Annotated in this window: 57 protein-coding genes (2 of these 57 running past the window's edge); 34 read left to right on the top strand and 23 right to left on the bottom strand. The window is 71.3% G+C overall.

Annotated elements, in window-relative coordinates:
- The 5 genes from ABGB12_RS25135 to ABGB12_RS25115 form a co-directional block, all read left to right on the top strand.
- Nucleotides 1-107 carry the 3' portion of a Trm112 family protein gene (locus tag ABGB12_RS25135; protein ID WP_347681903.1) on the top strand. It extends 67 nt beyond the left edge of the window, so only the last 107 of its 174 coding nucleotides appear in the window; its start codon lies off the left edge, out of view; it ends in the stop codon at nt 105-107.
- The gene (locus ABGB12_RS25130) at nt 104-1150 is read left to right on the top strand and encodes an SIS domain-containing protein (protein ID WP_347681902.1); all 1047 of its coding nucleotides are present in this window, start codon (nt 104-106) and stop codon (nt 1148-1150) included. The genes ABGB12_RS25135 and ABGB12_RS25130 overlap by 4 nt, the downstream gene beginning before the upstream one ends.
- Nucleotides 1151-1152: 2 nt before the next feature.
- Nucleotides 1153-2121 (top strand): cation diffusion facilitator family transporter, encoded by a 969-nt coding sequence (locus ABGB12_RS25125; protein WP_347681901.1) that lies wholly within the window; start codon nt 1153-1155, stop codon nt 2119-2121.
- 284 nt (nt 2122-2405) lie between these two features.
- Complete coding sequence (locus ABGB12_RS25120) at nt 2406-3827, top strand: histidine kinase (RefSeq protein ID WP_347681900.1); 1422 nt, start codon at nt 2406-2408, stop codon at nt 3825-3827.
- 60 nt (nt 3828-3887) lie between these two features.
- Nucleotides 3888-4574 carry a response regulator transcription factor gene (locus ABGB12_RS25115; RefSeq protein WP_347681899.1) on the top strand — a complete coding sequence of 229 codons (687 nt, stop codon included), beginning with the start codon at nt 3888-3890 and terminating at the stop codon, nt 4572-4574.
- Here the strand turns inward: ABGB12_RS25115 and ABGB12_RS25110 are convergent.
- Nucleotides 4554-4883 (bottom strand): MerR family DNA-binding transcriptional regulator, encoded by a 330-nt coding sequence (locus ABGB12_RS25110; protein ID WP_347681898.1) that lies wholly within the window; start codon nt 4881-4883, stop codon nt 4554-4556. The two genes, ABGB12_RS25115 and ABGB12_RS25110, sit on opposite strands and share 21 nt — an antisense overlap.
- Before the next feature lie 133 nt (nt 4884-5016).
- On the opposite strand from ABGB12_RS25110, the gene ahcY (ABGB12_RS25105) reads away from it, so the two are divergent.
- From ahcY (ABGB12_RS25105) to ABGB12_RS25095, 3 genes are read left to right on the top strand one after another with little or no spacing between them, the layout of a single operon-like run.
- Nucleotides 5017-6447 carry an adenosylhomocysteinase gene (gene ahcY / locus ABGB12_RS25105; RefSeq protein WP_347681897.1) on the top strand — a complete coding sequence of 477 codons (1431 nt, stop codon included), beginning with the start codon at nt 5017-5019 and terminating at the stop codon, nt 6445-6447.
- A 7-nt stretch (nt 6448-6454) separates the two neighbouring features.
- Complete coding sequence (gene ahcY / locus ABGB12_RS25100; protein ID WP_347681896.1) at nt 6455-7720, top strand: adenosylhomocysteinase; 1266 nt, start codon at nt 6455-6457, stop codon at nt 7718-7720.
- 1 nt (nt 7721) lies between these two features.
- Nucleotides 7722-8267, top strand: a complete 546-nt coding sequence (locus ABGB12_RS25095; RefSeq protein WP_347681895.1) for a hypothetical protein — start codon at nt 7722-7724, stop codon at nt 8265-8267.
- A 385-nt stretch (nt 8268-8652) separates the two neighbouring features.
- On the opposite strand, the gene ABGB12_RS25090 is transcribed toward ABGB12_RS25095, so the two are convergent.
- From ABGB12_RS25090 to ABGB12_RS25075, 4 genes are all read right to left on the bottom strand, one after another.
- Nucleotides 8653-9168 (bottom strand): GNAT family N-acetyltransferase, encoded by a 516-nt coding sequence (locus ABGB12_RS25090; RefSeq protein ID WP_347681894.1) that lies wholly within the window; start codon nt 9166-9168, stop codon nt 8653-8655.
- A gap of 213 nt (nt 9169-9381) precedes the next feature.
- Nucleotides 9382-9624 carry a hypothetical protein gene (locus tag ABGB12_RS25085; RefSeq protein WP_347681893.1) on the bottom strand — a complete coding sequence of 81 codons (243 nt, stop codon included), beginning with the start codon at nt 9622-9624 and terminating at the stop codon, nt 9382-9384.
- Between the two features lie 76 nt (nt 9625-9700).
- Nucleotides 9701-10078, bottom strand: coding sequence for a hypothetical protein (locus ABGB12_RS25080; RefSeq protein ID WP_347681892.1), 378 nt, complete (start codon nt 10076-10078; stop codon nt 9701-9703).
- 91 nt (nt 10079-10169) lie between these two features.
- Nucleotides 10170-11057, bottom strand: a complete 888-nt coding sequence (locus tag ABGB12_RS25075; protein WP_347681891.1) for a hypothetical protein — start codon at nt 11055-11057, stop codon at nt 10170-10172.
- Between the two features lie 129 nt (nt 11058-11186).
- Here ABGB12_RS25075 and ABGB12_RS25070 point away from each other — a divergent pair, with 129 nt between their 5' ends.
- The 3 genes from ABGB12_RS25070 to ABGB12_RS25060 are packed head-to-tail and all read left to right on the top strand — an operon-like array spanning nt 11187 to nt 15012.
- Nucleotides 11187-11570, top strand: a complete 384-nt coding sequence (locus ABGB12_RS25070) for a metalloregulator ArsR/SmtB family transcription factor (RefSeq protein WP_347681890.1) — start codon at nt 11187-11189, stop codon at nt 11568-11570.
- Between the two features lies 1 nt (nt 11571).
- A complete protein-coding gene (locus ABGB12_RS25065) occupies nt 11572-12495 on the top strand; it encodes a cation diffusion facilitator family transporter (protein ID WP_347681889.1) in 924 nt (307 codons plus the stop codon).
- Between the two features lie 57 nt (nt 12496-12552).
- Nucleotides 12553-15012 carry a DUF3376 domain-containing protein gene (locus ABGB12_RS25060; RefSeq protein WP_347681888.1) on the top strand — a complete coding sequence of 820 codons (2460 nt, stop codon included), beginning with the start codon at nt 12553-12555 and terminating at the stop codon, nt 15010-15012.
- A gap of 5 nt (nt 15013-15017) precedes the next feature.
- On the opposite strand, the gene ABGB12_RS25055 is transcribed toward ABGB12_RS25060, so the two are convergent.
- Entirely contained in the window at nt 15018-15476 is a 459-nt protein-coding gene (locus ABGB12_RS25055; protein ID WP_347681887.1) for a MarR family transcriptional regulator, read from the bottom strand.
- A gap of 80 nt (nt 15477-15556) precedes the next feature.
- Here ABGB12_RS25055 and ABGB12_RS25050 point away from each other — a divergent pair, with 80 nt between their 5' ends.
- The 8 genes from ABGB12_RS25050 to ABGB12_RS25015 all read left to right on the top strand — a co-directional run bounded on the left by ABGB12_RS25050 (nt 15557) and on the right by ABGB12_RS25015 (nt 21726).
- Nucleotides 15557-16099 (top strand): VOC family protein, encoded by a 543-nt coding sequence (locus tag ABGB12_RS25050; RefSeq protein WP_347681886.1) that lies wholly within the window; start codon nt 15557-15559, stop codon nt 16097-16099.
- Between the two features lie 56 nt (nt 16100-16155).
- On the top strand, nt 16156-17460 hold the full coding sequence (locus ABGB12_RS25045; protein WP_347681885.1) for a YibE/F family protein: 1305 nt from the start codon (nt 16156-16158) through the stop codon (nt 17458-17460).
- Between the two features lie 78 nt (nt 17461-17538).
- The gene (locus ABGB12_RS25040) at nt 17539-17880 is read left to right on the top strand and encodes a metalloregulator ArsR/SmtB family transcription factor (protein ID WP_347681884.1); all 342 of its coding nucleotides are present in this window, start codon (nt 17539-17541) and stop codon (nt 17878-17880) included.
- Nucleotides 17870-18466 carry a TIGR03086 family metal-binding protein gene (locus ABGB12_RS25035; protein ID WP_347681883.1) on the top strand — a complete coding sequence of 199 codons (597 nt, stop codon included), beginning with the start codon at nt 17870-17872 and terminating at the stop codon, nt 18464-18466. Before ABGB12_RS25040 ends, ABGB12_RS25035 begins: the two co-directional genes overlap by 11 nt.
- Nucleotides 18463-18954: an SRPBCC domain-containing protein gene (locus ABGB12_RS25030; RefSeq protein ID WP_347681882.1), complete on the top strand. Its 492-nt coding sequence runs from the start codon at nt 18463-18465 to the stop codon at nt 18952-18954. Before ABGB12_RS25035 ends, ABGB12_RS25030 begins: the two co-directional genes overlap by 4 nt.
- A gap of 401 nt (nt 18955-19355) precedes the next feature.
- Nucleotides 19356-20033, top strand: coding sequence for a DUF433 domain-containing protein (locus tag ABGB12_RS25025; RefSeq protein WP_347681881.1), 678 nt, complete (start codon nt 19356-19358; stop codon nt 20031-20033).
- A 46-nt stretch (nt 20034-20079) separates the two neighbouring features.
- On the top strand, nt 20080-20448 hold the full coding sequence (locus tag ABGB12_RS25020) for a hypothetical protein (protein ID WP_347681963.1): 369 nt from the start codon (nt 20080-20082) through the stop codon (nt 20446-20448).
- Between the two features lie 159 nt (nt 20449-20607).
- The gene (locus ABGB12_RS25015) at nt 20608-21726 is read left to right on the top strand and encodes a serine hydrolase domain-containing protein (protein ID WP_347681880.1); all 1119 of its coding nucleotides are present in this window, start codon (nt 20608-20610) and stop codon (nt 21724-21726) included.
- 3 nt (nt 21727-21729) lie between these two features.
- Here ABGB12_RS25015 and ABGB12_RS25010 read toward each other — a convergent pair whose 3' ends face one another.
- The gene (locus tag ABGB12_RS25010) at nt 21730-22431 is read right to left on the bottom strand and encodes a carbon-nitrogen hydrolase family protein (protein ID WP_347681879.1); all 702 of its coding nucleotides are present in this window, start codon (nt 22429-22431) and stop codon (nt 21730-21732) included.
- A gap of 40 nt (nt 22432-22471) precedes the next feature.
- Nucleotides 22472-23461, bottom strand: a complete 990-nt coding sequence (locus ABGB12_RS25005; RefSeq protein WP_347681878.1) for an RDD family protein — start codon at nt 23459-23461, stop codon at nt 22472-22474.
- 69 nt (nt 23462-23530) lie between these two features.
- Between ABGB12_RS25005 and ABGB12_RS25000 the strand changes: the two genes are divergently transcribed.
- Nucleotides 23531-24526: a stage II sporulation protein M gene (locus ABGB12_RS25000; protein ID WP_347681877.1), complete on the top strand. Its 996-nt coding sequence runs from the start codon at nt 23531-23533 to the stop codon at nt 24524-24526.
- Nucleotides 24527-24564: 38 nt separating this feature from the next.
- Here the strand turns inward: ABGB12_RS25000 and ABGB12_RS24995 are convergent, their stop codons facing one another.
- The 6 genes from ABGB12_RS24995 to mtrA all read right to left on the bottom strand — a co-directional run bounded on the left by ABGB12_RS24995 (nt 24565) and on the right by mtrA (nt 31271).
- Complete coding sequence (locus tag ABGB12_RS24995) at nt 24565-25254, bottom strand: response regulator transcription factor (RefSeq protein ID WP_347681876.1); 690 nt, start codon at nt 25252-25254, stop codon at nt 24565-24567.
- 69 nt (nt 25255-25323) lie between these two features.
- Nucleotides 25324-25992, bottom strand: coding sequence for a ribosome-associated translation inhibitor RaiA (gene raiA / locus ABGB12_RS24990; protein WP_347681875.1), 669 nt, complete (start codon nt 25990-25992; stop codon nt 25324-25326).
- A 503-nt stretch (nt 25993-26495) separates the two neighbouring features.
- Nucleotides 26496-27149, bottom strand: coding sequence for a phosphoribosyltransferase family protein (locus tag ABGB12_RS24985; protein WP_347681874.1), 654 nt, complete (start codon nt 27147-27149; stop codon nt 26496-26498).
- 59 nt (nt 27150-27208) lie between these two features.
- Nucleotides 27209-28987 (bottom strand): LpqB family beta-propeller domain-containing protein, encoded by a 1779-nt coding sequence (locus ABGB12_RS24980; protein ID WP_347681873.1) that lies wholly within the window; start codon nt 28985-28987, stop codon nt 27209-27211.
- A complete protein-coding gene (gene mtrB / locus ABGB12_RS24975; RefSeq protein WP_347681872.1) occupies nt 28984-30555 on the bottom strand; it encodes an MtrAB system histidine kinase MtrB in 1572 nt (523 codons plus the stop codon). The genes ABGB12_RS24980 and mtrB overlap by 4 nt, the downstream gene beginning before the upstream one ends.
- 38 nt (nt 30556-30593) lie before the next feature.
- On the bottom strand, nt 30594-31271 hold the full coding sequence (mtrA, locus tag ABGB12_RS24970) for an MtrAB system response regulator MtrA (RefSeq protein ID WP_106397618.1): 678 nt from the start codon (nt 31269-31271) through the stop codon (nt 30594-30596).
- A 224-nt stretch (nt 31272-31495) separates the two neighbouring features.
- Here mtrA and ABGB12_RS24965 point away from each other — a divergent pair, with 224 nt between their 5' ends.
- The 6 genes from ABGB12_RS24965 (at nt 31496) to secA (ending at nt 39515) form a co-directional block, all read left to right on the top strand.
- Nucleotides 31496-32458, top strand: a complete 963-nt coding sequence (locus tag ABGB12_RS24965) for a glycerophosphoryl diester phosphodiesterase membrane domain-containing protein (protein WP_347681871.1) — start codon at nt 31496-31498, stop codon at nt 32456-32458.
- A gap of 23 nt (nt 32459-32481) precedes the next feature.
- Nucleotides 32482-33111, top strand: coding sequence for a DUF4129 domain-containing protein (locus tag ABGB12_RS24960; RefSeq protein WP_347681870.1), 630 nt, complete (start codon nt 32482-32484; stop codon nt 33109-33111).
- Complete coding sequence (locus ABGB12_RS24955; protein WP_347681869.1) at nt 33108-34295, top strand: DUF4350 domain-containing protein; 1188 nt, start codon at nt 33108-33110, stop codon at nt 34293-34295. The genes ABGB12_RS24960 and ABGB12_RS24955 overlap by 4 nt, the downstream gene beginning before the upstream one ends.
- Nucleotides 34292-35272 carry a MoxR family ATPase gene (locus tag ABGB12_RS24950; RefSeq protein WP_347681868.1) on the top strand — a complete coding sequence of 327 codons (981 nt, stop codon included), beginning with the start codon at nt 34292-34294 and terminating at the stop codon, nt 35270-35272. The genes ABGB12_RS24955 and ABGB12_RS24950 overlap by 4 nt, the downstream gene beginning before the upstream one ends.
- On the top strand, nt 35272-36564 hold the full coding sequence (locus ABGB12_RS24945) for a DUF58 domain-containing protein (RefSeq protein ID WP_347681867.1): 1293 nt from the start codon (nt 35272-35274) through the stop codon (nt 36562-36564). The genes ABGB12_RS24950 and ABGB12_RS24945 overlap by 1 nt, the downstream gene beginning before the upstream one ends.
- 200 nt (nt 36565-36764) lie before the next feature.
- Complete coding sequence (gene secA, locus ABGB12_RS24940; protein ID WP_347681866.1) at nt 36765-39515, top strand: preprotein translocase subunit SecA; 2751 nt, start codon at nt 36765-36767, stop codon at nt 39513-39515.
- A gap of 149 nt (nt 39516-39664) precedes the next feature.
- Here the strand turns inward: secA and ABGB12_RS24935 are convergent, their stop codons facing one another.
- Nucleotides 39665-40135 (bottom strand): Rv3235 family protein, encoded by a 471-nt coding sequence (locus ABGB12_RS24935; RefSeq protein ID WP_347681865.1) that lies wholly within the window; start codon nt 40133-40135, stop codon nt 39665-39667.
- A 117-nt stretch (nt 40136-40252) separates the two neighbouring features.
- The gene (locus ABGB12_RS24930) at nt 40253-40987 is read right to left on the bottom strand and encodes a GntR family transcriptional regulator (RefSeq protein ID WP_347681864.1); all 735 of its coding nucleotides are present in this window, start codon (nt 40985-40987) and stop codon (nt 40253-40255) included.
- 115 nt (nt 40988-41102) lie between these two features.
- On the opposite strand from ABGB12_RS24930, the gene ABGB12_RS24925 reads away from it, so the two are divergent.
- The 3 genes from ABGB12_RS24925 to ptsP all read left to right on the top strand — a co-directional run bounded on the left by ABGB12_RS24925 (nt 41103) and on the right by ptsP (nt 44170).
- Nucleotides 41103-42146, top strand: coding sequence for an SIS domain-containing protein (locus ABGB12_RS24925; protein WP_347681863.1), 1044 nt, complete (start codon nt 41103-41105; stop codon nt 42144-42146).
- 85 nt (nt 42147-42231) lie between these two features.
- Nucleotides 42232-42504: an HPr family phosphocarrier protein gene (locus ABGB12_RS24920; protein WP_347681862.1), complete on the top strand. Its 273-nt coding sequence runs from the start codon at nt 42232-42234 to the stop codon at nt 42502-42504.
- On the top strand, nt 42497-44170 hold the full coding sequence (ptsP, locus tag ABGB12_RS24915; protein ID WP_347681861.1) for a phosphoenolpyruvate--protein phosphotransferase: 1674 nt from the start codon (nt 42497-42499) through the stop codon (nt 44168-44170). The genes ABGB12_RS24920 and ptsP overlap by 8 nt, the downstream gene beginning before the upstream one ends.
- Before the next feature lie 37 nt (nt 44171-44207).
- On the opposite strand, the gene ABGB12_RS24910 is transcribed toward ptsP, so the two are convergent.
- The 5 genes from ABGB12_RS24910 to ABGB12_RS24890 all read right to left on the bottom strand — a co-directional run bounded on the left by ABGB12_RS24910 (nt 44208) and on the right by ABGB12_RS24890 (nt 48689).
- The gene (locus tag ABGB12_RS24910) at nt 44208-45254 is read right to left on the bottom strand and encodes a phosphotransferase family protein (protein ID WP_347681860.1); all 1047 of its coding nucleotides are present in this window, start codon (nt 45252-45254) and stop codon (nt 44208-44210) included.
- Nucleotides 45254-46576 carry an acyl-CoA dehydrogenase family protein gene (locus tag ABGB12_RS24905; protein WP_347681859.1) on the bottom strand — a complete coding sequence of 441 codons (1323 nt, stop codon included), beginning with the start codon at nt 46574-46576 and terminating at the stop codon, nt 45254-45256. The genes ABGB12_RS24910 and ABGB12_RS24905 overlap by 1 nt, the downstream gene beginning before the upstream one ends.
- 158 nt (nt 46577-46734) lie before the next feature.
- Nucleotides 46735-47391, bottom strand: coding sequence for a TetR/AcrR family transcriptional regulator (locus ABGB12_RS24900; RefSeq protein ID WP_347681858.1), 657 nt, complete (start codon nt 47389-47391; stop codon nt 46735-46737).
- Between the two features lie 104 nt (nt 47392-47495).
- A complete protein-coding gene (locus tag ABGB12_RS24895; RefSeq protein WP_347681857.1) occupies nt 47496-47996 on the bottom strand; it encodes a hypothetical protein in 501 nt (166 codons plus the stop codon).
- 51 nt (nt 47997-48047) lie between these two features.
- Nucleotides 48048-48689: an HAD family phosphatase gene (locus ABGB12_RS24890; protein WP_347681856.1), complete on the bottom strand. Its 642-nt coding sequence runs from the start codon at nt 48687-48689 to the stop codon at nt 48048-48050.
- A gap of 62 nt (nt 48690-48751) precedes the next feature.
- Here ABGB12_RS24890 and ABGB12_RS24885 point away from each other — a divergent pair, with 62 nt between their 5' ends.
- Nucleotides 48752-49948: an acyl-CoA dehydrogenase family protein gene (locus ABGB12_RS24885; RefSeq protein ID WP_347681855.1), complete on the top strand. Its 1197-nt coding sequence runs from the start codon at nt 48752-48754 to the stop codon at nt 49946-49948.
- On the opposite strand, the gene murQ is transcribed toward ABGB12_RS24885, so the two are convergent.
- Entirely contained in the window at nt 49921-50853 is a 933-nt protein-coding gene (murQ, locus tag ABGB12_RS24880; RefSeq protein ID WP_347681854.1) for an N-acetylmuramic acid 6-phosphate etherase, read from the bottom strand. The two genes, ABGB12_RS24885 and murQ, sit on opposite strands and share 28 nt — an antisense overlap.
- Nucleotides 50850-51773, bottom strand: a complete 924-nt coding sequence (locus ABGB12_RS24875; RefSeq protein ID WP_347681853.1) for a MurR/RpiR family transcriptional regulator — start codon at nt 51771-51773, stop codon at nt 50850-50852. Before ABGB12_RS24875 ends, murQ begins: the two co-directional genes overlap by 4 nt.
- Nucleotides 51774-51797: 24 nt before the next feature.
- Here ABGB12_RS24875 and ABGB12_RS24870 point away from each other — a divergent pair, with 24 nt between their 5' ends.
- The 4 genes from ABGB12_RS24870 to pruA form a co-directional block, all read left to right on the top strand.
- Nucleotides 51798-52871 carry a BadF/BadG/BcrA/BcrD ATPase family protein gene (locus ABGB12_RS24870; protein WP_347681852.1) on the top strand — a complete coding sequence of 358 codons (1074 nt, stop codon included), beginning with the start codon at nt 51798-51800 and terminating at the stop codon, nt 52869-52871.
- Nucleotides 52872-53020: 149 nt separating this feature from the next.
- Nucleotides 53021-54658 carry a glycoside hydrolase family 3 protein gene (locus tag ABGB12_RS24865; protein WP_347681851.1) on the top strand — a complete coding sequence of 546 codons (1638 nt, stop codon included), beginning with the start codon at nt 53021-53023 and terminating at the stop codon, nt 54656-54658.
- Between the two features lie 84 nt (nt 54659-54742).
- Entirely contained in the window at nt 54743-55225 is a 483-nt protein-coding gene (locus tag ABGB12_RS24860) for a hypothetical protein (protein ID WP_347681850.1), read from the top strand.
- A 118-nt stretch (nt 55226-55343) separates the two neighbouring features.
- Nucleotides 55344-55478, top strand: the 5' end (the start) of a protein-coding gene (gene pruA / locus ABGB12_RS24855) for an L-glutamate gamma-semialdehyde dehydrogenase (RefSeq protein WP_347681849.1). Its footprint extends 1527 nt past the window's final position; the window shows 135 of its 1662 coding nt (coding positions 1-135); the start codon lies at nt 55344-55346; its stop codon lies beyond the right edge, outside the window.

Genomic DNA, 55478 nt, shown 5'->3' with positions numbered 1-55478 from the left:
ACGCGGAGGAGCTCGTCTGCACCGGGGAGTGCGGCAAGGTCTACCCGGTGACCGCCGAGGGCGTCCCGGTCCTGCTCGTCGACGAGGCGAGGGCCCCCGGAGCATGATCCCGGCGGGCGCGCTGGAGGACGCCGAGGCGCTGGAGGCGGGCGACCGCGGCGGGATGTTGCGGCTGGTGGCCTCGGGCGCGGCCCAGCTGCGCCAGTCCGCCCGGCTGGCCGAGGAGGCCGGCCTGGCCGAGGCGCTGCGCGGCGCGGGACGGCCCAGGGCGGTGGTGGTGGCCGGGCCGGGCAACGCCGGCGAGGTGGTGGCCGCGGTGTGCGGCCTGGGCTGTCCGGTGCCGGTGCTGACCGTCACCGGGCGGCGGCTGCCTGGCTGGGTGGGCGTCGCCGACCTGGTGTTCGCGCTCGGCGACGAGGCGTTCGACCTGGCCGAGCAGGCCGCCAGGCGGGGCGCGTCGGTGGTGGGCGTGGGCCCGGCGGAGGCCAGGCTGGCGCAGCTGGCGGTGCAGAGCAGGTCGCTGTACCTGCCGGTGCCGTCCGGCGGGCCGGTCCGCGCGCTGCTGTGGGCGCAGGTGGTGCCGATGCTGCTGGTGCTGCGCGGGCTGCGGCTGGTCTCGCTGCCCGACGAGGTGCTGGAGTCCACGGCGGTGCTGCTGGAGGACCTCATCCACCGCTGCCGGCCGTCCGGGGAGCCGTTCCTCAACCCCGGCAAGCAGCCGGCCCTGGAGCTGGCGGGCGGCCTGCCGATGCCGTGGGGGGAGACCCCGCTGGAGCTGGCGGCCGCGGCCCGGTTCGCGGCCCAGCTCGGGGACAACGCCAAGCTTCCCAGCGCCGTTCCGCAACTCGGCGCGCTGGACCGCGGGCCGGGCGGCGACCCCGACGACTTCTTCCGGGACCGGGGGGACGAGGAGGAGTCCGGGACGCATCTGGTGATCTTCGTTGAGGAGCGCCCGTCGCCGGTCGCGGAGGTGGCCAGGGCGCGGGGAGTTCCGGTGACGGAGATCAGGTCGGAAGGCGGACATCCGCTGGAGCGTGTCGCCTCACTGATCGTGATATGCGACTATGTCTCCGTTTACCTGGCGCTGGCTCTGGGTGTGGACCCGACACCGGTGCCTGCCCGTGCAGAGCTAGAAGCAAGGATCTCCTGAACATGTCAGCAGAAGGCGGTACCAAGGCGATCGTCGCCGCTCTGGCGGCCAACCTCGGGATCGCGGTCTCGAAGTTCGTGGCCTACGTTTTCACCGGTTCCTCGTCGATGCTGGCCGAGTCCATCCACTCGGTCGCCGACTCGGGCAACCAGGCCCTGCTCCTGCTGGGCAAGAAGCGCTCGGAGCGGGGACGCACCCCGGAGCACCCGTTCGGGTTCGGGCGTGAACGGTACTTCTACGCCTTCATCGTCGCCTTGGTGCTGTTCACGGTGGGCTCGATGTTCTCGATCTACGAGGGCGTCCACAAGTACCACGAGGCCACCGGAGATCATGCCCGAGAGATCGAATCGCCGCAGTGGGCGTTCGGCGTGCTGACCGTGGCGATCCTCCTGGAGAGCTTCTCCTTCCGGACCGCGATCGTGGAGTCCAACCACATCCGCGGCGACCAGACGTGGACGCAGTTCATCCGCAAGGCCAAGTCCCCCGAGCTCCCGGTCGTCCTGCTGGAAGACCTGGGCGCGCTGGTCGGCCTGGTCCTGGCGCTGCTGGGCGTGACCCTGGCCGTGGTCACCGGTGACCCCGTCTGGGACGCCTACGGCACCCTGGCGATCGGCATCCTGCTCGGCCTGATCGCGGTCGTCCTGGCCTTCGAGACCAAGAGCCTGCTGCTCGGCGAAGGCGCCGGACCCGAGGTCGAGAAGGGCATCATCGACGCGCTGGAGTCGGTGCCCGAGGTCGACCGGGTGATCCACCTGCGCACCCAGTACATCGGCCCCGACGAGCTGCTGGTCGCCGCCAAGATCGCGGTGGACCACGACGACACCGCCGCGGAGATCGCCAAGGGTATCGACGCCGCCGAGGCGAAGATCCGCGCGATGCTGCCGGTGGCCAAGCTGATCTACCTGGAGCCCGACCTCTACCGGGAGAAGACGGCCGAGGCCGGGGCCGAGGACGCGGCGGCCAAGGGCTGAGCCCGGCGCAGAAGACGAAGAAGCCCCCCGCGTGACGGATCCCCTCATCCGTTCCTGCGGGGGGCTTCTCCAAAGGAGACCCCCATCTCCAGCTCTGTCACGAAGACGCCGGGATCTGACTTCCACCCCGTCGTCCTCGCTACTCCTACAACGGTACGACGTGCTGATTCATTCCCGCTTCCCTCGCAGGGACCGAACTCGTCTCATCCTCTGGACGGACCAGGCCGCCCGGTATCGCACCCTGAGATGAGGGAATTCGCCCCGACTGCGGCGAGGATGGAGCGATGAGCGGCGAGAAGACCCTGGGGAGCGGAGCGGCGGAACACGTGTGGCGGCTTTCCGGCCGGGTCGTGGCCGGAGTGGGCCAGCTGCTGCTGTGGGTGCTGGCCGGGCTCGGCCGGCTGCTGAAGCCCCTCCAGGACAAGATCACGGCCCGGCTGTACGGGGCGCAGGGCCGTCCGGAACCCCAGGCGCACGGCCGGTACGGCCCGTACGGGACGATGATCGCGCCGAGGGAGGCGGAGACCGGCCCTGTGCCCCGGTCTCTGGCGCTGTGGCGCAGGTTCACCGCCTCCTGGGTCTACGCGCCGGTGACCGGACTTCTGCTGGCGCTGGCCGCCCTGTACGAGGTGGGCGACGCCGACCACGACCTGTTCAGCGTGCCCGCCGGATTCGCGCTGGCCGCGACCCTGCCGATGGTGTGGCGCAGGGAGGTGCTGCGGCCCGTCGCGGCGATCGTGCTGAGTGCCACGGCCGCCGCGCTGCTCTCGGGCCAGGCGCTGCTGATCACCACCCTGTTGTCGGCCCTGTGGGTGCTCTACCTGCTGGCCCAGCAGCTGCCCCGGGCCTCGGCGGGGCTGCTGGCGTGCAGCACCCTCGCGGTGATCGGGGTCGTCTACCTGGCGGCGCCGGGCCTGGACGAGGTGCCGTGGCCCGTGGTGGTCGTCGCGGTCGTCGGCGCGATCGGCCTGGGCGACGCCCGCCGGACGGTCGCCGTCACCGAGGCCGAGGCCCGGGAGCAGAACACCGAGAACCTCGTCCGGCTGGACGCCGCCCAGCGGGAGCAGGCGGTCATGCGGGAGCGGGCCAGGATCGCCCGGGAACTGCACGATGTGGTGGCCCACTCCGTCTCGATGATCGCCGTCCAGGCCGAGACCGCCCCGTACACGATGAGCACCCTTTCGGAGGAGGCCAAGCGGGGTTACGCGGAGATCGCGCACACCGCCCGCGAGGCGCTGGTCGAGATGCGCCGCCTCCTGGGCGTGCTGCGCTCGGACGCCGCCGAGACCGAGGTGACCCCGCAGCCCCGCCTGGACCGGCTGAACGAGCTGATCGACCAGCACCGCGGCGCGGGCGGCGCGGCGGGCCTGTCCGTCAGGGGCGAGGAGCACCCGCTCTCGGCCACCCTGGAGCTGTCGGCGTACCGGATCGTCCAGGAGGCCCTGACGAACGCGCGCCGCCACGCCCCGGGCGCCCCCGTCCAGGTGGAGCTCCTCTACCAGCCCGACCGCCTGAAGGTCCGGGTCCACAACCAGCCGCCGGACCTGACGCGGACCCGCGTTGACGGCTTCCCCGCCCCGGCTTCCGGGGGGCACGGGCTGATCGGCATGCAGGAGCGCGCCGCCATGCTCGGCGGCCGGCTCCAGGCCGGTCCCGCCCCTGACGGGGGCTTCGACGTCGAGGCGGAACTTCCCTTCAGTCCGTGATTTTCGACCTTCGGGGTGGAACCTGAGAGAATCGGCGGGGCCTTCGAGGGACGGAGCACCATGATCCGGGTGATCATCGCCGATGACCAGACGATCGTGCGAGCGGGGTTCGCGGCGCTCCTGGGAGCGCAGGAGGACATCATCGTCGTCGGCCAGGCCGGGGACGGGGCCGAGGCCGTGCACCTGGCGCAGCGGCACCGGCCGGACGTGGTCGTCATGGACATCCGGATGCCGCGGATGGACGGCATCGAGGCGACCCGCCGGATCCTGGCCGGGCCGGGAGCCGAGGGCCTGCGGGTGCTGATCCTCACCACCTTCGACGCGGACGAGCTGGTCTACGACGCGCTGGCGGCGGGGGCGTCGGGGTTCCTGCTGAAGGACGCCACCGCCGAGGAGCTGGTGTCCGCCGTCAGGATCGTGGCGCGCGGGGACGCGCTGCTGGCCCCGCAGGTGACGGGACGGCTGGTGCGTGAGTTCGCGCGGCAGCGCAAGGCGCGGGTGAGCCCGCCGGCGGAGCTGGCCACGCTGACGGCCCGGGAGCGGGAGGTGCTCGTCCTCATCGCGGGCGGGCTGTCCAACGCGGAGATCGCGGCGCGGCTCGTCGTCAGCGAGCACACCGTCAAGACGCACGTGGCGCGGGTCTTCACCAAGCTGGGGCTGCGGGACCGGGCCCAGGCCGTCGTGCTGGCGTACGAGTCGGGCCTGGTGGTGCCGGGGGCGCAGGGGTCAGCGGCGGAGGAGGCGTAGCGCCTTCTGCTTCTCGAAGTCCAGCGCCCTGGACGGCTGCGGGGTGAGCCTGCCGACGCGCTCGCCCAGCTCCTGGACGCGGGCGCGGGTCTGCGGCTCGGCCAGGACGCGCAGGGCGAAGGCCAGCTCGGACGGGCCGATGTCGTAGCGCTGCTCCAGGGCCAGGCCGAGGGCGACGGCGCGCAGCTCCGGCTCCCCGTACCTGCGGTGGGCCCCGCCGGACCGCGGGGGCAGGAGGCCCAGCCTCTCGCGGTACCGCAGCATCCTCGGGGAGGTGCCGAGCCGCTGCGCCGCCTCGGTGATCCGCATCGGGGCCCCCTCTGTTCTCAAGCCGACCCGGCTGAATCTGACAATTCTATGTCAGATTCAGCCCCCTGAGTGTGCCCCGTGACGGGGCGTGCGCCTAGACTTCCCACCGAGCCACTCAGAGGAGACACCCAAGATGGACTTTAAGGTCGCCGACCTTTCGCTGGCCGCGTTCGGCCGCAAGGAGATCCAGCTCGCCGAGCACGAGATGCCCGGCCTGATGTCGGTGCGCGAGGAGTACGCCGCGGCCCAGCCGCTGCGCGGCGCCAAGATCATGGGCTCGCTGCACATGACCATCCAGACCGCGGTGCTGATCGAGACCCTCGTGGCCCTCGGCGCGGACGTCCGCTGGGTGAGCTGCAACATCTTCTCCACCCAGGACCACGCCGCCGCCGCGGTCGTCGTCGGGCCCGAGGGCACCGTCGCCGAACCCAAGGGCGTCCCGGTCTTCGCCTGGAAGGGCGAGACCCTGGAGGAGTACTGGTGGTGCACCGACCAGGCCCTGCGCTGGCCCGACGGCACCCCGCCGAACATGATCCTGGACGACGGCGGCGACGCCACCCTGCTCGTCCACAAGGGCGCCGAGTACGAGAAGGCCGGGGCCGTCCCGTCCGCCTCCGAGGACGACCCGGAGGAGTGGCACATCATCATCGACACCCTCAAGCGGACCATCGCCGAGACCCCCGGCCGCTGGACGGAGACCGCCGCCGCGGTCAAGGGCGTCACCGAGGAGACCACCACCGGCGTGCACCGCCTCTACGAGATGCACAAGGCCGGCACGCTCGCCTTCCCGGCGATCAACGTCAACGACTCGGTCACCAAGTCGAAGTTCGACAACAAGTACGGCTGCCGCCACTCGGTCATCGACGGCCTCAACCGCGCCACCGACGTGCTGATCGGCGGCAAGGTCGCCGTCGTCTGCGGCTACGGCGACGTCGGCAAGGGCTGCGCCGACGCGCTGCGCGGCCAGGGCGCCCGCGTCATCGTCACCGAGATCGACCCGATCTGCGCGCTGCAGGCCGCCATGGACGGCTTCCAGGTCACCACCCTGGACGAGGTCGTCTCCATCGCCGACATCTTCGTCACCACCACCGGCAACTTCAACATCATCACCGCCGACCACATGGCGAGGATGAAGCACCAGGCGATCGTGTCCAACATCGGGCACTTCGACAACGAGATCGACATGGCCGGCCTGGCCAAGATCCCCGGCATCGTCAAGGACGAGGTCAAGCCGCAGGTCGCGACCTGGACCTTCCCCGACGGCCACAACATCATCGTGCTCGCCGAGGGCCGGCTGATGAACCTGGGCTGCGCCACCGGCCACCCCTCGTTCGTCATGTCGAACTCCTTCACCAACCAGGTGATCGCGCAGATCGAGCTGTTCACCAAGACCGAGGAGTACCCGGTCGGCGTCTACGTGCTGCCCAAGCACCTGGACGAGAAGGTCGCCCGCCTGCACCTCGACGCGCTGGGCGTCAAGCTCACCACGCTCACCAAGGAGCAGGCCGAGTACATCGGCGTGAACGTCGAGGGCCCCTACAAGCCGGACCACTACCGGTACTGACCTCTCGATGTCCTTGAGGGATCACGACATCGCGGACCCCGGCCTTTGCGAGGCCGGGGTCCGGCGCATCGGCTGGGCCGACCGCTCCATGCCGGTGCTGCGCTCCATCCGCGAGCGGTTCGAGCGCGAAAGGCCCCTGGAAGGGCTGCGGGTCGCGGCGTGCATGCACGTCACGACCGAGACGGCGAACCTCCTGCGCACCCTCCAGGCGGGCGGCGCGTCCGTCGCCGTGGCGGCGTCCAACCCGCTCTCCACCCAGGACGACACCGCCGCGGCGCTGGTCGTCGAGTACGAGGTGTCGGTGTTCGCGCGTGCCGGAGTGGACATGGAGACGTACTACCGGCACATCCACGCGGCGCTGGACGTCTCGCCGCACCTCGTGGTGGACGACGGATGCGACCTGGTGAACATCCTGCACACCGAGCGGGTGGACCTGCTGCCCTCCGTCCTCGGCGGATGCGAGGAGACGACCACGGGCGTCATCCGGCTGCACCAGATGGCACGTGAGGGGGCCCTGCTCTTCCCCGTCGTGGCGGTGAACGACACCGCCACCAAGCGGCTCTTCGACAACCGTTACGGCACCGGCCAGTCGACGCTGGACGGCATCATGCGGGCCACGAACACGCTACTCGCGGGCAAGACCGTCGTGATCGCGGGCTTCGGGTACTGCGGACGCGGCGTGGCCGAACGCGCCCGGGGGCTCGGCGCGCTCGTCATCGTCACGGAGATCGACCCGGTGAAGGCGCTCGAGGCGCTCCTTCAGGGCTTCCGGGTGGAGCCCATGGCGTCGGCCGCCCGCCAGGGGGACGTGTTCGTCACGACCACGGGCAACCGCGACGTGATCCGCGCCGAGCACTTCGAGGTCATGAAGGACGGCGCGATCCTCGCGAACTCCGGCCACTTCGACGTGGAGGTCGACGTCCGGGCGCTGGAGGAGCTCGCCGTGGACGTCCAGCGCGTCCGTCCCCAGGCCGACGAGTACGTCCTGGCCGACGGCCGCCGCCTGGTCCTGCTGTGCGAGGGCCGCCTGGTCAACCTCGCCGCGGCCGAGGGCCACCCCGCCGCCGTCATGGACATGTCCTTCGCGGGCCAGGCCCTCACCTGCGAGTGGCTGGCCCGCACCCACGCCTCCCTGGAGCCGGGCGTCCACCAGGTCCCCGGGGAACTCGACTCGGAGATAGCCCGCCTGAAACTGGCCTCCATGGCCGCCGCGATCGACGCCCTCACCCCAGAGCAGGAGGAGTACCTCTCCTCCTGGCGGTCGGGTTCCTGACATGCCCCGCGGCTCCTACCTCCACCTCTCCTCGGGCGTCACCGAGGAGTTCCAGTGCGCCCCCGGCCCCGCCGGCTGGCGCTACGTCGCCCCCGGCGTCGACCTGACCGTCGACAGCCGCTGGCGCCCCGCCCGCCTCCAGTTGACGACGTCCTCCTGGACCCTGCGCGGCGGCGCCGCGGGCCGCGAACTCCTGTGGGTCCGCGGCGACCGCGAGCACTCCGCCGAAGCCCTGGCCTTCCTGGGCGACTCCCCGGCCTTCCTCGTCGCCGTCGCCCGCTCCCTGAGCCTGACCCCCGGCGACTCCGCGACCGTCCCCCTGGTCCAGGTGACCGGCGACTCCCTGGCCACCCGCACCGTCACCCAGCGCTGGGCCCTCGTCTCCGTGGAGACCCACCCCACCGACCTGGGGCCCCTGCCGGTGGAGGCCTGGCAGACCACGGACCTGGAGACCGCCGAGACCACCGAGTTCCACCTGGCCGGCGACGTCGTCCTGACCGCCCCCGGCCTGGAACTCACCCGCTTGGACTCCCCGCCCAACCTCTGACCGCTCTCGGCGGATCGACCGCGTGTCTTCCGGCGGAACGTCCATAAAACTATCGGCAGATCGACCACATACCCTTCGGCAGAACGTCCACGAAAGCCATGGCAGATCGACCACACAGGTAGCGGCAGATCGACCACGTGACCTATATGAGCTGGGGTAAGTCGGCGGGAATGGGGAACCCGCATCTGTACGTTCGACGGGCCTGGGAGACCGCTTCCTCGCAGGGTTCGTCCTCTACGCGGGAGAACAGACGCTGTCCTTCGGCGAGAAGCTCAAGGCGCTCCCCATGGCGGCCCTGTGGCGGCTCGAGGCCCCCTGAAGGCGCCCGGCAGGTGAGGGGCCCAGGGGGCGGGGATCGGCGGCGGGCCGCCGATCCCCGCGGCGGTCACCGCCGGGACGGCGGGACGGCGTGGTAGAGGGCCGTGTTCTGGTCGAGGTCGGTTCCGGCCAGGCGGAAGCCGGCCTTCTCCAGGACGCGGATGGAGGGCGGGTTGGAGAGTTCCACGGTGGCGTGGACGGTGCGGACGGCCTGGGCGGTGAAGGCGTGTCCGGTCAGGGCTCGGGTGGCCTCGGGGGCGTAGCCGAGACCCCGGCGGGAGGGCACGACGCCGTAGCCGAGTTCCAGGGAGCCGTCGGAGGGCGGCCAGAACAAGCCGATCGAGCCGACCACCAGGCCGCTGGCGCGTTCGATGATCTGGCGGTGGCCGTACGGGCCCAGCCAGGCGGGGTTCTCGGCGAACAGCCCGGCGATGACGAGGTCGCCTTCGGCGGGGAAGTCGTCGGCCCAGTGCGCCGGGCGGGCGCCCTCCAGGACGGCGGTGACCTCGTCGGGGGTCCACGTGCGCAGGACGAGGTGGTCGGTGATCAGATCGGCGTCGGTCGCCGGGAAGAAAGAGGACATGGGAGGTTTCTCCTGGTCGTTGGAACGACCCGGCCGGCGCTCTAGGCGCGCGAGGACCGGGCGAGGGCATGCTGAAGACGGCTTCCGACAGCCATATTCATCAACCTCCCTCGCTGCTGGGTGACCAGGCGTCTCTCGTCGGGCGACGCTAACGCCTCGCCGCCTTGTGAACAACCCGTTTCCGGCGTTTCTCGCCATCCGGTCCGTTCGGTCTCACGTCGGGTTTCCGGGGGCGGTGAGGCCGTCCAGGACGAGGTCGAGGAGGTGGTCACGGCGGACGGCGACGACGGGGGAGCGGCCGGAGATCCAGGCGATGGCGTTGACGAGGGAGAAGAGGTCGAGGCCGTCGACGTCGTCCTGACCGCCCCCGGCCTGGAACTCACCCGCCTCGACTCCCCGCCCAACCTCTGACCGCTCCCGGCGGATCGACCGCGTGTCTTCCGGCAGAACGTCCACGTGACGTATATGAGCTGGGGTGAATCGGAGGGCGTGAGGCGCCCGGCAGGTGAGACCGTTTCGGGCGGTGGCCGGTTCAGGGGACGGGTTCGTGCTCTTCCGACCGTAGAGCCAAAGCGCCCAGGACGGTGTAGCCGCCTGTGATCGCCAGCAGGCCTGCCGCTGACTTTCGCGGTACGTCTCCGCGGATCAGGTGGACGAGACCGGCCGCGGTGTCGCAGGCGTCCACCATCAGGCAGAGTCTGCGCCAGCGACGCCGTGTCGTCGGGTCGCCCAGGAGGTGGCCGAGGCCGAGGGCGAGGGCTCTGCTCCCGAAGACCCGGGTCATGTATCGGAGTTCGGGGGTCTCCCGGTCGGCCATGCCCACGAGCCTCACGTTGAGACCCGGTGCGGCCAGAGCCGCGATTCCCCAGACGATGCGGCCGCTCGCCGCCCCCAACAGTGCGCGTTCCATGCCGTCGATCCTCACAGGACGTGCTGACGCGCGTCGATTACTCCGGAGGTAACCTCGCCGCCCATGACCGCTGCCGCCCGGCGGTCACCGCTCAGCCGGTGAAGAGCTGGTCGAGCGCGGTGATCTCGAGGGCGCGGCGTGCCCAGGTCTCGAGCTGGGCGGTGTCGGTGCAGCCGGTGATGCGGGCGCGGGCTTCCTCGGTGAGGGCGATACCCCGCTTCTCGAGGATCAGCAGCAGGATCTTGGCTTCGCCTTCGGCAAGGCCTTCAGCGAGGCCTTCGGCGCGCAGTTCGGCGCGGAGGGTGGAGACGAAGGGCTGGGTGCTGGTCTTCATGTGGGCCTTCCACTTGGTGAGGGCGGCCGGGGTGCTCTGAAGGGCCGCTTCGGTGTATTCGGCGTAGGAGATGGCGGTCTTCTCGTCGAGGGTGCCCAGGGCTTCAATCAGCACTTCCAGTATGGCACCGATCTCCGGGGAACGGGCTTGGACCTGGGCGGACAGGACGGTGAAGGGCACGTGGACGCGGGCTTCGGCGAGATCGGTGATCTTGGGGGCTCTGTCAGGGCCGAAGACGTGGGCGGTGAGAGTGCCGGAGGGGAGGAGGCCGGGGAGGCCCCACTCGATGGTCCGGCGGGCCCAGGCGGCGGTGGAGCGCTTCTGGGTGATGACCAGGAGCACGGCCGGGAGGTGGTATTTGGCGCGCAGGTAGGTGATGAGCTGGGGCCAGGTCTCTTCCTTCTCCGGGTCGGGGTCGGTCTGGGACTCCACGACCAGGAGGAAGGGCGGATGTCGGGCGGTTTCGATCTTGAGGACGGTGTCGGGGCGGCGTTCCAGCGGGCGGAACTCGGTGGCGTCGACGTTGAGTTCGGCGACCTTGCTCACCTGGAGATCGGCGCCACTGACCTGGAACAGGGCTCGGGCCACAAGGTCCGCGTCGTTCTGGAAGATGCGGTGCAGGGCTTCGTGAGGAGCGTTCGGCATGGGCCGGAATTTACTCAGCGCTACGTTACCTCAAGGCTACTTTATGTAATCTTTGCTGTTGGGGGTGGGTTGACATGTGAGGGCGAAGGGCGCTGGAATTCACATGTGAACAGTTCTTCAGATGGGCGAGTGGCTGAGCCGGACGGGTGCGCGGTCCGGGTCGTGGACGCCGAGCGGGTGGCCTCGGTGCGGGAGAGGATGCCCGCGGAGCGGGATCTCGCGGACACGGCCGAGGTGTTCGGGCTGCTGTCGGACCCGGGGCGGCTGCGGCTGCTGCTGGCCCTGCTGGAGGGAGAGCTGTGCGTCTGCGACCTCGCGGCGGTCAGCGGGATGAGCGAGTCGGCCGTCTCGCACGCGCTGCGGCTGCTGCGGGCGCACCGGGTGGTGAAGGCCCGCCGCTCCGGGCGGATGGCGTACTACCGGCTGGACGACGCGCATGTGAGGATGCTGCTGGACCTGGCGGTCGCGCATATCGAGCACAGCGAGGTCGCGCACCCGGAGCGGGAGGCCTGAGATGGGCGCGGGACACGGTCATGGCCACGGGCACGGCCATGTGCACGAGCACGCGGGCGGACGGCACCGGTGGAGGTTGTGGCTGTCGTTCGTGCTGACGGCCGTCTTCTTCGTCGTCGAGCTGGTCTACGGGCTGGTGTCGGGGTCGCTGGCGCTGCTGTCGGACGCGGGGCACATGGCGGGGGACGTCCTGTCGCTGGGGGTCGCGCTGGTGGCGACGAAGATCGCGACCAGGCCCGACCTGACGGGGCGGCGCACCTACGGGTCCTACCGGGCGGAGGTGTTCGCGTCCGGGTTCGCGGTGCTGGTGATGCTGGGCACCGCCGCCTACATCGTGGTGGAGGCGCTCGGACGGGTCGGGGAGCGGGCCGAGGTCGAGGCGGGCCCGATGCTCGTGGTCGGCGTCCTGGGGCTGGCGGTCAACCTCGTCGCGCTGGCGCTGCTGCGGGCGGGCGCGTCCGAGAGCCTGAACGTGCGGGGCGCCTACCTGGAGGTGCTCGCCGACGCCGCGGGCTCGGTCGGCGTGATCGCGGCGGGCGCGCTGGTCGCCGCGACCGGGCAGGTGCTCTTCGACACCGTCATCGCGCTGGCCATCGCGGTGTTCGTGGTGGTCAGGGCGGTGGCGCTGGGCCGCCAGGTGCTGGCGGTGCTGGGCCAGCACGCGCCCGAGGACGTGGACGTCGAGGCCCTGACGAAGGACCTGGCCGCCATCGAGGGCGTGCGGGACGTGCACGACCTGCACCTGTGGACGCTGACGTCCGGGATGCACGTGGCGACCGCCCACCTGGTGACGGCCGAGGACGCCGACGGGCACGCCGTGCTCGACCGGGCCAGGGACCTGCTGCGGGACCGCTACGCCATCGCGCACGCCACCCTCCAGGTCGAACCCGCCGACCACAGCGGATGCGACGAGCTCGGCTGGTGAGCACTCGTTTAACCGATCCGGAGCGTAACGGGCGGTACGCCGGGGGATGTCGGCGCTGTGGACGACGGCGCGGGAGAGACGGAGGAGGTCAGGCTCGCCCTGGTGATGAACGGGGGAGTCAGCCTCGCCGTGTGGATGGGCGGGGTCGTCCACGAGCTCGACCTGCTGCGCCGCGCCTCGCAGGGCGACCCCGAGGAGAACGTCAAGAAGAGCGACCTGCCCGCCTTCCGGTTCTGGCGGAGGGTCACGGCGGAGGGCGCGCGGCCCAGGCGGGTGCGCATCGACATCATCGCCGGTACGTCGGCGGGCGGGCTGAACGGGATGATGCTGGCCACCGCGATCGGGCGGAACACGGCGCTGCCCGGTCTCAAGGAGATGTGGCAGCGGTCGGCGGCCCTGGACCAGCTGCTGGCCGAGCCGTCCGGGCACAGCCTCTTCAGCGGGGAGTTCTTCCGGGAGAGGCTCAAGGAGGCGGTCGAGAGCGTCCCCCACGAGGACGCACGCCCCGACAGGTCCGATTCGGTGACGCTGTTCATGACGGCCACCGCCCTCGACGGGCGGTTCCGGTCCTTCACCGACAGTTTCGGCAACTACTTCAACGTCCGGGACCACCGGAGGCTGTACCGCTTCGAGCGCTACAGCGAAGAGGACGCCGTCGTCTACACCCCGGAGAACGGGGAGTGGAAGATCAGGAAGAGCCGCCCCCGCAACGACTTCACGGCGGCCGGTACGGACGTCCTCGTCCAGGCGGCGTGCGCGACCGCCGCTTTCCCGGTGGCGTTCCCGCCCGTCAGCGAACTGCCGCTGCTGCGGTACCGGGAACTGCCGAAGAAGGTGTTCGACGATCCGGCCAGCTGCGTGATGGACGGGGGCATCCTCAACAACGAGCCTTTCGGCCCGGTGCTGGAGGCGATCACCAAGCGTCCGCTGGACCGGAAGGTGAAGCGGGTCGTCGTCTATGTCGTCCCGTCCGGCGGGCGGCTGCCGGAGGAGGAGGTCAAGGACAGGGCGTGCGGGGAGGTCTCCGCCGTCACCGCGGGTTTCAGCGCGATCGGGTTCCCTCAGGAGGTGAACTTCCGGATCGGCGCGGAGGATCTGGCCTCGCGGCTGCGCACCAGCGGCCGCTCGACCAGGGAGGAGCTCTTCGCCCGGTTCCACGAGGCGAGGATGGGGGAGAGCCCTTCCGTCCTGCCCGATTTCCTCTCCCTGGCGCAGGGCATGTTCTCCGAGTACCGCTTCAACCGGGCCCGCGGCGTCATCCTGGAGGTGCGGGAGCTGCTCGCCGCCGCCGACCACGTCACCTCGCTGGTCTTCCCGCCGCAGGTGGAGGCCGCCGAGATCCACGAGTTCCTGGCCCGGCGGCCGGGGTTCCGCTGGATCCCCCCTGACGATCCGGCCTGCTTCACCGACTGGGGCCGGACCTGGCGGTGGGGGCTCTTCCCGGCGGAACGCGTCCTGCAGACGCTCAGCGGCCACCTGCAGGAACGCGCCGACGCCGAGGACCGGACGCGCAGGCCCGGCGCCCAGGCCAGGCTGATCGAGGGCGCGAAAGCCCTCAACGGCGAGGTGCGCAAGGTCCTGGCCGTCAAGGACGCCGTCATCGCACGGCTCCAGCGGTCCTTCCCCCGCTCCGGCAGGTTCTCCGACCGGGAGGCGGCCCAGCTGCTCGACGAGGTGTTCGGGAGGCTGAACGTCCCCGAGGCCGTCGCGGAGTTCGTCCGGAACGGAAACGACCACTACACCAGGGCCGTCGCCGACGTGGAGGGGCGCTGGGGCGGGACTTGGGACGTGGTGACCGACTGCCTGGTCATCGAGGTGCTCACCCAGGCGTTCACGCCGCCTTCGGGCATCACCGAGACGCTCACCCCGCACTTCGACTTCCTGCGCCTGGGCCCGGACACGATGAGCCGCCTGTTCCACGACGACCGTTTCGGCGACCTGGGGGAGCGCAAGCTGTACGGGGTGCGCTTCCAGCATTTCGGCGCGTTCGCCGAACCCGGCTGGCGCCACTGCGACTTCACCTGGGGCCGGCTCGACGCCGCCCACCATCTGCTGCCGCTCTTCCTCTCCTCGGACGAGGAGGCGCGGGCGGCGGAGGCTGAGCTGCACGGGCTCATCCTCGACGCGGAGTTCGGCTCGGGCGGCCTCGAACGGATGAGGGAGCACCTGACCGTGCTGAAAAGGAGCGTAAGCGACCTGGACCTGCTGCCGGCCGTCCCCAGGACCTACGAGACCCTGCGGACGAGGGACGCGGTGAGCCGGGCGGTCTTCCGCGTCGTCGACGGGACCGCCGGCCGCAGGGTCCGGCCGCGGCTCGTCCGCGTCTGGCTCCGCCGGGAGACGAACCACGTGCTGGACGAGTTCTGGCGCGCCTCGCAGGGCGAGGAGCCTCGCGGCGCTCCCCGGGCGGCGCTGAACGCGGTCAGGGACGTCTTCGTGCGGGTCGCCGTCCGCCTGGTGATGGTCGCCGTCGTCCTGGTGGTGCTCGGTTTCGTCCTGGGTGTCCTGCTCGGCTGAGGGGGTCAGGCGGGGTCGAGGCCGTCGAGGATGACCTGGCAGATCTCCTGGAGCTGGGCGACCTGCCGGGGGGTGAGCCGGTCGAAGACGCGGGAGCGCACTTCCTCGACGTGGCCGGGGGCGCTCTCGGCCAGGGTGCGCATGCCTTCGGGGGTGAGGGCGGCCAGGAGGCTCCGCCCGTCCGACGGGCAGCGGTCGCGGCGCACCCAGCCGCGGCGCTCCATGCTGGTGACGGCGTGGGTGAGGCGGCTCTGGGAGTAGCGGAGGCTGCGCGCGAGGTCGCTCATGCGGAGCGTGTGGTCGGGGGCCTCGGAGAGCGCGACGAGGATCCAGTAGTAGGCGTGGGGCATGCCCGCGTCCCGCTGGAGCTGCCGGTCGAGGGCTTCGTCGAGCAGCTGGTTGGAGAGCAGGTACGCCCGCCAGGCCGCTTGTTCTTCCGGGGTGAGCCAGCGTGGGGAGGCCATGCCCCCATCCTACGGTAGTTGAGAGTTCAATTAAATTCGGTTACCTTGGGTGATACCACCCGTCTGCCGAGGAGCCGAGGATGTCGATCACCCGTCTCAACCATGCCGTCCTCTACGTCCGCGACGTGGCGCGGAGCCGCGACTTCTACGAGAACGTCCTGGGCTTCCGCACCCTGATCTTCCTCCCCGGGCAGGCCGCCTTCTTCCAGGCGTCCGGCTCCACCAACGACCACGACCTCGGCCTGTTCCAGATCGGATCCGGCGCCGCGCCCTCCCCGGCGGGCCGCACCAGCGTCGGCCTGTACCACCTGGCCTGGGAGGTCGACACCCTCGCCGAACTCGACCGCCTCCGCACGGTCCTCCTGGAGGCCGGGGCCCTGGTCGGCGCGTCCGACCACGTCCTCACCAAGTCCCTCTACGCCCAGGACCCCGACGGGCTGGAGTTCGAGGTCTGCTGGGTCGTCCCCGCCGCCCTCATCACCGAGGCCGACCGGGAGAGGGCCGCCTCCGACCTGCGGCCCCGCCCCTTGGACCTGGAAGCCGAGGCGGCCCGCTACGGCGCGGAGACCAAGGGCGGGATCGGGGTGTCCATTCCGGCCTTCCCGGCGGCCGTCGCGGAGTAGGACTTTCCCGCCAGTACCATCAGGCGACCTTCGGTACGCGGCGAGAGGAGACGGCTGTGGGCTCCGGGCACCACCACGGTCAGGACACGGGGGAACCGGCTCCCCGGGCGGTGGTGCGGGCGGTGCTCGCGGTGCTCGTCCCGCTGGCCGTCGCGACCCTGGCCGGGCTGGTGTGGCTGTGGCCGTCGGGCGAGGAGCCGCGCGGCGAGGAGGGCGTGAAGGTCGGGCGGGCCACCGGGACGATCACCTCCGTCACGCTCAAACCCTGCCAGGAGGCGACTCCCGGCAGCACACCCCTGGACCTGGGCGAACCGGGCGTCGCCCCGTTCGAGACCGACCCGCGACGCTGCGGGACGGCGACCGTGCGGCTGGAGTCCGGGAAGGAGAAGGGCACGACGGCGCGGGTCGAGCTGCCCAGCGGCCCGGGAAGCCAGGTCTTCGCCGAGGGCGACGACGTGGTGCTGCTGGAGATGCCCGGCGGCACCCTGAACGGCGACCGCTACCACCTCTCCGACCACGACCGGTCGGAGGCGCTGTGGCTCATCGCCGTGGCGTTCGTGCTCGCCGTGATCGCGTTCGGCCGCTGGCGCGGCCTGCGGGCGCTCGCCGGGCTGGGCATCACCTTCGCCCTCCTGGTGTTCTTCCTCCTGCCCGCGATCCTGGAGGGGCGGCCGCCGCTGCTCGTCGCCGTCGTCTGCGCGTCCGCGATCATGCTGGCGGTGCTCTACCTCACCCACGGCTTCACGGTGACGACGTCCGTGGCGGTCCTGGGCACCCTCGCCAGCCTCGTGCTCGCCGGGGCGCTGGCCACCGCGGTGCTCGACCTGACGCATCTGAGCGGCATCACCGACGACAGCTCCCTCTATCTGGACGCCAACTACCAGATCAACACCCGGGGCCTGCTGCTGGCCAGCATCCTCATCGGCGCCCTCGGCGTCCTGGACGACGTGACGGTCACACAGTCCGCGACCGTGCGGGAGCTGGCCGGAGCCAACCCCCGTTACGGGTTCCGCGAGCTCTACCGGGCGGGCGCCAGGGTGGGCCGCGCCCACATCGCCTCGGTCATCAACACCATCGTCCTGGCCTACGCCGGAGCCTCCCTGCCGCTCCTCCTGCTGTTCGAGCTCGGCGGCCAGGGTGCCGGGCAGGTGCTCACCAACCCCGTCATCGCCCAGGAGATCGTCCGCAGCGTCGTCGGCACCCTGGGCCTCATCGCGGCCGTCCCCCTCACCACGGCCCTGGCGGCCTTCGCCGCCTCCCGCGGGACCCCCGCCGCCCCCGCCGAGGAGCCGTCCGGCGACACCCCCCGGCCGAAGGCGTCGTGGGAGTGGGAAGAGGACCCCGAAGAGCGGGTCTTCTGAGCCGGACGTCCCCGGAAGCCTTCCTTTTGAAAACCAGTCGGTTATATTAAAGACTGGTTATCGAATGGGAGGTTCCGGATGGGCGCGGAGAGTCTTGACGCCACCTTCGCGGCGCTCGCCGATCCGACCCGCCGGGCGATCCTGGCCCGGCTCAGGGAGGGCGAGGCCACGGTGACGGAGCTGGCGGAGCCGTTCGCCATGACCCAGCCGGCGATCTCCAAGCACCTCAAGGTCCTGGAGCGGGCCGGGTTGATCTCCCGCGGCAGGGACAGGCAGCGGCGGCCCTGCCGGCTGAGGGCCGACGCGCTCAAGGACGCCACCGCGTGGCTGGAGGGCTACCGGGGCTTCTGGGAAGAGCGCTACCAGAGCTTCGACGCCCTGCTGGACGAGCTCAAGGAGAGGAACGGCAGTGACGAGTGAGGCAGCCGACCGATACCGGCGCAGGGCCGACGCGTTCGAACGAAAGGTCGTTTCCGTCCGCCCGGACCAGTGGTCGAACCCCTCTCCCTGTGAGAAGTGGACGGCCAGGGACGTGGTGCGGCACATCATCGACATGCACGGGGTGATGCTGAGACCCCTGGGCCGCTCCCTCAGCCCGGCTCCTTCGGTCGACGACGACCCGGTGGCGGCCTTCCGCGCCGCCCGGGCCGACGTGGAAGCGGTCCTGGACGACCCTTCGCTCGCCGGTGAACCGTGCGAGACGTTCGCAGGCCCCATGTCGGCGGAGCAGAACATCGACCAGGTCGTCAGCGACGACCTTCCGCTGCACGGCTGGGACCTCGCCCGCGCCACGTCCCAGGACGACACGATGGACTCCGAGGACGTCGAGCGGGCCTGGGCCGTGATGAAGGCGATTCCCCCCGAGCTCCTCGAAAGGTTCCGCACCCCGGGCGCGTTCGGACCGGGAGTCGAGGTGTTCGGCCCGGAGGCGGAGGTCCCGGAGGGCGCGACCCTCCAGGACAGGCTGCTCGCCTTCGTCGGCCGTGATCCGCGGTGGCGTCCGTGACCTCGGAGCTGACCGTCGCGACGCCGTCGGAGCGCGCGATCGTCATGACGCGGTCGTTCGACGCCCCCGCACGGCTGGTGTTCGAGGGATGGACCAGACCGGAACTTCTCGCGCGCTGGTATGGCGCCCGCGGCTGGACCGTCGTCGACGCGCGGATCGACCTGCGAGCGGGCGGCTCCTGGCGGTTCGTCTGGCGCGGTCCGGGCGGTGCCGCCATGGCCGCCGGCGGCGTCTACCGCGAGGTCGCCGCACCCTCCCGGCTGTCCTACACCGAGTCGTTCGACGACCACTGGTACCCGGGCGAGGCGCTGGTCAGCCATGACTTCGTCGAAAGGGACGGAACGACCACGCTCACCACGACCCACCTGTTCGCCTCGAAGGCGGCGCGGGATCTGGTGCTCGCCTCCCCGATGGCACGCGGAGTGTCCGAGGGCTGCGAACGGCTCGACGAAGTGCTCCGGCAGGCCGCAGACCGCCGGGTCTCTTAGGAGCCCGGCTTCCAGGACGGGTCGCGGCCCGCCAGGCCCAGCGCGCGGCCGCGGCCTCGGCGGCCCGACCCATCACAGGACTCAGATCCATGAGCTCTTCCTCCCCTGTTCCGATCAGGGCAGGGTAAGCAGGACGGCCGCTCCGGGCATTGAAAAAAGACGACAGAACACCCCCGCCCGCTGGCGGGGGACGGATCCGGTCGACGTCGGCGTCCAGCAGACGCCGTGACTTCCTCGCTCTTCGTAATTTCTCTGCCACGCTGTGGCAGGATTACCGTCTGTATGGACGCGTGCTCGTCCGTTCTGGACTGCTCGGTTGGGTCAAGGGCCGGAGAGTGCCCGGACACGGGGGCGTGAGATCGTGATGATGGGGGCAGGCGCGAGGACAGGAGGTCGGGACCATGGCCGTGGCGACGGAGGACATCCGGTTCACGCGGGGGCTTCTCAACGTCTCCGACGCCTCCCGCTACCTGGGGATCGCGAGGTCCACCTTTCAGGGATGGGCGAACGACGGCGGGGACGGTCCGCCGCTGCTGCACACCCTCGCTCCCCGGCCACGCCGGGCGAGCGTCACGTTCGTGGCGTTCGCCGAAGCGCATGTGCTCAAGGCGCTGAGCGCCGCCGGAGTGCGTCCGCAGCGGATCCGGCCCGCGCTGAAGCGGCTCCAGAACGAGTTCGGCCGGGACTACGTGCTCATCGCACCCGAGCTGGCGACCGACGGGATCGACGTGCTGTGGGACTTCTCCCGCAGTCCCGAGGGCGAGGGACTGATCGAGGGTGCGACCGGCCAGCGGGTCATGAGAGAGATCGTCGAGGACTATCTGCAGTACGTCACCAGGGACGAGGACGGATACCCGCGCCTCATCGAGTTGATGACGTTCCTCCCCTCCAAAGCCGTCATCGACCCCTGGCGTGCCTTCGGGCAGCCGATCTTCCCGAGGTCGGGCACCAGGGTGGGGGATGTGGCCGCGATGCTGAGCGCGGGCGAGGATCCCGAGGTGGTGGCCGATGAGCTCGACGTCACCTCCGAGGAGGTCCGGGCCGCCGCACGCGTCCTCCTAGGCCGGAGAGCCGCCTGAGTTCTACCTCGACGAGAACAGTGCGGGAAAGAGCGTCCGCAGATGCCTGACGGACCTGGGCTACCGGGTCCACACGCCTGGAGAGCTGTACGAGTCCTGGTCCGAGGCCCGCGGTCAGCGGGATGAGGACTGGCTTCCCCTCGTCGGAACCCGGGGCTGGTCGGTGATCGGAAGTGATCTGAAGATCTTCGAAAGGCCCGCGGAACTTCTCGCCTACCGGCAGGCCAAAGTCAGCGTCTTCCTGCTGCCCGGCCAATCCCGGGTCGACCAGAGGCTCGCGCTGCTCGAAACATGCCTGGCCGACATGTGCGTGGCATGCATCCGCAAGGAAGTCGGAGTCTGGCGCCTGACCCTCCACGGCATCAAGCCCTACGAGCCCCCGAGAACCGGGAGAAGGGCTCGCCCCCGGAGGTGATACGCCGGAGCTCGGCTCAGGAACCGACTCCTCCGGTCGCTCGCGCGTGGTTTTTGGGCGTTGTGATGCGCGTCACTCGGATTTAACGTCAAGCAAGGACATCACGGATGGATTTTTCTTCCGGTCTGGAGTGACGCCCCTCGCCCCCCAGGAGACCCCATGCGTCGCAGATCCCGCTCCCTCGCCCTCGCCGCCGCGTTCACGTTCGGCTTCGCCGCCGTCACCTCCGCACCCGCCCCGGCGACGGCCGCGCCGACGGCGGACTCCGCCGTCTGGCCGTACTCGGTGCTGCCGGGCTTCGACCCCCTCGCGCCGTCGTCCGACCCGGTCGCGTTGACGGACGCGCCGCGCGACCTCGACGTCACCTACACCTACGACGGTGAGACCCGCACGTTGAAGGACTACCTGCGGCGCACCGCCCAGGGGTTCGTCGTCCTCGACGGCGACAAGGTCGTGAACGAGTGGTACGCGTTCGGCTACACCAAGAGTTCGCTGTTCCAGTCGTGGTCCGCGGGCAAGTCGTTCACGTCCGACGCCGTCGGGGCCGCCCTGGACGAAGGCAGGATCCACTCCCTGGACGACACCGTCGAGACCTACGTGCCCGAACTGGCCGGAACCACTTACGGGCCCGTGACGCTGCGGAACCTGCTGCGCATGTCGTCGGGCATCGTCTGGGACGAGTCGGCCGATGACGTCCCCCTGCACGTGTCCGTCAGCATGGGCTGGCAGTCGACCCTGCAGTTCGCGGCGGCCCGCAAGAAGGCCTGGAACCAGGGAACCAAGTTCAACTACAGCAGCATGGACTCCGCGGTCCTCGCTCTCGTCGTCCAGAAGGCCACCGGTAACCCGTTCTTCCGCTACGTCCAGGAGAAGATCTGGGCTCCCTCCGGGATGACGTCCACCGCCTACGTCGGCAACGACTCGCGCGGCAACGGACTCGGCTACTGCTGCATCTACGCGACAGTCCGCGACTTCGCCCTCTTCGGCAAGATGATGCTCGACAACGGCGTCGTCAAGGGCCGCCGTGTCCTCTCCACCTCCTGGGTCACCGAGGCCACCACCCCGTCCGGCGTCCACTCCCGCTACGGACTGCACTGGTGGCTCGACCCCGGTGAGGGCTTCTACGCCAGTGGCCTCGGAGACCAGAAGGTCTACGTCTCCACCCGCCACAACGTCGTCATAGCCCGCAACACCTTCCTCAACCTCGAGGGAGGCGACACGCTCCCGGCCCTGCGCGCCGTCGCCGCCGCGGTGGCCGGCGCCCGCTCGGGGGCCTGACCGTCAGGAGAGGACGACGCGGGCGATGGCTCCGGGCCCGGGGCCGGAGCGGGCGAGCCGCTCGCCCTCGCGGGACCAGACGCCCGAACCCCCCGCGGTGCGGTCGTAGCCCTGGCCGGTGGGCCCGGCGAAGCTGGAGAGGGCCACCGGGACGCCGTAGGCGGCCGCTATGCGGGGGGCGCGTTCGGCGGAGCGGGAGGTTTCCTCGGAGTCCAGCACGGACGCGACGTAGACGTCCATGCCGAGGGCCGCCGTGTCGGCGGGGTGCTGCGGGGTCCCCATGTCCTTGCAGATGGCGAGGCCGAGCCGCCAGCCGTCGACGTCGAGGACGGCCGGCGCGGGCCCCGGCGTGAAGAGCTCGGCTTCGGGCCCGTCCATCCACTGCTTGCGATAGGCGATGGTGACGCCGGTGCCCTCGACGGCCAGGGTGGCGATGTGGAGGCGGCCCTCCTCACCCCGCACCGGAGCGCCCGCCAGCGCCAGCGAACCCGTCTCCGCGCACGCCTCGACGACGGCCGCCAGCCCGGGATCGTCCGGGGAGAGAGCGGGAGCGCCGAACTCGTACCCCGTCAGGGAGAGCTCGGGGAAGACGACGACACGGGCGCGCGCGGCGCGGATCGCATCCGCGTGCGCCGCCGCGTTCGCCTCCACGTCGCGGGCCGTACAGAGAGGCTGGGCAACGGCGATGACGAGCGGTTCACGCACAGGGGATCCAAGGAGTCTCAGGTCGACCGGGGCCGGCCGGTCAGGGAGCAGAAGGGGGCCCGGGCTGCTGGGGAGGGGAGACGGGCGCGTACGGCTGGGGGCCGGGGCGGCTTGCCGCGAGCGGTGCCTGCTGGACCGGCTGGAAGTGGGGGTGGAGGCCCGGAGCCTGGTAGGCGGAGGTGTTCGGGGGGAGGAAGACGGCCGGGGACGGGGGCTCGACGGGGACGTGCTGGCCGGTCTTGCGGAGGTGGGCCTCGCGGCGGGAGCGGCGTTCGGCGAGGCGGTGCTCCTCGCGGCGGCGGCGTTCGGCGAGGACGGCCATGAGGAGGAGCTCCGGGGGGACGCCGGGGGGCGGAGGCGGGGTGAGGAGGGGCGCGAACCCGGCGGCGAGGCGGGCGCCGAGGCGTTCGCGGACGTCGGGGAGGAGCTCGTTGTAGCGCTGCAGGTACTGGCGGGCGCTGAGCGCCTGGTCGTCGGTGATCTGGGAGAGTTCCAGGGCGGCGGCCCAGGAGGCCAGGGCGGGGGGCATCTGGGCGACGGGGCCGCGGACCGTCTCGGCGGCGACCCGATCCTGGATGACCATGGTGCCGGCGAAGACGTCGCCCAGCCGGCGGCCCCGGTGGTCGAACAGGGAACACAGGAGCGCCGGAGCGCCCGCGAACATGAAGAACTCCACGAAGCCCGTCAGGGAGCGCATCAGCGCCTGGCGGAAGCGCACCACTCCGCCGTCCACGGCGACCGTGCGCAGGCCGAGGGCCATCTTCCCGACGGTCTTGCCGCGGGTGGCCGTCTCCATGACGGCGGGGTAGCCGACGATGCTCCCGACGGTGACCACGATGCCCAGCCCGATCGCCACGGCCTCGTCGGCGAACAGCACCGCGAACTGCACCACCTGCCCGAGCGTGGCCATCAGCGAGAACATGATCGCCAGATCGAGGAGGAGGGCGATGGCCCGGCTCGCCAGACGGGCGGGCCGGATGTCCAGCGCGACCGCCTCACCCGTCACCAGCTCACCGGGAATGACCGTCATGCGGCCCAGTATGCCCGCCATCGGCTGTCCTCAGGGCTCGTGTCCGCGGAGCCCGGTAGATTCCTGCCTGTGGATGTCGACGCCTATGTTGCCGCGCACAACGCCGAATGGCTCCGCCTGGAGTATCTGATCAACCGCACGGGGAAGCTGGACGGTGCGGAGATCGACGAACTGGTCGAGCTCTACCAGCGGGCGGCCACCCACCTGTCGGTGGTGCGTTCGGCCTCGCCGGACCCGCTGGTCATCGGGCGGCTGTCGTCGCTGGTGGCGCGCGGCAGGGCCGCCGTCTCCGGTGCGAGCGCCCCGATGTGGCGGGACGCCGCCCGGCTGATCACGGTGTCGTTCCCCGGGGTGGTCTACCGGCAGCGCCGGTGGTGGCTGGGCTGCGCGCTGCTGGGCAACCTGCTGGCGCTGGCCGTCGCTTTCTGGGTGGCGGGGAACCCGGAGGTTCAGGCGGCCGTCGGCCCCGATTACGAGATCAAGAAGCTGGTCGAAGAGGACTTCGCGAACTACTACACCGAGCACGAGGCGGGAGCGTTCGCCTTCCAGGTGTGGGTGAACAACGCCTGGGTGTCGGCGCAGGCCATCGCCTTCGGCATCCTGCTGGGCATCCCGACGCTGTACGTCCTGGTGCTCAACCAGCTGAACCTCGGCCTGGTCGGCGGGCTCATGGCCGCCCACGGCAAGACCGACATCTTCTTCGGCCTGATCCTGCCGCACGGCCTGCTGGAGCTGACCGCCGTCTACGTGGCGTGCGGCGTCGGCCTCAAGCTCGGCTGGACGATCATCGACCCGGGGCACCGCCCGCGCGGACGCGCCCTGGCAGAGGAGGGCCGCGCGGCGATGAGCGTCGTGCTCGGCCTCATCGGGGTGCTGCTGGTCTCGGGCGCGATCGAGGGCTTCGTCACCGGCTGGGTGCACACCACCTGGCTGCGCATCGGCATCGGCGTGGTGGCCGAGGCGGCGTTCCTGACCTACGTGTGGTTCTTCGGCCGCCGCGCGGTGGCGGCGGGCGACACCGGAGACGCGGCCGAGACCCCCGACCTCGCCCCGGTGTCCGCCTGACGGACTGGTCTAGGGAGCGACCCCCAGACCCCCAGACCTCAGGTGATCTCCAGCAGTTTCTCGCGGACGGCGTAGACGACGGCCTCCATCCGGGAGTGCAGCTGCAGCTTCTCCAGGATGTTGCGGATGTGGTTCTTCACCGTGTTCTCGGAGATGAACAGCTCCCGGGCGATCTCCCGGTTGCCCAGGCCTCGCGCCACCAGGCGCAGGACCTCCATCTCGCGGTCGGTCAGCCGCGGCGCGGGCACCTGCTGCTGCCGTTCCTCGGACCGTTTGGCCAGCGCGGTGAACTCGGAGATCAGTTTGGACGCCATCGACGGGCTGATCAGCGACTGCCCGCCGTGCACCGCCCTGACCGCCTGGGGCACCTCGTCGATGGCTATCTCCTTGAGCAGATAGCCGGTGGCGCCCGCCTTGAGCGCCTCGAAGAGGTCCTCCTCCTCGTCGCTGATCGTCAGCATGACGATCTTCGCGCTGGGCACGGCCTCCTTGATGGCCGCGCACGCCTCGATGCCGCCCCGGCGGGGCATCCGGATGTCCATGAGGATCACGTCCGGTGTCAGGTCGCGTGCCTTCTGGACGGCTTCCAGCCCGTCACCGCCCTCGCCGATCACTTCGATGCCGGATTCTCCGGACAGGACCATCTCCAGTCCCCTCCGGAACAGGGCATGGTCGTCCACGATCAGGACTCGGATCGGATCGGTGCGAGGTTCGGGGATCTCGCTCACTCTTCCTCCCCCATATGGGTTGCCTAGATCATGGCACGGCGAGGGCGGTTACGGGTTGCTCACACTAGATTACTCCTCGATGAGACGGATGACCCCGTAGTCCCACCCGCGCCGCCGGTAGACGACGCTGGGCCGGCCACTCTTCTTGTCACGGAACAGGAAGAAGTCGTGTCCGACAAGTTCCATTTCGTAGAGAGCTTGCTGGATGTCCATGGGCTCGGCCTGGTGGGACTTCTCCCGGACGATGATGGGACCGTTCCCGTCCATCGGGATGTTGAGGAGCTTCTCCTCCAGGTCGGGCCGCTCGAAGACCGTCTCCTCGGACTCGGCCCGGGCCGACTCGACCGACGGCTCGGCGGCCGTCAGCGGGGAGGGCTCGAGAGGGGTCGGCATCGGTTCGATGCCGCTGTACTTGGCGGGCGTGCGCGAGCCGTGGTGGATCTTGCGGCGGTCGGCGGCTCGGCGCATGCGGGTGTCGAGCTTGTCGAGGGCGACGTCGAGCGCGCCGTAGCGGTCGTCGGCGGCGGCCTCGGCCCGGATCACCGGGCCCTTGGAGCGGACGGTCAGTTCGACCCGCTCCCGCTGCCCGGCCTGGCGGGGGTTGCGTTCCTCGCTCACCTCCACGTCCACCTGGATGATCTTCGAGTCGAGCTTTTCGAACTTGGCGAGCTTGCTGTCGACGTGCCGCCGGAAGCGGTCGTTCACGTCCGTCCGCCGGCCCCTCACGGTGATGTCCAACTTCGGACCCCCCTTCTCTGTTGAGACAACGGACAGTCCGGAATCAAGAGTTCCAGATGTTTCCGTCAATGGAGGAGCACCCACCCGGCCGACCTGGTCTTCGACCCCACAATCGCCTGCTGAGAGGCTCGCAGCCCATGCCACTACTGCTCTTCTCCCGTGACGGCGGATATCTGATCCGCCGGCGGGGCAGGACTTACTTCTAAGCCGCACCGTGATCACTCGACAAAAAGTCGGCTTACGTGGACCGTTTCGCCTGCGACTGGCATCGGCTAGCTCGGTACGAGGTCTCCCTGCGGAGAGCCGCGAACCGGCGCAACCACGGACCCGGGTGGGTGCCATGTCAGAACGCTAGCCCCTCCCGCCCCGAATGTCATCGGGGAGCGGTGCGGCAAATCTCACCTATCGCGCTCGCGGCGCGAAGAAACTCCCCGGGGCCCGCCACCTGGGACGTTGGTCGCCCAGTTATATGGGCATAAGTTGCTTTCCATAATCTTGGTTGCTTATAGATAATTGCGAGATTTACTAGGTTCTGTTCGGGCGAGGACCACCGCCCCTTCCAGCACCGCACCCGCCTCGCGCAGGGCCCGCCCCGCCTCCGCCAGCGACGCGCCCGTCGTCACCACGTCGTCCACCAGGAGCACGGCGGCCCCCTCCACCGGGCGCGTCACCCGCAACGCACCCGCCAGGTTGGCCCGCCGCGCCGCCGCGCCCAGCCCCGCCTGGTCGAAGGTGCCCCGCCGCTGCCGCAGCACCGGGACGCACCGCACCGGCCACCCCGAGCCGCGCAGGACGGCGGCGGCGGCCTCGGCCATCAGGAGCGTGGCGTCGCGCCCCCGCCGCCGCACCGCCCGCCCGGAAGAGGGCACGGGGACGAGCAGCAGGGGACCCGCCGGTCTCCACCGGGCCGCCACCAGCGCCGCCAGAGCCCGCCCCAGCGGGACGGACAGCGCGGCGCGCCCCTTTTCCTTGTGGGCCAGGACCAGCGCGCGCAGGGCCCCCTCGTAGGCTCCCAGCGCCCACACGGGAGGCCCGCCGGCCACCGCGAACCCCGGCCCCGCCAGGCGGGCGGCGCACCCCGCGCACACCTCGGCTCCCGGCGCCCGGCAGCCCGCGCAGCGGGAGGGCAGCAGCAACTCCACAAGCGCGCCGAACACACCCCCATCCTCACCGGGGGGAGTGACAGAACGGCGGGCCGGGCCGATCCGGGCCCGGGTCAGCCCGGGTAGGTGGGGGAGGACCCGGCGATCCCGCAGTCCCAGGTGCTGAACCGGGGGTCCTCGTTGAGCGACTGCAGGCAGGTGGTCGGCGCCTGGTTCTGCTTGCCCGGGTCGATGCCCAGCATGATCTCCTTGCCGGGCGCCGCCGTGATGCTCACCGGCGTGCCCTCGAAGCTCCCGCCGATCGCCTGGACCGCCCCGCCGCTGATCGGCACCAGGTAGGGCAGGATGCTCGTCGAGGCGCCCGCCGTGCCCAGCACCGCCAGCGTGTCGGCGTCACGCCAGGCCAGGTCGACCACCGAGCCCAGCTCGGCGTTGATCGAGTGGAAGCCCAGAGAGTACGCGCCGCTCCCGGACGCGCCGGGCATGATCCGGCCGATCTGGATCTCGGTCTGGGAGCCGTCGCCGATCAGCGCGGCCACCCGCACCCCGTCCCGCGCCACACGCAGCGCCTTGATCTGCTGGCCGCCGCGCAGCTCCGGCGGGGAGGCCAGCCTCAAGGCCCTGGCCTGGCCCGGGGCCAGCATCCACACCGTGGACGAGCGGCCCTTGTTCTGCACGATCCACAGGTTCCCCGAACGGTCCCAGGACGGGCGCAGCAGTGTCGCGCCCTTCTCGGCCTTCAGCACCTGCCTGACCTGGCCGCCCCCGCTCAGGTCCCCCACGTACAGGGTCTGCCCGGAGATCCCGGCGAACTGCTGGCCGTTCAGCGACACCGCCGCGTCCCGGAACGTGTGGTCGCGCAGCGACGGGACGGGCACCGCCATGTTGCCCTGGAGCAGCGCGAGCCGACCGGACTCGGCGAGCAGGTACTGGGACTCGCCGGTGACCCTGCTGGGGGCGTCCGGCCCGCGGTCCTCCCAGCGGCCCTTGTCCTGGACGACGATGCCGTCGCTGGTCCGCCGGGTGCGGCCGTCGATCTGCAGCCGCATCGTCCGGATCTCGGTGAGCTGCCCCAGCGTCCACATCAGCTGCGCCGACATCTGGTCGACGTCGCCCGCCGCCGCCTCCCGGCTGAGGTTCACGACGGCGGAGTCCTCCTCCAGCCGCACCTTGCCCAGCAGCTGAGTGCCCTCGGGGAAGGAGGAGACCACCGCGCCGTCCAGCCACGGCGTGGTCTTGCTCAGCAGCGACTTCACCAGCTGGCTGGGCAGATCCGAGCGGTTGAGCAGCGGCAGGAACACCGGGTCGGGCACCAGGGACTGCCGGTCCGGCGCGAAGTAGTACAGGTTCGTGGTGCGGAAGACCCGGTCGACGTCGCTGCGGAAGAGCACCAGTTCGTTCGGCTGCCCGACGATCCGCCAGCGGCCCGGCGCCACCTCCTTGAGGAAGAACGTCACCTCGTGCTCGGGCAGGTTCAGCGCCTCGTACTGGCCCGAGGAGCTGATCTGGCCGAGCCGGTCGCCGTAGAGCCGGACCGTGGCCTCCTTGTCCTCCTCGCTGACGGGTATCAGCGTGGGGGAGGAGGCTTCCGGGTCGTCCAGGACCGTCACCGGCGGGCGCACGTCCGGCTTCCAGGATCCGCCCTCGGCCAGGTAGGCGCGCATCGACTCGTGGTCGTTGTCGAAGTTCGCCATCGCCACGAGGTAGCCGAGCACCACCTTGTCGGGGGGCCAGCCGTCCTGGGGCTGGGTGGGGACCACCCGGACATAGGGCTCGTCGAAGGTCTCGGTGCGCTCGCCGTTGTCCTTCGCGGGCCCCCAGCCGCCCGTCGGCATGCTCGCGCAGCCCGACAGGCAGGAGACCGCCAGGACCGCGGCGATGAGGCGCTTCACTCGGTGACCTCCAGATCGGCGAGGTCGGCCCGGTTCAGCTCGACCTCGGCGGGGACCAGCGGAAGAGGCGAGCCGCGCAGCTCCGCCCCGGCCTTGCGCGGCAGCGACAGCCGGAACTGGGAGCCCACCCCGGGCTCGCCCCAGGCCTGGAGCCAGCCGCCGTGCAGCTGGGCGTCCTCCCGGGAGATCGACAGGCCGAGGCCGGTGCCGCCGATGGTGCGGGCCCGCGACGGGTCGGCCCGCCAGAACCGGTCGAACACCATCTGGGCCTGGCCCGGCTTCAGGCCGGTGCCGTGGTCGCGGACGGCCAGAGCCACCGCGTCGCGGTCGGCGGCGACGGTGACCACGATGTCCCTGCCCTCGCCGTGCTCGATGGCGTTGAACAGCAGGTTGCGCAGGATCCGGGCGATCCGGCGGCGGTCCACCTCGGCCATGCACGCCTCGCCCGGCAGCTTGAGGACGAGCTTGCTGCCGCGCCGCTCCGCCACGTCCTGCACGTCGTCGACGGCGGCCAGCACCAGGTCGCGCACGTCCACCGACTCGGCGTCCAGGGTGGCCGCGCCCGCGTCGTGCCGGCTGATCTCCAGCAGGTCCGCCAACAGCGACTCGAACCGCTCCATCTGGCTCTGCAGCAGCTCCGCGGACCTGGCCACCATCGCCTGGAAGTCCTCGCGGTTCTCGTACAGCATGTCCGCGGCGATCTTCATGGTGGTGAGCGGGGTGCGCAGCTCGTGCGAGACGTCGGAGACGAACTGGCGCTGCACCTGCGACAGCCCCTCCAACTCGTAGATCTTCTCCTGCAGGGTGGTGGCCATGTCGTTGAAGGAGCGGCCGAGCTTGGCCAGGTCGTCCTCGCCGCGCACCTTCATGCGCTCCTCCAGGCGCCCGGCCGCCAGCCGCTCGGCGGACTGCGCGGCCAGCCGCACCGGGATGACGATCTGCCGGGTCACCACCGAGGCGATCGCCGCGAGCAGCAGCACCAGCGCCACGCCCACGCCGACCATGGTGCGCTGGACGAAGACGAGCGTGCGCTGCTCCTGCTTGAGCGGGAACAGGTAGTACAACTCGTACGGGCCGTCCTTGGCGCCGGCGATCAGCGCCGCCTCGTCGTCGTGGTACTGCCGGATGAGCTCGCCGATCCGCCAGACCTTGGCGCCGGGCTCGGCGTTGATGTCCTCGGTGAGCTGGCGCGGGATGCTCACCGGATCGAGGTCGTTGGTGGGCAGCCCGCCGTTGGTCTCCTCGTTGGTGTTGCGCAGGTAGACCTCGTAGCGGCCGGACGGGCCGCTGCGCGCGGCGAGCTCCCTGGCCACCTTCTCGGTCACCCGGTCGCCCTGGGTGCGCTTGAGGATGCCCAGGCCCTCGTTGAGCTGCTGGATCGCCGACTCGCCCCGGCTCTCCAGCAGCGCGGTGGTGATCTGCTGCATCAGGAAGACGCCGAGGACGACCGCGACGATCGTGGAGAGCAGCAGGGTGGTGGTGACCACGCGGACCTGGATGGATCTGCGCCAGCGCACGTACGAGCGGCGCCACAGCCCGCGGACGAGCCGCAGGAGGGTGGTCTTCATGGGGGGACCCTTCGCCGGGGCGCCGTGAACGCCGGAAACTAGGCCGGGCCGGCCTTGTAACCCACGCCTCGTACGGTGACGACGATCTCCGGACGTTCCGGGTCCTTCTCGATCTTGGCGCGGAGCCGCTGGACGTGCACGTTGACCAGACGGGTGTCGGCCGCGTGCCGGTAGCCCCACACCTGCTCCAGCAGGACCTCGCGGGTGAACACCTGGCGCGGCTTGCGGGCCAGCGCCACCAGGAGGTCGAACTCCAGGGGGGTCAACGGGATGTGCTTGTCCCCGCGCTTGACCGAGTGGCCGGCGACGTCGATGGAGATGTCGCCGATCTGCAGGGTCTCGGGCGCGGGCTCGTCGGTGCGGCGCAGCCGCGCGCGCACCCGGGCCACCAGCTCCTTCGGTTTGAAGGGCTTGACCACGTAGTCGTCCGCGCCCGACTCCAGGCCGAGCACCACGTCGACGGTGTCGCTCTTGGCGGTCAGCATGACGATCGGCACGCCCGACTCGGCCCGGATCTGCCGGCACACGTCGATGCCGTCCGCCCCCGGAAGCATCAGGTCCAGCAGGACGAGGTCGGGCCGGGTCTCCCGGAACGCCTCGAGGGCCTTGTCGCCGTCATGCACGAACGACGGCTCGAAGCCCTCGCCGCGCAGCACGATGCCGAGCATCTCTGCGAGCGCCAGGTCGTCATCGACGACCAGTACACGTCCTCTCATGCGCCCTCATCGCCGTTCTGTTGGAGGCCGTCATCGCCAGTCGAGCCAGGTTACCCGCGTTTTACCAGTGCCGGGGTCCCTAATCGGGGAAACACCGGTGATCTCCCGGCTACGCCATGTACTCTGCGTTCCGATTCGCCTACGACACGCGATATTTGCACCACCTGGGGAGGGGCTGGCGTTGGGAATCTCCTGGATATAAGGACACATGGCAGGATGGCCCCGTGCGAGTCGACCGGGCCGAACTGCTCGGCGGGGAGATCCCGCTGCGGCCGCTCAGTGTGTCCGAAACGCTGGACGCGGCGCTGGCCGTGCTGCGCCGATCACCGCGCGCGGTGCTCGGCCCGGCCGCGGCCATGGTGAGCGTCCTCCAGATCCTGCTGACCGTCACCGGCTACTTCTTCATCGGGGGCTCCGACGAGTACACCCCGGGCCTCCTGCTCCGCTCGGTGGGCGGGCAGTTGACGCTGGCCGGGATCGGCGCGGTGGGGTCCGCGCTGGTCGTCCTGGTGCTGGCCGGGCTGCTCGCCCCGGTGATCGCCCGCTCCTCCTTCGGGCAGCCGGTCGCCTTCCGCGGCGTCTGGCGGGACGCGCGGCCCCGGCTGGGAGGCCTCGCCGCGGTGGCGGCGGTGCTCGGGCTCGGCGTCCCCCTGCTGGGCGCGCTGGTGCTGACGCCGTTCGTCGTGGTCGCCGGCGGCGGCGGCCCGACGCCGCTCGCCGTGCTGCTGGGCGTCCTGGGCTTCCCGCTGATGCTGGTGGTCGCCGTCTGGCTGTACACGCGGTACGTGCTGGCCGCGCCCGCCGTCGTGCTGGAGCGCCGCGGCGTCCGCGCGGCGCTCGCGACGTCCGCGCGGCTGGTCGGCGGGCAGTGGTGGAGGACGTTCCTCCTCCTGCTGCTCACCGCGGTCCTCACCGCCTTCATGGGGATGATCCTGCAGGTGCCGTTCCTGGTCGGAGGGATGCTGTTCTTCGGCATGGAGCCGGAGGGCTGGCAGGCGGTGGCCGCGCTGGCCGTCGAGACCCTCGGCCAGATCGTGTCGCTGACGGTCGTCGCGCCGTTCGACGCGGCGGTGATCGCGCTGCTCTACCTGGACCGGCGGCACCGGCGGGAGGGCCTGGACCTGGAGCTCCAGCAGCGCGACGAGGTGCCCGACGAGGACTTCCTGGCCCTGTGGGCGAGGCGGTGAATCCGATGAGCCCGAGGAACCCGATGAGCCCGATGAGCCTCCTGGACCCGGTGGACCGGGAGACGGCGCGCCGGATGGCCGAGGACGAGCTGGAGAAGCCCGTCTACCACCGTGACCGTCCCTCCTTCATCGACAAGGCGCTCGACCAGGTCGAGGAGTGGCTGAAGGAGATCATGCCGGACGCCCCGGGCCCCGGTCCCGGCCAGGGCGGCGGCTCGTTCACGCTGGTGATCCTGCTCCTGCTGGCGGTCGTGCTGATCGCCGCGGTGTGGTGGTGGATGCGCGGGCGCGGCAACGTCAAGTCCGGCAGGGCGCTGCTGGAGGACGTGCCGAGCCGGGCGGCCGACCACCGGGCGGCGGCCGAGGCGCACGCCGCGGAGGAACGCTGGGCCGAGGCGATCAGGGAACGGCTGCGGGCGATCGCCCGGGATCTGGAGGAACGCGCGATCCTCGACCCGCGGCCCGGGCGCACCGCCCGGGAACTGGCCGTCGAGGTCGGCGCGGTCCTTCCCGTGGACCTCGCTCCTGGGACGCGGGTGTTCGACGACGTCTGGTACGGGGACAGGCCCGGCACGGCCGAGGGCTACCAGTTGCTGACCGGCCTGGACCAGGCGGTCCAGGCGGCCCGGCCCCGGCCCTTGGAGGCGGTGTGACGAAGCCCGTGACGGGTGTGGTGGGCGCGGCGGGTCCGGAGAGCGCCGCGCAGGTCGCCGGACGGCGGGTGCGGCGCTGGCGCGGGATCGTCCTGACGGTCCTCGCCCTGGCCGTGGTCGCGGTCCTGCTGGCGGCGCTCCGGCCGGAGGAGACCGGCGGATACCTCGACCCCGAGTCCCCCGACGGCGTCGGCAGCCGCGCCCTGGTGGAGATCACGCGCCGGAACGGGACGCCGGTGACCACGGTCAGGACGGCCGAAGAGGCGAGGCTGATGGCGGTCCGCGGCTTCTCGCTGGTCGTGGTGCGCAGCGAGCGGCTCACCGACGAGGACCTGGAGGAGCTGGCCGCGGCGCCCGGGAACCTGCTGCTGGTCGAGCCGACGGACGCCGCGCTCGAGGCGCTCGCGCCCGGCGTCCTCCGCGCCACGTCCGCGGCCGGGACGGCCGAGCCATCCTGCACGCTCGCCGAGGCACAGGCCGCGGGGAGGGTCTCCTTCGGCGGCTCCCATGTCTTCACGGCCCCCGGCGGGGCGGTCTCCTGCTATCCCGCGGGAGACGAGAAGCTGCCCCGGCTCGTCCGCCTCGCCGTCGGGGACAGGACCGTCACGGTGCTGGGCTCCGGCGAGCCCCTCGTCAACGACGAGCTGTTGGAGGAGGGCAACGCCGCCCTCGGCATGAGCCTCCTCTCCGCCGGTGAACGGGTCGCCTGGCTGATGCCGGACCTGCCCGTCGAGGAGGAGGCCGGCGACAAGAGCCTGGGCGAGCTCGTCCCGCCCGGCGTCTCCCTCTTCTTCTGGCAGCTGTTCGTCGCGGTGGTGCTGCTGGCCCTGTGGCGGGCCCGCCGCCTCGGCCCGGTGGTGGTCGAGCGCCTGCCGGTGGCCGTCCGCTCGGCCGAGACGGTCGAGGGCAGGTCCCGCCTCTACCGCGCCGCGCGGGCCCGTGACCGGGCGGCCCTCGCCCTGCGCGAGTCGGCGCGGGAACGCCTCGTCCCCCTTCTGGGCCTTCCGCGCAGTGCCGCCACCGATCTCGGCAAAGCCCAAGAAATCGCCACTCTGGTGGCATCACGTACAGGATGGGACCACCAGACCGCCTCCTGGGCGCTGTACGGTCCTGATCCGGTGGACGACACGGAGCTCGTCCGGCTGGCCGACCTTTTGGACGATCTAGAGAAACGACTGCGATGAGCGACGAGACAGTGATCGACACGGGGCTTCCCGTGGCGGATGCCAGGCGTTCCCTTGCCGCGTTGCGCGGGGAGGTCGCCAAGGCCGTGGTCGGGCAGGACGCGGTGGTCACCGGGCTGGTGATCGCGCTGCTGTGCAGGGGCCATGTGCTGCTGGAAGGGGTGCCCGGGGTCGCCAAGACGCTGCTGGTGCGGACGCTGGCGCAGGCGCTGGACCTGGAGTTCAAACGGGTGCAGTTCACCCCCGACCTGATGCCGGGCGACGTGACGGGATCGCTGATCTACGACGCGAGGTCGGCGGAGTTCGAGTTCCGGAGGGGGCCCGTCTTCACCAACCTGCTGCTGGCGGACGAGATCAACAGGACGCCGCCCAAGACGCAGGCGTCGCTGCTGGAGGCGATGGAGGAGCGGCAGGTGTCGGTGGACGGCACGCCGTTCGCGCTGCCCGACCCGTTCGTCGTCTGCGCCACCCAGAACCCGATCGAGTACGAGGGCACGTACCCGCTGCCGGAGGCGCAGCTGGACAGGTTCCTGCTGAAGCTGACGGTCCCGCTGCCCACCCGGGACGAGGAGATCGGCGTGGTGCAGCGCCACGCGACGGGCTTCGACCCGCGCGACCTGTCGGCGATCAGCCCCGTCGCGGGCGCGACCGACCTCGAAGCGGGACGTGAGGCCGTCCGCCATCTGCACGTGGACCAGAAGGTCATCGCCTACATCGTCGACCTCTGCCGGGCCACCCGGGAGTCCCCCTCACTGCAGCTCGGCGCGTCTCCGCGCGGCGCGACGGCGTTGCTGAACACCTCGCGGGCCTGGGCGTGGCTGTCGGGACGCGACTACGTCACCCCGGACGACGTGAAGGCGCTGGCGCGGCCCACCCTGCGGCACCGCATCCAGCTCCGTCCGGAGGCCGAACTCGAAGGCGCCACGGCGGACGGGGTGCTCGAAGGGGTGCTGACGACCGTCCCCACGCCGCGGTAATGGCGCTCACCGGACGGGTCGGGCTGCTGGCGCTGCTGGCCGCGGTGCTGCCGCTGTTCTTCCCGTATGGATGGGTGATCGGCGCGATCATCGGGGTGCTCGCCGTGGCCGTGGCCGTGGACTTCGCGCTCGCGGGGAACGTCCGCAAGCTGGTGCTGCACCGTTCGGGCGACACCAATGTCCGTCTGGGGGAGTCCGCCTCCGTCGGGCTGGTGGTGGAGAACCTCGGCACGAGGCGGGTGCGCGCGGTGGTGCGAGACGCCTGGCCGCCGAGCGCCGGGGCCTCTCCCCGGACGGCCGAGATCACGCTGCCCCCGGGAGAGCGGCGGCGCGTCGACGTGACGCTGACCCCGACACGGCGCGGCGACAGGTCGCCGGTGTCGGTCACCGTCCGCTCCACCGGCCCGCTGGGGCTGGCGGCTCGGCAGCTGACGCGGCCTTCGCCGTGGACGCTCCGGGTTCTTCCGGCTTTTCCCTCGCGTCGGCATCTGCCCGCGAAACTCCGGAAGCTTCGGGAACTGACGGGCCAGCACGTCGCGCTGATCCGCGGCCAGGGCACCGAGTTCGACTCCCTGCGCGAGTACGTCGCCGGCGACGACGTCCGCTCGATCGACTGGCGGGCCACCGCGCGGCGCGGGGACGTCGTCGTGCGGACCTGGCGTCCGGAACGGGACAGGCGGATCTTCCTCATCCTCGACACCGGCCGCACCTCGGCCGGGCGGGTCGGCGACATCCCCCGGCTGGACTGCTCGATGGACGCGGCGCTCCTGCTGGGCGCGCTGGCCTCGCGGGCCGGCGACCGGGTGGACCTGCTCGCCTACGACCGGCGGGTGCGGGCCAGGGTCGAGGGGGTGCCGCGCACGGAGCTGCTGCCCGCGATGGTGCGGGCGATGGCCCCGCTGGAGCCGGAGCTGATCGAGTCGGACGCGGCCGGGATGGTCTCGGCGCTGCTGGCCCGCTCCCGCCAGCGCAGCCTCGTCGTCCTGCTCACCGAACTGAACGCCGCGGCCCTGGAGGAGGGGCTGATCCCGCTGCTGCCGCGGCTCACCTCCCGGCACCTGGTGATGATCGCCGCGGTGTCCGACCCGAGGGTGGAGGAGATGGCCGCGGCGCGCGGGGACCTGGCGGCCGTCTACGACGCGGCGGCGGCCGAGCGGGCGCGCGGCGAGCGGCGGCGGATCACCGCCGAGCTGCGCGGATACGGGGTCGAGGTGGTGGACGCCCCGCCGGACGCGCTGGCTCCGGCCCTGGCCGACGCCTATCTGGCGTTGAAGGCCGCCGGCCGCCTGTGATACTGACCGTAAGCGGCCACCGGGCCGTATGTGCGGGGAACCGTGCCCGCCGCCGGTCCGTTTGCCCACAGGAACGAATTGCGCGCGAGGGTGACCTGCACCATCCTGGACCTCACCTAGGATGGACAGGCTAAGAGTGGTATGCGCGACAGGGGTTCCCACCCACGTGCGGCTATCCGATCTGCAAGGAGCTTCCGAGAGTGCCAGCTGTCATCGACAAGATTCTTCGCGCAGGCGAAGGCAAGGTCCTGCGCAAGCTCAAGCGGATCGCCAACCAGGTGAACTCCATCGAAGAGGATTTCACCGACATGACGGACGAGCAGCTGCGGGGGCTCACCGAGGTCTACCGGGAGCGCCTGGCGGACGGCGAGACGCTGGACGACCTGCTCCCCGAGGCGTTCGCGACCGCCCGCGAGGCGGCCCGGCGGGTGCTGGGCCAGCGGCACTTCGACGTCCAGATCATGGGTGGGGCGGCGCTGCACCTGGGGAACATCGCCGAGATGAAGACCGGTGAGGGCAAGACCCTCACCTGCGTGCTCCCGGCCTACCTGAACGCGCTGTCCGGCAAGGGCGTGCACGTCATCACGGTCAACGACTACCTGGCCAAGCGCGACGCCGAGTGGATGGGCCGCGTGCACCAGTTCCTCGGTCTCGAGGTCGGCGTGATCCTGGCGAACATGTCGCCGGAGGAGCGCCACAAGGCCTACAACGCCGACATCACCTACGGCACGAACAACGAGTTCGGCTTCGACTACCTGCGCGACAACATGGCCTGGTCGCTGGAGGAGTGCGTCCAGCGCGGCCACAACTTCGCGATCGTCGACGAGGTCGACTCCATCCTCATCGACGAGGCCCGCACGCCGCTGATCATCTCCGGCCCCGGCGACCAGAACTCCAAGTGGTTCGCCGAGTTCGCCAAGATCGTGCCCCGGCTGAAGAAGGCCTCCGACAAGGAGTCCGACGACGGCGACTACCAGGTCGACGAGAAGAAGCGCACCGTCGGCATCCTGGAGTCCGGCGTCGAGAAGGTCGAGGACTGGCTCGGCATCGACAACCTCTACGACTCCGTCAACACCCCGCTGGTCGGCTTCCTGAACAACGCCCTCAAGGCCAAGGAGCTGTACAAGAAGGACAAGGACTACGTCGTCATGAACGGCGAGGTCCTGATCGTCGACGAGTTCACCGGACGCATCCTGCAGGGCCGCCGCTACAACGAGGGCATGCACCAGGCCATCGAGGCCAAGGAGGGCGTGGCGATCAAGGACGAGAACCAGACGCTCGCCACGATCACCCTCCAGAACTACTTCCGCCTCTACTCCAAGCTCGGCGGCATGACCGGCACCGCGCAGACCGAGGCGTCGGAGTTCAACAAGATCTACAAGCTCGGGGTCATCCCGATCCCGACCAACCGCCCGATGCAGCGCCTCGACGTCGCCGACGTGGTCTACAAGACCGAGGACGCCAAGTTCGAGGCGGTCGTCGAGGACATCGAGGAGCGGCACGCCAAGGGCCAGCCGGTCCTGGTCGGCACCACCTCGGTGGCCAAGTCCGAGAAGCTGTCGAAGATGCTGCGCCGCCGCGGCATCCCGCACGAGGTGCTCAACGCCAAGCACCACGAGCGGGAGTCGGCGATCGTCGCCGAGGCCGGGCGCAAGGGCGCGGTCACCGTGGCCACCAACATGGCCGGCCGTGGCACCGACATCATGCTCGGCGGCAACCCCGAGTTCCGCGCCGACCTCGAGCTGCACCGCCGGGGCCTGTCCCCGCTGGAGACCCCCGAGGAGTACGAGGCGGCCTGGCCCGAGGCGCTGGAGAAGGCCAAGGAGGACGTCAAGGGCGAGCACGAGATCGTCGCCGAGGCCGGCGGCCTGTACGTGCTGGGCACCGAGCGCCACGAGTCCCGCCGGATCGACAACCAGCTGCGCGGCCGCTCCGGCCGTCAGGGCGACCCGGGCGAGTCCCGGTTCTACCTGTCGCTGGAGGACGACCTGATGCGGCTGTTCAACTCCGCCCGGGTCGAGATGATCATGAACCGGCTGAACATCCCGGACGACCAGCCGATCGAGGCCAAGATCGTCTCGTCCGCGATCAAGTCGGCCCAGCACCAGGTCGAGCAGCAGAACTTCGAGATCCGCAAGAACGTCCTGAAGTACGACGAGGTCCTCAACCGCCAGCGTCAGGTGATCTACGCCGAGCGCCGCCGGGTGCTGGAGGGCGCCGACCTGCACGAGCAGATCCGGCACATGATCGACGAGGTCGTCGACGGCTACGTCGCCGGCGCCACGGCCGAGGGCTTCGCCGAGGAGTGGGACCTCGAGAAGCTGTGGAAGGCCTTCGGGCAGCTCTACCCGATCAGCGTCACCATCGACGAGGTGGTCGAGGAGGCCGGCGGCGAGGTGCAGAACCTCAGCGCCGAGGGACTGGCCGACCGCGTCCGCGAGGACGCGCAGGCCGCCTACGACAAGCGCGAGGCCGAGCTCGGCGGGGAGGTCATGCGCGAGCTGGAGCGCCGTGTCGTGCTGACCGTCCTGGACCGCAAGTGGCGTGAGCACCTGTATGAGATGGACTACCTCCAGGAGGGCATCGGCCTGCGCGCCATGGCGCAGCGCGACCCGCTGGTGGAGTACCAGCGCGAGGGCTACGACATGTTCGCGGCGATGATGGAGGCGATCAAGGAGGAGTCGGTCGGCTACCTCTACCACCTCGAGGTCGAGGTCGAGGAGCAGCCCGCCGCCAAGGTCGGCGCGGCCCCGGTCGCCGTCGCCGCCACCGGCGGACCGTCCCTGGACAAGCCCGAGCCCGCCGAGCTCGACTTCTCCGGCCCCGACGAGCAGGGCGGGGTGGAGCACCACACCGAAGAGCTCGGCAAGGGCGAAGAGGTCTCCCGCAACGACCCCTGCCCCTGCGGCAGCGGCAAGAAGTACAAGCGCTGCCACGGCGGCCGCCGCTGACGCCTTCGGAGTGATCTCCACGACCGCCGCCCGTCCTTCCGGACGGGCGGCGGTCGTGTTTCCTCTCCGCCGTCCCGCCGCCCGGCGGGCTCGGGCGGCGGGACGCGATCCTTCGTCCGGACCGGTGGGGGCCGGGAGCCGGGCGGGGATCAGGAGGGAATGACGGTCTCCAGGGCCGCGCACTTCCAGCGGCCGCGCAGGAGGACCAGGCGCAGGGCGATGGGCTGGATCCGGCCGCCGATCACGACGGTGGCGGTGATCTCGGCGACGCCGTCGCGGGGCTCCTGGATGCGGCGGTTGCGGATGCGGGGGGCGCCGGGGCGGATCGGCAGGCGGTCGCGGGGGCGGGACGCCTGCCTGGTGAGGGCGCCGGCCAGCTCGGCGGTGGCCAGGGAGGCCAGCTGCTGGAAGGGGCGGCGGCCGGCGAAGACCTCGGCGGCCACCCAGATCACCCGGTCGGCGGCGGGTCCGAGCTCCTCGACGCCGCCGGGGGCGCCCCGGGCGTGCTCTTCGCAGGGATAGGGCTTGAAGGCGAGGCTCCCGCCGGTCTCCGGCGTCCAGTCCTCGCGGGCCGTGACGTCCATGACCGAGACCAGACGGACCACTCGCAAGCGCGGCATGAGACCTCCTCTCGACGCGCGCGCCCTGTGCGCGCGCATCTGACAGAGGGTCGGGAGCGCCCCGCTGATACGGGCGGCCCGGTAAATTCCGCGTCATGCCGGGGAAGGGCCGGGGTCTCAGCGGGAGCGGGCGAGGCTGGTGTGGAGCTGGTAGCGGTCCGCGCGGTAGGTGGACTCGGTGAGCTCGGCGCAGAGGGAGTTCTGGTAGGAGCGGCGGTGCAGCAGCAGGACCGGGCTGCCGTGGGGGAGGTGGAGGAGTTCGGCGTCGCCGGGGGCGACGATGCTCGCCTCCACGGTCTGGTCGCCGGAGTCGAAGACGATGCCGTAGCGGCGTTCCAGGAGGTCGTAGAGGGACTGCCCCTGGGTGCGGACGGTCAACAGGTCGGGGGCGAGGGCGGCGGGGATGTGGCAGCGCTCCAGGGCCATGGGGGTGCCGTCCGCGGTGCGCAGCCGTTCGATGATGTGCACGGGGGAGCCGGGGGCGACGCCGAGGCCCTTGGCCACGTGGCCGAGGGCCGGGACGGTGCGCTGGTCGAGGTCGACGGAGCCGGGCCTCATGCCGCGCGCCTGCATCTCGGCGGTGAAGGAGGAGCTCAACCGCAGCGGCATGTCGATCTTGGGGCGGGCGACGAAGGTGCCCTTGCCCGGCACGCGGTACAGCCTGCCCTCCGCGACGAGCTGGTCCACCGCCTGGCGGACGGTCATGCGGGACAGGCCGTAGCTCTGGCACAGCTCCCGTTCGGACGGCATGGGCGCGTCGGCTCCGAGCCCCGCCTCGTCGATCAGGTCGAGGAGGCGACCGCGTAGCTGGACGTATTTCGGCACCGGGCTGGAGGCGTCGATGGCGGTCAAGTCTTTACCACCTCAGGGGGAGAAGGGCCTGCGTCGTCGTGTTAGGTCATGTTTTCATAACGGTAGAGTACATACTGGTATGGTCCGGACTAGACCGGTTCAAGGGAAGGACGCCATGCCCACGCGGATGAGGCACGAGATCGGCGAGCAGCCGGAGGCGCTGCGCAGGACCATCGGCTCCCTGGTCCCCCGGATCGGGGAGCTGGAGAGGCTGGCCGCCCGGACCCGCCAGGTGCTGTTCATCGCCCGGGGCTCCTCCGACAACGCGGCCGTCTACGGCCGCTACCTGGTGGAGGCCCGCGCGGGGCGGCTCGCCACCCTCGCGGCGCCCTCCATCGCGACGACCTACCGCGGCAGGATCGACCTGGACGGGGTGCTCGCGGTGGCGATCAGCCAGTCCGGCCGGACCGAGGAGATCGTCCAGACGCTGGCCTGGGCGAAGGACTGCGGGGCGCGGACCGTCGCGGTGACCAACGGGCGGGGCTCCCCGCTGGCGGAGGCCGCGGACGCGGCGCTGATCACCGAGGCCGGCGAGGAGCTGGCGGTTCCGGCGACCAAGACCTACACCACCCAGCTGGCCGCGCTGTCGGTCCTGGGGGCGGCCCTGGGCGCGGACGTCGACCTCGCCGACCTGGTCCGCGTCCCGGACGAGGTCGAGCGTCTGATCGAGGCCACCGAGGCGGCCGAGGCGCTGCCCCGGATCGTCGAGGAGCTGTCCGGGGTGCGGGGCGTCGTCGTCTCGGCGCGAGGACTGGCCTTCGGCACCGCGCTGGAGCTGGCCCTCAAGCTCAAGGAGGCGTGCTACCTGCACGCGATGGGCCTGTCCTACGCCGATCTTCTGCACGGGCCCATGGCGGTCGTGGACGAGACCACTCCGGCGCTCGTGCTGGGCGTGGAGGGCAGCCCGGTCCTGGAGGGCACGGCCGCGCTGGCGGCCCGGGTGACGAGGGCGGGCGCCCGCGCCTACGGGATCGGCGGCGGGCCGGTGCTGGCGGGGGCGTGCTCCCTGGCCCTGCCGGGGCCGGAGCTCCCGGAGTGGACGGCCCCGCTGGCCCTGGTGGTCCCGGGTCAAGTGATGGTCGAGAGATTGGCCGGTCGACTTGGGATTAATCCGGACGTACCCCGTGGTTTGAATAAAGTGACCCAAACGGGTGCATAGTCTGATTTACCACTCTGCAACTTTCCTGCTGTTCCGGCCGGCCGCAGCTCGGCTCTCTGGAACAATCCACCCCAGAAGGAGGATCATGGCTGAGCGTCTGGTGAAAGTCGAGTCGATGGTCGGCCTGCACTCCCGGCCGGCGGCGGAGTTCGTGAGGGCTGCCGCCCAGTGTCCGGTCGAGGTCAGTGTGGGGCGTTACACGGGCGAGCTGGTGAACGCCAAGAGCATCCTGGCGGTCCTGGCCCTGGACGCCCGTCCGGGCGAGCACCTGCGGCTGCGCGCCGAGGGCGAGGGGGCCGAGGAGATCCTGGACCGCCTGGCGAGCCTGTTCGCGCAGTTCTCGGAGACGAATGCGTGAGCTCTTCGGCACGGGAGTCAGCCCCGGCGTAGGCGTCGGCCCCGTCCGCGTCATGAGCGGCGCGGTGCCCGAGCCTCCCGCCGACCACTTCTCCGGTGACCCCGCAGCGGAGACGGAACGCGCCCTGGAGGCGCTGGAGTCCGTCGGACGGGAGCTGGACGCCCGCGCGAAGGCGGCCGGAGGCGAGGCCGGGGACGTGCTGGCGGCCCAGGCGATGATGGCCCGCGACCCCGACCTGGCCGGCGAGGTCAGGGTGGGCATCTCCGCGGGGCTCACCGCGGCCCGTGCCGTGTACGAGTCGTTCGGCTTCTACCGGGAGCTGATCTCCGGCGCCGGCGACTACATGTCCGCCCGGGTGAGCGACCTGGACGACGTGAGGGACCGGGCGGTGGCCCGGCTGATGTCGCTCTCCGTCCCCGGGATGCCCGAGGCCGACGAGCCGTACGTGCTGATCACCCAGGATCTGGCCCCGGCCGACCTGGCCCTGCTCGATCCGCGCCGGGTCGTGGCGTTCGTGACCGAGGAGGGCGGCCCGATCGGGCACACCGCGATCCTCGCCCGCGCCATGGGCATCCCCGCGATCGTCTCCTGCCCCGGCGTGCTGGAGCTGAAGGACGGCGCGCACGTCCTGGTCGACGGGGCGTCCGGACGGCTGACCGTCGACCCCGAGGAGGACCAGGTCCTGCGGGCGAGGGCCGCCGAACGCGCCCGCGCCGAGGCCGTCGGCAGCGCCACCGGCCCCGGCCGCACCAAGGACGGCCACCCGGTCCCGCTGCTGGCCAACATCGGCGGCCCCCGGGACATCGACCGCGCCCTGGCCAGCGGAGCCGAAGGCGTGGGGCTCTTCCGCAGCGAGTACCTCTTCCTCGACCAGGCGGTCCCCCTCACCGAGGAGCAGCAGATCGCCTCCTACCGCGAGGTGCTGAAGGCGTTCCCGCGCGTCGTCGTACGGGTCCTGGACGCGGGTGCGGACAAGCCCCTGCCCTTCCTGCCCCCCGCCGCGGTCGAACCCAACCCGGCGCTGGGCGAACGCGGGCTGCGCCTGCTGCGCCGACACCCCCACGTGCTCCGCGCCCAGCTCCGCGCGCTGGCGAAGGCGGCCGAAGGCCTCCCCTCGGACCGGCTGCGCGTCATGGCGCCGATGGTCACCGACGCCGAGGAGGCGCGGATCTTCACCGAGGCCTGCAGGGCCGAGGGCATCACCCAGGCGGGCATCATGATCGAGGTCCCCGCCGCCGCCATCCGCGCCCGCGACATCGCCGACGAGGTCGACTTCTTCAGCCTCGGCACCAACGATCTGGCCCAGTACGTCTTCGCGGTGGACCGCCAGGTCACCAGCCTCACCCGCCTCCAGGATCCGTGGCGTCCGGCCCTCCTGGACCTCATGGCCCTGGCCGCCACCGCCGCGATCGGCGCGGGCAAGGGCTGCGGCGTCTGCGGCGAGGCCGCGGCCGACCCGGTCATGGCCTGTGTGCTGGCCGGCCTGGGCGTGACGAGCCTGTCGATGAGCGCGCCCTCCCTGCCCCTGGTCCGCGCGGCCCTGGCCGCCCACACCCTGGCCGAGTGCCGGGCGGCGGCCGAGGCGGCCCGGGCCGCCCGCACCGCCTCCCAGGCCCGCGCGGCGGCGCGCGCCGCGCTTCCCGCCCTGGAGACGCTCGGCCTGTGACCCGCTCCGGCGGGCGGACGCCCCGCGCCGGCGCGGATCAGCCCTTCCCGATCTCCTGGTCCGCCTTGGCCCAGAGCCAGCCCGCGTAGGCGTGCAGGCCCTCACCCATCCGGCGGTCCATCTTCCCGTCGAGGGCCCGGACGTAGTTGCCCTCCAGCAGCGCGGCCAGGCGGAAGCACGCCAGGACCTGGAACCACCGGAAGCGCGAGACGTCCCTGCCGGTCAGCTCGGCGTAGCGGGCGACGAGCTCGGCCCGTCCGGGCATGCCGTCCCAGGGCCGCATGTACGGGTCGCTGCCCGGAGGGTCGCCCTCTTCGCGCCAGGCGGTGAGGATCCAGGCGAGGTCCAGGAGCGGGTCTCCCAGGGCCGCCATCTCCCAGTCCACGATCCCGGCGATCCTCGGGGCGTCGTGGGCGAACATCACGTTCGCGAACTGGAAGTCCCCGTGGACGATGCCGATGCGCGCGGTGGACGGCGGGTTCGCCCGCAACCACTCTCCGACCCGGACGACGGCTGGGGACTCGTTCCGGCGGTACTCGGCGTTCTCGCGGTAGCCCTCGAGCAGCTTCAGGTACCGGGGGGTCTGGCGCCCCACCCAGTCTTCGGTCCGGCTGAGGCCGGTGAGTCCGACCTCGTCGGGGTCCACCGCCGCCAGCCGGGCGGCCGAGGCGATCAGGTCGAACGCCACCGCGCGGCGCCAGCCGGGATCGGTGGCGTAGCCGCCGGGCAGCGGTCCCCTCGGCAGGAAGCCGTCGATCTTCTCCATGACGGAGAACGGCGCTCCGATGACGGAGTCGTCCATGCAGGTGGCGTACAGGCGGGGGTGGGGGACGTCCGTGCCGGCCAGCGCGGTCAGGACGCGGCTCTCCCGGGGGAGGGAGGTGGCCGAGCCGTCGCCGGAGTACCGTCCGGGACGGCGCAGCACCAGTTCGGTGCCGTCCGCCCGGCGCATCACGAAGAGCAGGTTCTGCGCGCCTCCCGTCAGCCGGGTGAGGGACCCGACCGGGCCGTCGCCGGGCAGGCCGGAGAGCCCGGGCCACCGGTTGAGGCGGTCGAGGTCGACGGCTTGTTCGGCGGAGCCCATCACACTTCCTCCATCTTCTTCAGCCGGTCGGCGTACTTGAGGCGGGCGGCCTCCAGCCGGGTGGGGATGTGGTACGAGCCGAAGAGCCTGTCCTCGGCGGGTTCGGCGTGCTGGAGCAGCAGCCGCGCGACGACGTCCTTGTGGGCCTCGGTGGGGCCGTCGGCGATGCCGAGCGTCGGGCCGCTCTGCCACAGGCGCATCAGCGGCAGCTCGTTGGAGACGCCGAGGGCGCCGTGGATGTGGACGGTCCGGTAGACGATGTCGACGAGGGTTTCGGGCGTGGCCGCCTTGACCGCAGAGATGTGCAGGCGTGCGGCCCGGGCGTGCTCGCGCTCGCCGGTGGCGGCGGCCCGGTCGACCTGCCAGGCCGCGTGCAGCACCTGCAGCCGGAACTGCTCCAGCTGGATCCAGGAGTCGGCGAGCTGCTGCCGGACCGCCTGCTGGTCGGACAGGGGCCCGCCGCGGGTCCGGCGGCTGACGATGCGCTCGCTCATCATCTCCAGGGCGCGCCTGCACTGGCCGACCGCGCGCATCGCGTGGTGCAGACGCCCCCCGCCGAGGCGGGTCTGGGCGATGGCGAAGCCCGTACCGGGCTCGCCGAGCAGGTTCTCCGCGGGGACGCGGCAGCCGGTGAACCGCAGGTAGCCGTGCCCGCCCTCGCCGAGGGGCTCGCCGGCCAGGCCGGTGCCGCGCACCTGCTCCATGCCCGGGGTGCCGCGGGGGATGAGGAACATCGACGAGCCCCTGTGCACCGGGACGTCGGGGTCGGTGACGACCATGGCGATGACGAAGGCCGCGTAGGGGTAGTTGGACGCGAACCACTTCTCGCCGTCGATCACCCACTCGTCCCCGTCGCGGACCGCCCGGCAGGTGAAGCCGCCGGGGTCGGCGCCGCCGGTCGGCTCGGTCATCGCGTACGTGGAGACGATGCGGCCGTCCAGCAGCGGTTCCAGGAACCGGCGGCGCTGCTCCTCGGTTCCGTAGTGCGCCAGGATCTCGGCGTTGCCCGAGTCCGGCGCCTGGGTGCCGAACACCATGGGCGCCCACATGCACCGGCCCAGGATCTCGTTGAGCAGGGCGAGTCCGACCTGGCCCATCCCCATGCCGCCGAGCTCCGGGGACAGGTGCGCGGCCCACAGCCCCTGCTCCTTCACCCGGGCCTGGAGCGGGCGGATGATCTCCCGGAAGACCCGGCTCTCCCGGTCATAGGGCTCGGTGGTCCCGGGGAACAGCAGGTCGATCGGCTCGATCTCCTCCCGCACGAACCGGTCGGCCCAGTCCAGCCTGGCCTGGAAGTCGGGTTCGGTACTGAAGTCCCACATGCGGCCTCCTCCCGTCAAGAATGATGTTCGAAACTTAGCAGAACGCCATTCTCAAATCTAGGAAGCCTGCTCTGCCCGAGGTCGGCCCGGAATGCGACAGCCCGGCCGGAATCCCGGGCCGGGCTGAGAAAAGCGAAGGCGTGAGCGGACGAAGCCGGTCAGCGGGAAGCGGGAACCATGCCCGCGAGCAGGAAGGAGACGAGATGCCCGAGGTCGGCCTCGTCGGGCGTCTCGCCCTTGAACAGGTGGTACTGCATGCCGGCGAGCGCGGCTCCCGCCACGGCCCTGGCCGTCCGCGCCGGATCATCGGCCCCCAGCTCCGTGACGGGCCCCGTGAACAGGCCGGCGAGGGACTCGACGAGCGCCACGGACATGTGCCTGCTCCCCGCCGACATGCTGGTGGCGTTGCCCAGGACCGCCCGGGTCTGGGTCGCGAGCCCCTCGTCGGAGGCCTGCTTCATGACCGCCGTCACCCCGGCCCGGAGTCGCTCGCCCGCCCCCTCGGCGGTCGACATCCGATGCCTGACATAACTGACGACCGCCCGCGCCCCCTGCTCGACGATCGCCTCGACGAGCGCGTCCTTCCCCGCGAAATACCGGTAGAACGAGTCGTTGGACAGCCCCGCGGCAGCCACGATGTCCGCGACCCGGGGCCTTCGCTCTCCGCCCCCGGCGACCATCAGCGCCAGCCCGGCATCCATGAGCGCCTGCACATCCGCCTGCGCCGACTCCTCCACGGAGGCCAGCCGCCTGCGGACCGCCCTCTCGGCGAGCGTCCCCTCGCCCCTGCCGTCGGCACCGTTCTGTGAAGACATGTCCGAATCGTATTCCAATCCGGAAGAACGCCCTTCTCGGTTCCGCCCATCGACCTTCTCGCAGGGCTCCCCGGTGGCGTGCCCGCCCGCCGGAGCGGCGGTGGTCAGACGAGGTCGGGGAGTTCCTGGGTGGCGTACCACATGAGCTCGTGGCCCTCGGCGCCGTCGACGGTGAACTGGGCGTCGGGGTCGCCCTGGTCGGCGGCGCCCAGGGCCTTGGCGGCGGCGAGGATGTCGGGGGCGGCCTCGGGGTCGTCGACGTGGGCGGAGACGACCTTCTTCAGAGGCAGGGGGTCGCGGAGGCGGACCTCGGCGCGGTCGGTCTCGCCCAGGTTCTCGTAGCCGCCCTCGTAGGCGACGGAGCCGTCGGGGACCTCGGCGGCCAGGACGACGCGCCGGGGCGGCGTCTCGGGGGAGCCCGCCAGGACGCGGAGGCTGGCGCGGGCCGCGGACAGCATGGCGGCGTACTCCAGCTCCTCGGTGTCGCCGTCGGCGTACCACTCGCGCAGGGCCGGGGTGACCGCGTAGGCGTGGTGGACGTGCAGCTCGCCGTCGGCCAGGGCCTGGGCCAGAAGCGGCAGGGTGGAGGGCAGGTAGACGCGCATCCACTCAGTGTGACACGGAGGCCTCCCCGCCGGTGACCGGCGGGGAGAGGGTCACAGCTCCACTTCCAGGAGGCCGGAGAGGGCGACGCGGGTCTTCTCGGGCTCGGTGTGGTGCAGGCCGACCATGCCGACGCTCTCGGCGGCCTCGATGTTGGCCTCGATGTCGTCGATGAACACGCACTGGGAGGCCTCCAGGCCGAGGACCTCCAGGGCGTGGTGGAAGATCTCGGGCGACGGCTTGCGCATGCGGACCTCGCCGGAGATGACGATGGCGTCGAACAGGTCGGTCCAGCGCTCGCGCGGGTAGGTGTTGCCCCAGGAGTTGGACAGCAGCGCCGTGCGGAAACCGCCCGTGCGGCACCTGTGGATGACGTCGTACATCGAGTCGACGGGTGCGAACTCGGCGAACATGCGGTCCAGGAGGCCGTCGGGGGAGACGGGCCCGCCGTCGACGAGCCTGAGCTCGGCGGCGAGGAGCCGTTCGAACTCGGCGGGCTCCAGCGAGCCGTCCTCGAGCCGGTGGATGAGGTTCTCGGCGGAGCCGCCCGTGTAGGCGGCGGTGAACCAGGAGCGCATGGTCTCCCGGTAGGTGGAGGCGTCGATGCGCTCCAGGGTCAGCCACTTGCGCGTGGCCTCGGCGAGGGGTTCGGTCAGCACACCGCCCCAGTCGGTGATCACGCCGCGGAGGGTCATGCCCGCATCGTACGGGCAACCCTTGTAAGTGACCTCTGACGGGGTCTGCGACACTGTGGCACATGGACTTCGAACTGAGCCCGAAGGCGCGTGAATACCTGGCCGACCTGCAGGAGTTCATGGACTCCCACGTGTATCCGGCCGAGAAGGCCTACCACGAGTGGAGGGCCGTCAACGATCCGCACCAGCTGCCGCCGATCGTCGAGGAGCTCAAGGCCGAGGCCCGCAAGCGCGGCTTGTGGAACCTCTTCCTGCCGGACATCGGCGGACTGAGCAACGTGGAGTACGCCACCCTCGCCGAGCTCACCGGACGCAGCCCCGACATCGCCCCCGAGGCGCTCAACTGCCAGGCGCCGGACACCGGCAACATGGAAGTCCTGCACATGTTCGGCACCGAGGAGCAGAAGAAGACCTGGCTGGAGCCGCTGCTGAACGGCGAGATCCGCTCGGCGTTCGCGATGACCGAGCCGGACGTCGCCTCCTCCGACGCCACCAACATCACCACGAGCATCGTCCGCGAGGGCGACGAGTACGTCATCAACGGGCGCAAGTGGTGGATCACCGGTGCCGCCGACGAGCGCTGCAAGATCTTCATCGTCATGGGCAAGACCGACCCGGACGCCCCGATCCACCGCCAGCAGTCCCAGGTCCTGGTGCCCCGGGACACGCCGGGCTTCACCGTCGTGCGGGACCTGCCGGTGTTCGGCCGCCACGACCAGCACGGCCACTGCGAACTGCGGTTCGAGAACGTCCGGGTTCCGGTCTCCAACCTCATCGCCCAGGAGGGCGACGGGTTCATGATCTCCCAGGCCCGGCTGGGGCCCGGCCGCATCCACCACGCGATGCGGGCGCTCGGCATGGCCGAGCGGGCGCTGGAGCTGATGTGCAGGCGGGCCGCCGAGCGCGTGGCGTTCGGCAAGCCCCTGGCCTCCCAGGGTGTGGTGCAGCAGCAGATCGCCGAGTCGCGCATGGCGATCGAGCAGGCCCGGCTGCTCACCCTCAAGACCGCGTGGCTGATCGACAGGCACGGCGCCAAGGGGGCCCGGACGGAGATCGCGGCGATCAAGGTGATCGTGCCGCGGGTGGCGTTCGAGGTACTGGACAGGGCGATCCAGGTCCACGGCGGTGCGGGCGTCAGCGACGACACCCCGCTCGCCGCCATGTACACCTGGGTCAGGGCGATGCGGATCTTCGACGGTCCGGACGAGGTGCACGTCCGCACGGTGGCCCGTCAGGAGCTGAGGCCGTACCTCTCCTGAGCGCCTTCGAGCAGCAGGAGCGCCTCGCGCACCGCGCCGCCGGCCTCTTCCAGGGCGTCGGCGGCGCGGGCCGGGGTCACGTCGGCGAGCAGGGTGATGAGCGCGACACGGGTGTCGCCGCCGGCCTCGGCCAGGGCGTGTTCACAGGTGCGGGCGTCGAGGCCGGTGGCCTCCACGAGGATGCGGACCAGTCGGCGGCGCAGCTTGGAGTTGAGCGCGTTCACGCTGACCATGAGGTTGGAGTAGGTCCGGCCGAGCCGGATCATGACGGTCGTGGAGAAGGCGTTGAGCACCATCTTGGTGGCGGTGCCCGCCTTCATCCGGGTGGAGCCGCTGATCACCTCGGGCCCGGTGGCCAACCCGACGTGCACGTCCACCTCGCGGCCGAACCACGACGACGGGTTGGCCGAGATGAGCCCGGTGGAGGCCCCCACCGACGCGGCGTGGCGCAGCGCGCCCACGACGTAGGGCGTGGTGCCGCTGGCGGCGATGCCGATGACGAGGTCCCCCGCGCGGACGCTCTCGGCGTCGCGCGCGCCGAGCGAGACGTCGTCCTCGACCCCCTCCACCGCGGCGGACAGGGCCTCGGAGCCGCCCGCGTGGTGGGCGACGACCCACTCCGGCGGCGTTCCGTACGTGGGCGGGAGCTCGGCCGCGTCGATGAAGCCGAGCCGGCCGGACGTCCCGGCGCCGAAATAGTGCACGCGCCGTCCCCGGCGCAGCGCCTCGACGGCGAGGTCGGCGAGTTCGGCGACCTGGGGCAGTACCTCGGCCACCGCCAGGGGGACCTGCTCGTCCTCCTTGTTGATGCGGCGCAGGACCTCGATGGTGGGCAGGGCGTCGACGTCGAGCGTGCGCGGGTTGCGCTGCTCGGTGGGCAGATCGATGGGCAGGTCGCCGCTCATCGCCTCTTCCTCTCTGGCCGGACACTGCGGCCGTGCACTGCGGTGTAGGTGGCCTCCAGGGCCTCCCTGGTGGGCTCGTAGGTCTTGCGCGCGACGCCGACGAAGACGCAGTCGATCACGGTGAGCTGGGCGAGCCTGCTGGCGGTCGCGCCGGAACGGAACGTCGTCTCGCGGGCGGCGGTGGTCAGGACGAGGTCGGCCAGGTCCGCGATGGGCGACTTGGGGAAGTTGGTGAGGGCGACGGTGGTGGCTCCCCTTCCCGCGGCGACGGCGAGCGCGTCGAGCGTTTCGACGGTGGTTCCGCTGTGGGAGATACCGACCGCCACGTCTCCGGGCTGGAGAACCGCCGCACTCGTCAGCATGATGTGGGCGTCGGACCACGCGTACGAGGTGTGCCCGATGCGGTGCAGCTTCTGCTGAAAGTCCAGCGCGACGAAGGCACTGGCGCCCACTCCATAGACGTCGACGCGACGGGCGGCCACGACCATGTCGATCACTCGTGCCAGGGTCTTCAGGTCCAGTTGTGCCGCGGTCTCCTCCACCGCCCGGGCATCGGCGAAGGTGACCTTCTCAACGACATCCTCAAGAGTGTCATCGGGCCCGATATCACTGCCTACCACCCGGCCCCCGGAGGCGGACTGGGCGCGTCCGGCCTCGGTGGCGAGCGTCAACCGAAGTTCCGGGTATCCGGTGAAGCCGATAGCGCGGCAGAACCGGATGACGGTCGTCTCCGAGGTCCCGCACGCCTGGGCCAGCTCCGTGATGGTGGAGGCCGCGACCCCCTCGGGGTCGTCCACCACGCGCTGGGCCACACGCCGCTCCGCCGGTGGGAGGGAGGGCAGCAGTGACCGGACCCGGACCACCGTGCTCAGTGGAGGTGCTGCGTGTCCCGCCGTGTCTTGACCTTCGGGTTTCCTCATGGAAGAAAGTTTCTTACAAGGGGTTTGTCACGTCAACGTCAAAGTTTCTACGGACGTGATCTGACCACCGATTCGGTCACCCCCAACGACATCCCCGGCCCCTACGTGATCGGCGTCGACGCCGGCGGCACCCATACCCGTTGTGCCCTGGCCACACTCGACGGAACTGTCATCGGCACGGGCACCGGACCCGGCGCCAACCCCAACTCCGGCGGCGACCCGGAGAGCGCCCTGTACACCGCGCTGCGCGAGGCCACCGAGGGGATAGACCGCTCCGGCGTGGCCGGCGGCGTCTTCGGCATCGCGGGCGCGGGCGCCGCCGGACGCCCCCTGCTGCTCTCGGCCTCCCGCAAGGCCTGGAAGGCGCTCGGCATGAGAGGGGAGCCGGAGGTCTTCACCGACATCGCCATCAACTTCGCCTCGGGAACGGCGGCCTCCTGCGGGATCGTGGTCTTCGCGGGCACCGGGGCGGGCGCCGCGGTCATCCAGGACGGCGAGATCCTCCGGCGCGCCGACGGCTACGGCTACCTGCTGGGCGACGAGGGCTCGGCCGTATGGATCGGCAAGCGCGGCGCCAAGGCGGCGCTGTCGGCCATGGACGGCAGGGGCGCGCCCACCGTGCTGGCCGAGACGATCCCGCGGGCGCTGCTGGGCTCTGAGGTCCTGGCCGACCTCATGCCGCGCCGGCTGGTGCTGGCCGGGAGCGGCCAGGAGCCCGCGGCGGAGCCGCCCCGCCCGTACTCGCCGCTGCTCTCCCAGGCGATCGTCAAGGAGGTCTACGGGCGCCCTCCGGCCGCGATCGGACGGCTCGGGCCGGTGGTCAGCGAGGCGGCGGAGGCCGGGGACGAGGTGGCCCAGAAGATCGTCGAGGAGGCGGCGGACTGGCTGCTGACGGACGTCGACGCCGTCCGCCACTCGCTGCCGGAGCCGGACACACCGGCGGCGCCCGTGGTCATGGCGGGCTCGGTCCTGAGCCGGGGCCCGGTCGCCAGGCTGGTCAGGGAGGGTCTGCGGGAGCGGTTCGGAGACGAGCCGAGCCCGGCCGGCGACGGTGCGGCCGGGGCCGCCCGCATGGCCATCCGCAGGCTGGCCGCCTGAACCGGGAGCTCCGCCGGGCGGCCATCCGGCCGCCCGGCCGCGGCCCGGACCAGGGGAGACCAGGGCGAGGACAGGTTAGGGAAAGGCCGGGTTCGTTCGGCGTGTGACGGGGCCGGTGCAGGGACGGTGTGGCGCTACCCTCGCCGCCTATGGGGGTACGAATCATCGCGCTGGTCCTCGGTGGGACTCTGCTGGCCGGATGCTCCGCCACGGGCGGCAGGAGCGAGCAGGCCGCAGTGCCGACCGCGCCGGGCGCCGCGGGCACGCCGCAGGAGAGCACACAGCAGACGGGGGTGCTCGCCGCCGAACTGCTGCAGGGCATGAGTGTGCGGGAGAAGGTCGGCCAGCTGTTCATGCCGACGGTCCGCGACGCCGCCGACGGGAAGCGGATCGCCAAGAAGTACAAGGTCGGCGGCTTCATCTACTTCCCCGGGAACCTGGGCAGCCCGCAGGCGGCGGCGAAGTTGTCGAACGGCCTGCAGTCGGCTTCCAGGGTGCCGCTGCTCATCGGGGTGGACGAGGAGACCGGGCTGGTCACCCGCGCGAAGTTCGCCACCGACTTCCCCGGGGCGATGGCGCTGGCCGCCACCGGGAACACCGACCTGGCCCGCGCGGCGACGGCCGCGACGGGCGCCGAGCTGCGTGCGGCCGGCGTCAACCTGAACTTCGCGCCCGTCGCCGACGTGAACGTCAATCCCGACAACCCGGTGATCGGCGTGCGCTCCTTCGGCGCGGACCCCGCGCTGGCCGGGCGGATGGTCACCGCCTCGATCGAGGGCTACCGCTCGGCGGGCGTGGCCGCGGTGGCCAAGCACTTCCCCGGGCACGGCGACACGGACGTCGACAGCCACACCGGCCTGCCGGTGATCGAGAACTCCCGGCAGAAGTGGCAGGAGGTGCACGCTCCGCCGTTCCAGTCGGCCATCGCCGCCGGAGTCGACGCGATCATGAGCGGGCACCTGGTCGTCCCGGCCCTCGACCCCTCCCGGAAGCCGGCCACCATGTCCAAGAAGGTGCTCACCGAACTGCTGCGCGGGCAGCTCGGCTTCCAGGGCGTGATCGTCACCGACTCGCTGAGCATGGCCGGGGCCAAGGTGCCCGGCGGCGCTCCGGAGGCGGCGGTGCGGTCGCTCCTGGCCGGGGCGGACCTGCTGCTCATGCCGCCGGACCTGGACGCGGCCTACGCCAAGGTGCTCAAGGCGGTCGAGAGCGGCAGGGTCCCGGCGGCCCGGCTCGACGAGGCGGTCACCCGGATCCTCCGGCTCAAGGAGAACCGCGGGCTGTTCACCGACGTCCGGGCCGATCCGGCCGCGGCGGCCCGGGCGGTCAGCGCCGAGCACCGCCGGACGGCGCAGGAGGTGGCGACGAGCGCGGTGACGGTGGTGCGCAACAAGGACGGCGCCCTGCCGCTGAAGGGCTCCGTCTACGTCGAGGGCCCGGAGCAGACGAAGATCGCCGCGGCGCTCCGCAAGGAGGGCGTCCAGATCGCCGGGGAGCAGAAGGCCAAGACGCATGTCATCGTCGTGACGACGGCGAGCGCGGGCACCCGGGACTACCTGAAGAGCCTCGCGAAGGGCCACAAGGTGGTCTACGTCGCGATCGCCAGCCCGTACGCGCTGCGGTACGGCGGGTCCGCGCACGCCATGGCGGCCACCTACTCCGGCAGCGCGGCCTCGCTGCGCGGGCTGGCCCGGGTGCTGACGGGCAAGACCCCGCCGAAGGGGCGGCTGCCGGTCTCCCTTCCCGGCGGCGCCCCGATGGGGAGCGGGTTGACCGACCCCCTGTGATCTGTTGTGATCTCCGCCGGATCCTTGACTTGAGCTGCTCGTCGGGGGATAGGTTCTGGCGGGACCACGGCGGAGGGAAGAGCGGTGCGGGTGAGGGTCGTCCTGGCGTTCTGCGTTCTCGGAGCCGGCGCGTGCGCCGCCGAGACGGAGCCGGGACTGCCCCCGGTGACGCCCGAGGCCTCCTATCCGCTCTTCGCCTCGCCCGGCCCCCAGGCGCCCGTCGCCGGGCCCGCCGACCAGAGCACCGACCGCAAGGCCCGGCTGGTGCTCCAGCGCATCCTGCGGGGCGCCGCCGCGGGCGAGACCGCGGTCTGCGGGTGGGTGGTCCCGGCCCACGCCAGGAAGCGCTTCGGCAAGCCGTGCGTCCGGTGGGTGGCGGGGCTCTCACCCGGGGACCGGGCGCGGTTGAAGAAGGTGAAGGTCCCCACGGCCGCCGCGGGGGCGGACGGGGGAGAGTGGATCGTCGAGCCCGCCGACCTGGTGTGGCCCGCGGGTGAGCCCGGGGGGCTCCGGCGGGCCCCGTATGTGATGCGGTTGAAGGGCGAGCGCTGGATGCTCGCGGGCTGAGCCCGCGCCGTCCACAGGCAGCCGCGGCAGGGCCGGTTGCCGTCGGCGGTTCGAGGTATACAGAGTTGAGAGCCGTCAGGGCCCCGACGACGGACCGAGCCGAGCCTGCGGAGAAGCCATGGACGCGGTGGCCGATGTTCCGGAACCGGTGAACGAACCGGTGAAGTCCTACGCTCCGGGCAGTCCGGAGCGGGCTCTCCTGGAGGAGAGGATCCGGGAGCTGGGCGGTGCCCGCCTGGACCTCACCATGACG

It is taken from the genome of Actinocorallia sp. B10E7 (assembly GCF_039871655.1).
Taxonomy (GTDB): Bacteria; Actinomycetota; Actinomycetes; order Streptosporangiales; family Streptosporangiaceae; genus Actinocorallia.
Note: the sequence above shows the minus strand (reverse complement) of the source record. Positions and strands in the feature narration are given on the sequence as shown.

Coding starts and splice junctions, on each gene's coding strand:
- ABGB12_RS25130 (WP_347681902.1), top strand. CDS start 104: ATGATCCCGGCGGGCGCGCTGGAGGACGCCGAGGCGCTGGAGGCGGGC.
- ABGB12_RS25125 (WP_347681901.1), top strand. CDS start 1,153: ATGTCAGCAGAAGGCGGTACCAAGGCGATCGTCGCCGCTCTGGCGGCC.
- ABGB12_RS25120 (WP_347681900.1), top strand. CDS start 2,406: ATGAGCGGCGAGAAGACCCTGGGGAGCGGAGCGGCGGAACACGTGTGG.
- ABGB12_RS25115 (WP_347681899.1), top strand. CDS start 3,888: ATGATCCGGGTGATCATCGCCGATGACCAGACGATCGTGCGAGCGGGG.
- ABGB12_RS25110 (WP_347681898.1), bottom strand. CDS start 4,883: ATGCGGATCACCGAGGCGGCGCAGCGGCTCGGCACCTCCCCGAGGATG.
- ahcY (WP_347681897.1), top strand. CDS start 5,017: ATGGACTTTAAGGTCGCCGACCTTTCGCTGGCCGCGTTCGGCCGCAAG.
- ahcY (WP_347681896.1), top strand. CDS start 6,455: ATGTCCTTGAGGGATCACGACATCGCGGACCCCGGCCTTTGCGAGGCC.
- ABGB12_RS25095 (WP_347681895.1), top strand. CDS start 7,722: ATGCCCCGCGGCTCCTACCTCCACCTCTCCTCGGGCGTCACCGAGGAG.
- ABGB12_RS25090 (WP_347681894.1), bottom strand. CDS start 9,168: ATGTCCTCTTTCTTCCCGGCGACCGACGCCGATCTGATCACCGACCAC.
- ABGB12_RS25080 (WP_347681892.1), bottom strand. CDS start 10,078: ATGGAACGCGCACTGTTGGGGGCGGCGAGCGGCCGCATCGTCTGGGGA.
- ABGB12_RS25075 (WP_347681891.1), bottom strand. CDS start 11,057: ATGCCGAACGCTCCTCACGAAGCCCTGCACCGCATCTTCCAGAACGAC.
- ABGB12_RS25065 (WP_347681889.1), top strand. CDS start 11,572: ATGGGCGCGGGACACGGTCATGGCCACGGGCACGGCCATGTGCACGAG.
- ABGB12_RS25055 (WP_347681887.1), bottom strand. CDS start 15,476: ATGGCCTCCCCACGCTGGCTCACCCCGGAAGAACAAGCGGCCTGGCGG.
- ABGB12_RS25050 (WP_347681886.1), top strand. CDS start 15,557: ATGTCGATCACCCGTCTCAACCATGCCGTCCTCTACGTCCGCGACGTG.
- ABGB12_RS25040 (WP_347681884.1), top strand. CDS start 17,539: ATGGGCGCGGAGAGTCTTGACGCCACCTTCGCGGCGCTCGCCGATCCG.
- ABGB12_RS25025 (WP_347681881.1), top strand. CDS start 19,356: ATGGCCGTGGCGACGGAGGACATCCGGTTCACGCGGGGGCTTCTCAAC.
- ABGB12_RS25015 (WP_347681880.1), top strand. CDS start 20,608: ATGCGTCGCAGATCCCGCTCCCTCGCCCTCGCCGCCGCGTTCACGTTC.
- ABGB12_RS25005 (WP_347681878.1), bottom strand. CDS start 23,461: ATGACGGTCATTCCCGGTGAGCTGGTGACGGGTGAGGCGGTCGCGCTG.
- mtrB (WP_347681872.1), bottom strand. CDS start 30,555: ATGAAGACCACCCTCCTGCGGCTCGTCCGCGGGCTGTGGCGCCGCTCG.
- mtrA (WP_106397618.1), bottom strand. CDS start 31,271: ATGAGAGGACGTGTACTGGTCGTCGATGACGACCTGGCGCTCGCAGAG.
- ABGB12_RS24960 (WP_347681870.1), top strand. CDS start 32,482: ATGAGCCCGATGAGCCTCCTGGACCCGGTGGACCGGGAGACGGCGCGC.
- ABGB12_RS24950 (WP_347681868.1), top strand. CDS start 34,292: ATGAGCGACGAGACAGTGATCGACACGGGGCTTCCCGTGGCGGATGCC.
- ABGB12_RS24945 (WP_347681867.1), top strand. CDS start 35,272: ATGGCGCTCACCGGACGGGTCGGGCTGCTGGCGCTGCTGGCCGCGGTG.
- ABGB12_RS24935 (WP_347681865.1), bottom strand. CDS start 40,135: ATGCCGCGCTTGCGAGTGGTCCGTCTGGTCTCGGTCATGGACGTCACG.
- ABGB12_RS24925 (WP_347681863.1), top strand. CDS start 41,103: ATGCCCACGCGGATGAGGCACGAGATCGGCGAGCAGCCGGAGGCGCTG.
- ABGB12_RS24920 (WP_347681862.1), top strand. CDS start 42,232: ATGGCTGAGCGTCTGGTGAAAGTCGAGTCGATGGTCGGCCTGCACTCC.
- ptsP (WP_347681861.1), top strand. CDS start 42,497: ATGCGTGAGCTCTTCGGCACGGGAGTCAGCCCCGGCGTAGGCGTCGGC.
- ABGB12_RS24910 (WP_347681860.1), bottom strand. CDS start 45,254: ATGGGCTCCGCCGAACAAGCCGTCGACCTCGACCGCCTCAACCGGTGG.
- ABGB12_RS24905 (WP_347681859.1), bottom strand. CDS start 46,576: ATGTGGGACTTCAGTACCGAACCCGACTTCCAGGCCAGGCTGGACTGG.
- ABGB12_RS24900 (WP_347681858.1), bottom strand. CDS start 47,391: ATGTCTTCACAGAACGGTGCCGACGGCAGGGGCGAGGGGACGCTCGCC.
- ABGB12_RS24895 (WP_347681857.1), bottom strand. CDS start 47,996: ATGCGCGTCTACCTGCCCTCCACCCTGCCGCTTCTGGCCCAGGCCCTG.
- ABGB12_RS24890 (WP_347681856.1), bottom strand. CDS start 48,689: ATGACCCTCCGCGGCGTGATCACCGACTGGGGCGGTGTGCTGACCGAA.
- ABGB12_RS24885 (WP_347681855.1), top strand. CDS start 48,752: ATGGACTTCGAACTGAGCCCGAAGGCGCGTGAATACCTGGCCGACCTG.
- murQ (WP_347681854.1), bottom strand. CDS start 50,853: ATGAGCGGCGACCTGCCCATCGATCTGCCCACCGAGCAGCGCAACCCG.
- ABGB12_RS24875 (WP_347681853.1), bottom strand. CDS start 51,773: ATGAGGAAACCCGAAGGTCAAGACACGGCGGGACACGCAGCACCTCCA.
- ABGB12_RS24865 (WP_347681851.1), top strand. CDS start 53,021: ATGGGGGTACGAATCATCGCGCTGGTCCTCGGTGGGACTCTGCTGGCC.